At 62.2% G+C, this 55,653-nt stretch carries 53 protein-coding genes, 1 tRNA gene, 1 other RNA gene and 1 riboswitch (1 of these 56 only partly in view); of the genes, 23 read left to right on the top strand and 32 right to left on the bottom strand.

Annotated features, from left to right (window positions below; all coding sequences use genetic code 11):
• Both B5E67_RS07295 and B5E67_RS07290 read right to left on the bottom strand, forming a co-directional pair.
• A protein-coding gene (locus tag B5E67_RS07295; protein WP_087384393.1) for a hypothetical protein crosses the window boundary here: on the bottom strand, positions 1-582 show its 5' portion. Its footprint begins 33 nt before the window's first position; 582 of the gene's 615 nt are visible here — the first part of the coding sequence; its start codon is at positions 580-582; its stop codon lies beyond the left edge, outside the window.
• 337 nt (positions 583-919) lie between these two features.
• Entirely contained in the window at positions 920-1,498 is a 579-nt protein-coding gene (locus B5E67_RS07290) for a hypothetical protein (RefSeq protein ID WP_087384390.1), read from the bottom strand.
• A 390-nt stretch (positions 1,499-1,888) separates the two neighbouring features.
• Between B5E67_RS07290 and proC the strand changes: the two genes are divergently transcribed.
• The 3 genes from proC to B5E67_RS07275 are packed head-to-tail and all read left to right on the top strand — an operon-like array spanning position 1,889 to position 4,754.
• The gene (proC, locus tag B5E67_RS07285) at positions 1,889-2,689 is read left to right on the top strand and encodes a pyrroline-5-carboxylate reductase (RefSeq protein ID WP_087246223.1); all 801 of its coding nucleotides are present in this window, start codon (positions 1,889-1,891) and stop codon (positions 2,687-2,689) included.
• 4 nt (positions 2,690-2,693) lie between these two features.
• On the top strand, positions 2,694-3,476 hold the full coding sequence (gene proB / locus B5E67_RS07280) for a glutamate 5-kinase (RefSeq protein WP_087246222.1): 783 nt from the start codon (positions 2,694-2,696) through the stop codon (positions 3,474-3,476).
• 15 nt (positions 3,477-3,491) lie between these two features.
• Positions 3,492-4,754 (top strand): glutamate-5-semialdehyde dehydrogenase, encoded by a 1,263-nt coding sequence (locus B5E67_RS07275; RefSeq protein WP_087384387.1) that lies wholly within the window; start codon positions 3,492-3,494, stop codon positions 4,752-4,754.
• A 98-nt stretch (positions 4,755-4,852) separates the two neighbouring features.
• Here the strand turns inward: B5E67_RS07275 and B5E67_RS07270 are convergent, their stop codons facing one another.
• Positions 4,853-6,889: an FAD-binding protein gene (locus B5E67_RS07270; RefSeq protein WP_087384384.1), complete on the bottom strand. Its 2,037-nt coding sequence runs from the start codon at positions 6,887-6,889 to the stop codon at positions 4,853-4,855.
• 317 nt (positions 6,890-7,206) lie between these two features.
• Here B5E67_RS07270 and B5E67_RS07265 point away from each other — a divergent pair, with 317 nt between their 5' ends.
• From B5E67_RS07265 to B5E67_RS07245, 5 genes are all read left to right on the top strand, one after another.
• Complete coding sequence (locus B5E67_RS07265; protein WP_087384381.1) at positions 7,207-7,812, top strand: hypothetical protein; 606 nt, start codon at positions 7,207-7,209, stop codon at positions 7,810-7,812.
• A gap of 209 nt (positions 7,813-8,021) precedes the next feature.
• Positions 8,022-8,729 (top strand): 4Fe-4S binding protein, encoded by a 708-nt coding sequence (locus B5E67_RS07260; protein WP_087384378.1) that lies wholly within the window; start codon positions 8,022-8,024, stop codon positions 8,727-8,729.
• Positions 8,730-8,771: 42 nt separating this feature from the next.
• Positions 8,772-9,722 (top strand): L-lactate dehydrogenase, encoded by a 951-nt coding sequence (locus B5E67_RS07255; protein WP_087384374.1) that lies wholly within the window; start codon positions 8,772-8,774, stop codon positions 9,720-9,722.
• 328 nt (positions 9,723-10,050) lie between these two features.
• Complete coding sequence (locus B5E67_RS07250) at positions 10,051-10,932, top strand: PRD domain-containing protein (RefSeq protein ID WP_087384371.1); 882 nt, start codon at positions 10,051-10,053, stop codon at positions 10,930-10,932.
• Positions 10,933-11,045: 113 nt separating this feature from the next.
• A complete protein-coding gene (locus B5E67_RS07245; protein WP_087384368.1) occupies positions 11,046-13,181 on the top strand; it encodes a PTS transporter subunit IIABC in 2,136 nt (711 codons plus the stop codon).
• 412 nt (positions 13,182-13,593) lie between these two features.
• Here the strand turns inward: B5E67_RS07245 and B5E67_RS07240 are convergent, their stop codons facing one another.
• The 3 genes from B5E67_RS07240 to dctP are packed head-to-tail and all read right to left on the bottom strand — an operon-like array spanning position 13,594 to position 16,427.
• Complete coding sequence (locus tag B5E67_RS07240; RefSeq protein ID WP_087384365.1) at positions 13,594-14,895, bottom strand: TRAP transporter large permease; 1,302 nt, start codon at positions 14,893-14,895, stop codon at positions 13,594-13,596.
• 3 nt (positions 14,896-14,898) lie between these two features.
• On the bottom strand, positions 14,899-15,378 hold the full coding sequence (locus B5E67_RS07235; protein ID WP_087384362.1) for a TRAP transporter small permease: 480 nt from the start codon (positions 15,376-15,378) through the stop codon (positions 14,899-14,901).
• A gap of 26 nt (positions 15,379-15,404) precedes the next feature.
• Positions 15,405-16,427 carry a TRAP transporter substrate-binding protein DctP gene (gene dctP, locus B5E67_RS07230; RefSeq protein WP_087246212.1) on the bottom strand — a complete coding sequence of 341 codons (1,023 nt, stop codon included), beginning with the start codon at positions 16,425-16,427 and terminating at the stop codon, positions 15,405-15,407.
• Between the two features lie 512 nt (positions 16,428-16,939).
• Between dctP and B5E67_RS07225 the strand changes: the two genes are divergently transcribed.
• Both B5E67_RS07225 and B5E67_RS07220 read left to right on the top strand, forming a co-directional pair.
• Complete coding sequence (locus tag B5E67_RS07225) at positions 16,940-17,455, top strand: FMN-binding protein (RefSeq protein ID WP_087384359.1); 516 nt, start codon at positions 16,940-16,942, stop codon at positions 17,453-17,455.
• A 278-nt stretch (positions 17,456-17,733) separates the two neighbouring features.
• Positions 17,734-19,140, top strand: a complete 1,407-nt coding sequence (locus tag B5E67_RS07220; protein WP_087384356.1) for a S41 family peptidase — start codon at positions 17,734-17,736, stop codon at positions 19,138-19,140.
• A 106-nt stretch (positions 19,141-19,246) separates the two neighbouring features.
• Here B5E67_RS07220 and B5E67_RS07215 read toward each other — a convergent pair.
• A tRNA-Tyr gene (locus B5E67_RS07215) sits at positions 19,247-19,331 on the bottom strand.
• Between the two features lie 452 nt (positions 19,332-19,783).
• Between B5E67_RS07215 and B5E67_RS07210 the strand changes: the two genes are divergently transcribed.
• Positions 19,784-20,917, top strand: a complete 1,134-nt coding sequence (locus B5E67_RS07210; protein WP_087384354.1) for a sodium ion-translocating decarboxylase subunit beta — start codon at positions 19,784-19,786, stop codon at positions 20,915-20,917.
• Positions 20,918-20,994: 77 nt separating this feature from the next.
• Positions 20,995-21,117 (top strand): OadG-related small transporter subunit, encoded by a 123-nt coding sequence (locus B5E67_RS07205; RefSeq protein WP_087246195.1) that lies wholly within the window; start codon positions 20,995-20,997, stop codon positions 21,115-21,117.
• 60 nt (positions 21,118-21,177) lie between these two features.
• Here B5E67_RS07205 and B5E67_RS07200 read toward each other — a convergent pair whose 3' ends face one another.
• Positions 21,178-22,041 (bottom strand): patatin family protein, encoded by an 864-nt coding sequence (locus B5E67_RS07200; protein WP_087246194.1) that lies wholly within the window; start codon positions 22,039-22,041, stop codon positions 21,178-21,180.
• A 286-nt stretch (positions 22,042-22,327) separates the two neighbouring features.
• On the opposite strand from B5E67_RS07200, the gene B5E67_RS07195 reads away from it, so the two are divergent.
• Positions 22,328-22,921 (top strand): xanthine phosphoribosyltransferase, encoded by a 594-nt coding sequence (locus B5E67_RS07195; RefSeq protein WP_087246193.1) that lies wholly within the window; start codon positions 22,328-22,330, stop codon positions 22,919-22,921.
• A 59-nt stretch (positions 22,922-22,980) separates the two neighbouring features.
• Here B5E67_RS07195 and B5E67_RS07190 read toward each other — a convergent pair whose 3' ends face one another.
• Together B5E67_RS07190 and B5E67_RS16040 are read right to left on the bottom strand one after the other, a co-directional pair.
• The gene (locus B5E67_RS07190) at positions 22,981-26,631 is read right to left on the bottom strand and encodes a UvrD-helicase domain-containing protein (RefSeq protein WP_087384351.1); all 3,651 of its coding nucleotides are present in this window, start codon (positions 26,629-26,631) and stop codon (positions 22,981-22,983) included.
• Entirely contained in the window at positions 26,628-29,975 is a 3,348-nt protein-coding gene (locus B5E67_RS16040) for a PD-(D/E)XK nuclease family protein (protein WP_087384348.1), read from the bottom strand. Before B5E67_RS16040 ends, B5E67_RS07190 begins: the two co-directional genes overlap by 4 nt.
• A gap of 102 nt (positions 29,976-30,077) precedes the next feature.
• Between B5E67_RS16040 and ruvX the strand changes: the two genes are divergently transcribed.
• Complete coding sequence (gene ruvX, locus B5E67_RS07180; protein WP_087384345.1) at positions 30,078-30,509, top strand: Holliday junction resolvase RuvX; 432 nt, start codon at positions 30,078-30,080, stop codon at positions 30,507-30,509.
• A gap of 3 nt (positions 30,510-30,512) precedes the next feature.
• Here ruvX and B5E67_RS07175 read toward each other — a convergent pair whose 3' ends face one another.
• Positions 30,513-31,232: a peptidylprolyl isomerase gene (locus B5E67_RS07175; protein WP_087246189.1), complete on the bottom strand. Its 720-nt coding sequence runs from the start codon at positions 31,230-31,232 to the stop codon at positions 30,513-30,515.
• Positions 31,233-31,478: 246 nt separating this feature from the next.
• Between B5E67_RS07175 and B5E67_RS07170 the strand changes: the two genes are divergently transcribed.
• The 3 genes from B5E67_RS07170 to B5E67_RS07160 all read left to right on the top strand — a co-directional run bounded on the left by B5E67_RS07170 (position 31,479) and on the right by B5E67_RS07160 (position 33,050).
• Positions 31,479-31,793 (top strand): DUF1292 domain-containing protein, encoded by a 315-nt coding sequence (locus B5E67_RS07170; protein ID WP_087384343.1) that lies wholly within the window; start codon positions 31,479-31,481, stop codon positions 31,791-31,793.
• 31 nt (positions 31,794-31,824) lie between these two features.
• Positions 31,825-32,029, top strand: a non-coding RNA gene (gene ssrS, locus B5E67_RS07165) — 6S RNA.
• 331 nt (positions 32,030-32,360) lie between these two features.
• On the top strand, positions 32,361-33,050 hold the full coding sequence (locus B5E67_RS07160; protein WP_087384458.1) for a redoxin domain-containing protein: 690 nt from the start codon (positions 32,361-32,363) through the stop codon (positions 33,048-33,050).
• Positions 33,051-33,100: 50 nt separating this feature from the next.
• Here the strand turns inward: B5E67_RS07160 and uvrC are convergent, their stop codons facing one another.
• The 8 genes from uvrC to B5E67_RS07120 all read right to left on the bottom strand — a co-directional run bounded on the left by uvrC (position 33,101) and on the right by B5E67_RS07120 (position 39,348).
• Positions 33,101-34,948, bottom strand: a complete 1,848-nt coding sequence (gene uvrC / locus B5E67_RS07155) for an excinuclease ABC subunit UvrC (protein ID WP_087384341.1) — start codon at positions 34,946-34,948, stop codon at positions 33,101-33,103.
• Between the two features lie 85 nt (positions 34,949-35,033).
• A complete protein-coding gene (locus B5E67_RS07150; protein ID WP_087246186.1) occupies positions 35,034-35,297 on the bottom strand; it encodes an HPr family phosphocarrier protein in 264 nt (87 codons plus the stop codon).
• A 238-nt stretch (positions 35,298-35,535) separates the two neighbouring features.
• Positions 35,536-36,381, bottom strand: a complete 846-nt coding sequence (gene trmD / locus B5E67_RS07145) for a tRNA (guanosine(37)-N1)-methyltransferase TrmD (RefSeq protein ID WP_242956858.1) — start codon at positions 36,379-36,381, stop codon at positions 35,536-35,538.
• Between the two features lie 2 nt (positions 36,382-36,383).
• Entirely contained in the window at positions 36,384-36,917 is a 534-nt protein-coding gene (gene rimM, locus B5E67_RS07140) for a ribosome maturation factor RimM (protein ID WP_087246185.1), read from the bottom strand.
• A 67-nt stretch (positions 36,918-36,984) separates the two neighbouring features.
• Positions 36,985-37,218 carry a KH domain-containing protein gene (locus tag B5E67_RS07135; RefSeq protein WP_087246184.1) on the bottom strand — a complete coding sequence of 78 codons (234 nt, stop codon included), beginning with the start codon at positions 37,216-37,218 and terminating at the stop codon, positions 36,985-36,987.
• Positions 37,219-37,233: 15 nt separating this feature from the next.
• A complete protein-coding gene (gene rpsP, locus B5E67_RS07130; protein WP_087246182.1) occupies positions 37,234-37,476 on the bottom strand; it encodes a 30S ribosomal protein S16 in 243 nt (80 codons plus the stop codon).
• A 105-nt stretch (positions 37,477-37,581) separates the two neighbouring features.
• The gene (gene ffh / locus B5E67_RS07125; protein WP_087246180.1) at positions 37,582-38,922 is read right to left on the bottom strand and encodes a signal recognition particle protein; all 1,341 of its coding nucleotides are present in this window, start codon (positions 38,920-38,922) and stop codon (positions 37,582-37,584) included.
• A gap of 42 nt (positions 38,923-38,964) precedes the next feature.
• The gene (locus B5E67_RS07120) at positions 38,965-39,348 is read right to left on the bottom strand and encodes a sigma factor-like helix-turn-helix DNA-binding protein (RefSeq protein ID WP_242956856.1); all 384 of its coding nucleotides are present in this window, start codon (positions 39,346-39,348) and stop codon (positions 38,965-38,967) included.
• A gap of 209 nt (positions 39,349-39,557) precedes the next feature.
• On the opposite strand from B5E67_RS07120, the gene B5E67_RS07115 reads away from it, so the two are divergent.
• Together B5E67_RS07115 and B5E67_RS07110 are read left to right on the top strand one after the other, a co-directional pair.
• Positions 39,558-40,466 carry a pyridoxal-phosphate dependent enzyme gene (locus tag B5E67_RS07115; protein WP_087384338.1) on the top strand — a complete coding sequence of 303 codons (909 nt, stop codon included), beginning with the start codon at positions 39,558-39,560 and terminating at the stop codon, positions 40,464-40,466.
• 39 nt (positions 40,467-40,505) lie between these two features.
• Positions 40,506-41,834 (top strand): MATE family efflux transporter, encoded by a 1,329-nt coding sequence (locus B5E67_RS07110; RefSeq protein WP_087384335.1) that lies wholly within the window; start codon positions 40,506-40,508, stop codon positions 41,832-41,834.
• Between the two features lie 71 nt (positions 41,835-41,905).
• On the opposite strand, the gene B5E67_RS07105 is transcribed toward B5E67_RS07110, so the two are convergent.
• From B5E67_RS07105 to B5E67_RS07060, 11 genes are all read right to left on the bottom strand, one after another.
• The gene (locus tag B5E67_RS07105; protein ID WP_087384332.1) at positions 41,906-43,066 is read right to left on the bottom strand and encodes a ribose-phosphate pyrophosphokinase; all 1,161 of its coding nucleotides are present in this window, start codon (positions 43,064-43,066) and stop codon (positions 41,906-41,908) included.
• A gap of 207 nt (positions 43,067-43,273) precedes the next feature.
• Positions 43,274-44,425: a methionine adenosyltransferase gene (gene metK / locus B5E67_RS07100; RefSeq protein WP_087246172.1), complete on the bottom strand. Its 1,152-nt coding sequence runs from the start codon at positions 44,423-44,425 to the stop codon at positions 43,274-43,276.
• Between the two features lie 92 nt (positions 44,426-44,517).
• Positions 44,518-44,616, bottom strand: a riboswitch (SAM riboswitch).
• Positions 44,617-44,709: 93 nt separating this feature from the next.
• A complete protein-coding gene (gene deoC / locus B5E67_RS07095) occupies positions 44,710-45,375 on the bottom strand; it encodes a deoxyribose-phosphate aldolase (protein ID WP_087246170.1) in 666 nt (221 codons plus the stop codon).
• A gap of 166 nt (positions 45,376-45,541) precedes the next feature.
• On the bottom strand, positions 45,542-45,682 hold the full coding sequence (locus tag B5E67_RS15720; protein WP_164488778.1) for a hypothetical protein: 141 nt from the start codon (positions 45,680-45,682) through the stop codon (positions 45,542-45,544).
• A gap of 75 nt (positions 45,683-45,757) precedes the next feature.
• A complete protein-coding gene (locus B5E67_RS07090) occupies positions 45,758-46,252 on the bottom strand; it encodes a GtrA family protein (RefSeq protein ID WP_242956855.1) in 495 nt (164 codons plus the stop codon).
• Positions 46,253-46,381: 129 nt separating this feature from the next.
• Positions 46,382-48,289: a bifunctional 4-hydroxy-3-methylbut-2-enyl diphosphate reductase/30S ribosomal protein S1 gene (locus B5E67_RS07085; RefSeq protein ID WP_087365556.1), complete on the bottom strand. Its 1,908-nt coding sequence runs from the start codon at positions 48,287-48,289 to the stop codon at positions 46,382-46,384.
• Positions 48,290-48,337: 48 nt separating this feature from the next.
• Positions 48,338-48,979, bottom strand: a complete 642-nt coding sequence (locus B5E67_RS07080) for a lysophospholipid acyltransferase family protein (RefSeq protein ID WP_242956853.1) — start codon at positions 48,977-48,979, stop codon at positions 48,338-48,340.
• Positions 48,979-49,650: a (d)CMP kinase gene (gene cmk, locus B5E67_RS07075; protein WP_087246164.1), complete on the bottom strand. Its 672-nt coding sequence runs from the start codon at positions 49,648-49,650 to the stop codon at positions 48,979-48,981. Before cmk ends, B5E67_RS07080 begins: the two co-directional genes overlap by 1 nt.
• Positions 49,651-49,710: 60 nt before the next feature.
• Positions 49,711-50,031: a putative heavy metal-binding protein gene (locus B5E67_RS07070; RefSeq protein ID WP_087246162.1), complete on the bottom strand. Its 321-nt coding sequence runs from the start codon at positions 50,029-50,031 to the stop codon at positions 49,711-49,713.
• 30 nt (positions 50,032-50,061) lie between these two features.
• A complete protein-coding gene (locus B5E67_RS07065; protein WP_087384329.1) occupies positions 50,062-51,333 on the bottom strand; it encodes an NAD(P)/FAD-dependent oxidoreductase in 1,272 nt (423 codons plus the stop codon).
• Positions 51,334-51,456: 123 nt separating this feature from the next.
• Positions 51,457-52,230: a M23 family metallopeptidase gene (locus B5E67_RS07060; protein WP_087384326.1), complete on the bottom strand. Its 774-nt coding sequence runs from the start codon at positions 52,228-52,230 to the stop codon at positions 51,457-51,459.
• 208 nt (positions 52,231-52,438) lie between these two features.
• On the opposite strand from B5E67_RS07060, the gene B5E67_RS07055 reads away from it, so the two are divergent.
• The gene (locus tag B5E67_RS07055) at positions 52,439-52,885 is read left to right on the top strand and encodes a helix-turn-helix transcriptional regulator (protein WP_087384323.1); all 447 of its coding nucleotides are present in this window, start codon (positions 52,439-52,441) and stop codon (positions 52,883-52,885) included.
• 48 nt (positions 52,886-52,933) lie between these two features.
• Here B5E67_RS07055 and B5E67_RS07050 read toward each other — a convergent pair whose 3' ends face one another.
• The gene (locus B5E67_RS07050) at positions 52,934-53,248 is read right to left on the bottom strand and encodes a DUF6442 family protein (RefSeq protein ID WP_087384320.1); all 315 of its coding nucleotides are present in this window, start codon (positions 53,246-53,248) and stop codon (positions 52,934-52,936) included.
• Positions 53,249-53,403: 155 nt separating this feature from the next.
• Between B5E67_RS07050 and B5E67_RS07045 the strand changes: the two genes are divergently transcribed.
• The 3 genes from B5E67_RS07045 to B5E67_RS07035 all read left to right on the top strand — a co-directional run bounded on the left by B5E67_RS07045 (position 53,404) and on the right by B5E67_RS07035 (position 54,604).
• Positions 53,404-53,940, top strand: a complete 537-nt coding sequence (locus B5E67_RS07045; protein ID WP_087384317.1) for a GNAT family N-acetyltransferase — start codon at positions 53,404-53,406, stop codon at positions 53,938-53,940.
• 136 nt (positions 53,941-54,076) lie between these two features.
• On the top strand, positions 54,077-54,403 hold the full coding sequence (locus B5E67_RS07040) for a hypothetical protein (RefSeq protein WP_087365568.1): 327 nt from the start codon (positions 54,077-54,079) through the stop codon (positions 54,401-54,403).
• A gap of 6 nt (positions 54,404-54,409) precedes the next feature.
• Positions 54,410-54,604 (top strand): helix-turn-helix transcriptional regulator, encoded by a 195-nt coding sequence (locus tag B5E67_RS07035; protein ID WP_087246149.1) that lies wholly within the window; start codon positions 54,410-54,412, stop codon positions 54,602-54,604.
• A 56-nt stretch (positions 54,605-54,660) separates the two neighbouring features.
• Here the strand turns inward: B5E67_RS07035 and B5E67_RS07030 are convergent, their stop codons facing one another.
• Positions 54,661-55,503 carry a metallophosphoesterase gene (locus B5E67_RS07030; RefSeq protein WP_087384314.1) on the bottom strand — a complete coding sequence of 281 codons (843 nt, stop codon included), beginning with the start codon at positions 55,501-55,503 and terminating at the stop codon, positions 54,661-54,663.
• Positions 55,504-55,653: the final 150 nt, after the last annotated feature.

Genomic DNA, 55,653 nt, shown 5'->3' with positions numbered 1-55,653 from the left:
CTGAATGCCTACGACCCAGACCGTCACGTCCGAACCATCAGCAGCGGCCTCAGCAACGGTAACCTTGCAGCCTGCAACATAGCAGTCATAATCGCAAGTAAAGTCGTTGCCCTTGGTTGCCTTGTCGCTGGTCAGAGCAATCTTATCGACGACATCCGTCTTGATCTTGTTGGCGACCGTGGCAGTGTCATAGTCGCCCTTGTAAATGCGGACAGTGGAGAAACTTGCATCGCTGTTAAATGCGCTCCATGCTGCAGGATTGTCCAGCTCACCCTTTGCGCTCGTATAGGTCATCTGACGCACCATGTCAAGGATAGCCTGCGGAGCGATCGTGTCAACCGTCTTCACCTGATTAGCAGTCAGAGTGCTTGCAGCAGACTGCACAGCCTTGGACAGGGTGTTGTCGCTCTCAAACTTCGGCTTGCTGTTAATAGCACTATTCACAGCAAGAGTCATCGAGACCGGAGTCACCTCGTTTTTGCCGGGCAGCTTGTCTGCATTGCCGCCGAAGCCGCAAGCAGTCAGCATGCTGACTGCCAGGACGCCGGACAGCGCCAGGGAAAGAATGCGCTTGAGTTTCATTGGACCTTTACCTCCTTCTAAAGAAGTAAAATTTTGCCTGGGGTTACCTGTTTTGAGTCTTGGACCTTTGCGGGATAAGGACGGCCCCTACCCCGTCTAGTCATATAATAGTACAACTTCCGCGATTTGTCAATCGTACCATTTTTCGCCAAGAGTTCTTCTAAAAAAATTTACATTTAATAAAAACAAGCGCCCTTGCCTTTCGGCAGGTGCGCTTGTGGGCATTCGAGCTTTTGTTTTCAAAGTTGGGGTTCTGTTTCCCAACTTTGGTGGGATGATATTTCACCCAAAACTCAAATATTTTTACTGCTTTTTTATTGTAAATTTTTATCGTAAATCAGGTTTTATGTTCCTCTTTTGCGGTCTGGTTGATGCCGATTCCCACCACCCAGGCCGACGCCTGATCGCTGAACGCCTGGCGCACGCTGACCGAATAGGTATATGTATAGTTGAAATAACTGTCGATCACCACCTGGCGGGAGCAGGAGCTACTCAGCAATTCATCCGCCATTTCGTCGATCTTATTCACGATGGCCCGGGCCACTTCGTCCTCGCTCCAGTCGCCAGGATAGATGAACAGCCGGGACATCCGGGTCACGCCGCTCTCGGTGGGGGCGCTGAGGGCATTGTAGCGGCTGGTGTCGGAGGCTTCCCGCATCGCATCCGCCAGAATGCCGTTGTCCTCCCCGGTGCCGGGGGCGCTGCGGCTCTTGAGCATATAGGTGGCGGCAGCGGCGGTGCCGCTGTCCAGCGGGGCATCGTTGGTGACCACTGTCTTGGCGGACATATTGGCGATCAGATCCGCCACGCCGGCCATGCTGCGCGTCCCAACCTGTTTGGGCTGCGAACAGCCGCTCAACACCAAAAGAGCCAGCACTGCCAGCAGCAGGACCAGTCCGTGCTTCATCTTGCGCAACGCGCATACCCCCTTCCCGGCTCATGTCGGCACACAAGCCCATTGTGTTTTTATTGTACACCGCGCAGGCAGGTTTTGTCAACCGTCCGTATAGAGGACTTGATTTTGCGGGCCATTCCGGGTAATATGGAAGCAGCATTTTCAGCGTGCCGCCGTGCGGCAGGCTGCAGGGGCGCGCCGGCCGCAGGGCGGGGGTTTTCCCCTGAGATGCCGCGGACTGGCGGGTCGCATCGAGGGGTGACGCACGCCGCCGGACACCGCGTCCCGGCGCCGCGTCCGCCTGTGAATCCGGCAGGCCTGCGGCTCTGGCACCCGGGGCGAACCCCGGCCAAACGGACAGGGCCGGGCGCGTCATATCCTGTCCCATCGGAAGTAAAGGAGGAAATCCGGATGAAAACGATTGGTTTTATTGGCTGCGGAAACATGGGCGGAGCCCTGGCACGGGCGATCTGCCGCACGGTGGAGCCGGGCAATGTTGTTTTGGCAAACCGCACCCCCGCCAAGGCCGAGGCCCTGGCGGCTGAGCTGGGCTGCCGCACCGGCTCCAACCAGGACGCCGCCCTGTGCGATGTGGTATTCCTGGGCGTGAAACCCCAGATGATGGCCGACATGCTGGCCCAGCTGCAGCCGGTGCTGGCGGGCCGCAAAGAGCGGTTTATCCTGTGCACCATGGCGGCGGGCCTGACCATGGTGCAGATCCGCCAGATGGCCGGGGGCGACTACCCGGTGGTGCGGATCAACCCCAACATTCCCTCGGGGGCCGGCGCCGGGATGATTCCCTACTGCACCCTGGGCCTGGAGGACGGCGAGGAAGAAGCCTTCTGCCAGCTGATGGCGGGGGCCGGCATGCTGGACAATCTGCCCGAAAACCTGATGGACGCCGCCTGCTGCGTGTCGGGCTGCGGCCCGGCCTGGGCGTATCAGTTCATTGAGGCCCTGGCGGACGGCGGCGTGGCCTGCGGAATGCCCCGGGCCAAGGCGCTGCAGTACGCCGCCCAGATGCTGCTGGGCAGCGCCAAGATGATGCTGGACACCGGCAGCCATCCCGGCGTCCTGAAGGACTCGGTCTGCAGCCCCGGCGGCACCACCATTCAGGGTGTCCGGGTGCTGGAGGAGCGGGGCTTCCGCGGGGCGGTGACCGACGCGGTCATCGCCGCCTATGAAAAGACCATCAAGCTGCGGGAGGGCTGATGCCATGCGAATTGTCGTCAAGGTCGGCACCTCTACCCTCACCTATCCCACCGGCCACCTGAACATCCGCCGCACCGAGGAGCTGGTGAAGGTCCTGAGCGACCTGAAAAACGCCGGCCACGAGATGATTCTGGTTTCCTCGGGCGCCATCGGCATGGGCGTGGGCAAGCTGTCCCTGCCCAGCCGTCCCGCCGACATGGCGGGCAAGCAGGCCTGTGCGGCGGTGGGCCAGTGCGAGCTGATGTACACCTATGACCGGCTGTTTGCCGAGTACAACCACACCGTAGCCCAGATTCTGCTGACGGGCGTAGACGTGGAGCACACCGAACGCCGCCAGAACTTCGAGAACACCCTCTACCGCCTGCTGGAGCTGGGCGCGCTGCCCATCATCAACGAAAACGACACCGTATCCACCATGGAGATTTCCTCCATCGGCGACAACGACACCCTGGCGGCCATTGTGGCCTGCTGTGCCCGGGCGGACCTGCTGGTGCTGCTCAGCGACATTGACGGGCTGTACACCGCCAACCCCCGCACCCATCCCGACGCCCAGCTGATTCCCCTGGTGGAGAACGTCACCGAGGACATCATGAGCCTGTCGGACGGGGCCGGTTCGGCCCTGGGCACCGGCGGCATGGCCACCAAGCTGCGCGCCGCCCGGATGGTCACCGCCGACGGGGTGGAAATGGTGATTGCCAATGGAGCCCATCCCGAGCTGCTGTACAGGATTGCCGAGGGCGAAGCCGCCGGCACCCGGTTTGCGGCGCGGCCCCGGGCCAACAAATAAAAAGGAGGTTGACCCATGACCACACAGGAGATTCTCACCGCCGCCCGTGACGCCAAAGGCTCTCTGGCCCTGGCCGATACCCGGCAGCGGAACCATGCCCTGATGGGGATGGCCGACGCCCTGGACAACCCGGCCAACCGGGCCGCCATTCTGGCCGCCAACGCCGCCGACATCGAGGCCGCCCGGGGGCGGATCTCGGAGGTGATGCTGGACCGTCTGGCCCTGAACCAGCAGCGCCTGGACGGCATGGCCCAGGGCATCCGGGACGTGGCGGCCCTGCCCGACCCGGTGGGCGCCGTGCTGCGCCGCATCGAGCGGCCCAACGGCCTGGTGATCGAAAAGACCGCCGTTCCCATGGGCGTGGTGGCCATCATTTACGAGAGCCGCCCCAACGTCACCAGTGACGCGGCGGCCCTGGCCCTCAAGAGCGGCAACGCCTGTGTTCTGCGCTGCGGCAAAGAGGCCTGGCGCTCCAGCAAGGCCATTGTGGACGCCCTGCGCCAGGGGGTGACGGCCGTCGGTCTGCCGGCTGCCGCCGTCAGCCTGATTGAGGACACCACCCACGCCTCCGCCAACGCCCTGATGACCGCCGTGGGCTATGTGGATCTGCTGATCCCCCGGGGCGGCGCGGGCCTGATCCGGGCCTGCGTGGAAAACGCCAAGGTTCCCTGCATCCAGACCGGCACCGGCATCTGCCACATCTATGTGGACGACACCGCCGATCAGGACAAGGCACTGGACATCATCGAAAACGCCAAGGCCAGCCGTCCCAGCGTCTGCAACGCCGAGGAGGTCTGCCTGGTGCACAAGGACATTGCCGGGGCATTTCTGCCCAGGCTGGCCCAGCGTCTGGGCCCCGACCGGGAGGTCCGCGGCCTTCATCCGGTGGAGCTGCGGCTGGACCAGAAGGCCGCGGCCATCATTCCCGGCACCCCCGCCGGGCCCCAGGACTTTGACACCGAGTTCCTGGACTACATCCTGGCGGTGGGGGTTGTGGAGGACGTGCAGCAGGCCATCGGCCACATTGCCGAGCATTCCACCGGCCACAGCGAGGCCATCCTGAGCCAGACCCAGGAACACATCGACCTGTTCACCGCAGCGGTGGACAGCGCGGCGGTGTACGTCAACTGTTCCACCCGTTTCACCGACGGCGGCGAGTTCGGCCTGGGCTGCGAGATGGGTATTTCCACCCAGAAGCTCCACGCCCGGGGTCCCATGGGCCTGGCCGAGCTGTGCACCTACAAGTACATCATCCGCGGCAACGGTCAAATTCGCTGACCGCCCGCCTTCAGCGCAAACAAAAGAGCCGTGGAGCGGCAAAGCTCCACGGCTCTTTTTTCGGTTCTATGGGGGTTCAGGGGATGCCCGGCCGGTTTTTACTCCAGACCGCCCATCTCCTTGATGGCCTTCATGGCGAAGGTGACGGTGCGGCCCATGGCCACGCCTGCCATCAGGCAGGGGTAGTTGTTGGCAAAGAAGCTGCCGGACATATCGCCGGTGATGTACAGGCCCTCCATGGGCTCGTTGTTGGTGTCCAGAGCCTGGCCCTTTTCGTTGATGGCGATGCCCTGCTCGGTGGTCAGCAGCGAAGCGCCCAGCCAGCAGCCATAGAAGGGAGCCTTGCGGATGGCGCTCAGACGGTAGGCCGGCTTGCCGAAATCGTCGTCCTTCTGCTGATCGTACAGCTCATTGTACCGCTCGACGGTGGCCAGGAAGGTGTCCTTGTCGGCGCCGGTGAAGCCCAGCTTGTCGGCCAGCTCCTCCAGGGTGTCGGCGCGGAAGAAGCAGCCAGCGGCCTCGGCCTCCTCCATCTTGGGCAGCACGTAGTCCGGACCGCCGTTACGGGTCTGGGCCGAGCAGCCGATGGTGTGGAAGCGCTGCACGTCCTCGTACCAGTTGTCGTCGTGGATCTGGGCGTAGACGCGGCCCGGCTGATGGGCGGCAGCATAGACGATGTCGTTGTAGGGGCAGCTCTCGTTGGCAAACCGTTCGCCGTGGCGGTTGACCTTCAGGAAGGGCTGGGTGCCGGGGTTATACTGCTTGATGGGGCCGGGGAAAGCCTTGCCGCCAAAGGCGCTGGGGCTGTCGATGTAGCCGGCGTCCTGTCCCGGAGGCACCACGCCGCGGTCGAACAGCATGGGAGCAGACTCCTTGTCCAGGTTGGCGCCGGCCCAGACGGCGGCGCGGATGCCGTAGCCGCGGTCAGCCGGCGAGTAGGAGCAGGCGGTGGTGACGCTGGTGCCCAGGGGGTCCAGCTGCTCCATCATGTAGGGGTTGCCGGGGTAGCCGCCGCAGGCCAGCAGGACGCCCTTGGCCGCATTGATGCGGATGAAGTGGCCGTCCTCGTTGCTCTGGGCGATGATGCCGGTGATGCGGCCGTCGCTGTTCTTCTCCAGCTTGGCCAGGGCGGTGTTGAAGTCGATGGAGTAGCCCAGATTCTCGATGTACTCGGCGAACAGCTTGTTGCGCTCGGCGCCGGTGCTGCGGTCGTAGGTGTACTCGATCTCGGGGTAGATGTAGTCGGTGTTCTCCAGGGCGTTCTCGTCGGGCCAGTGAGCCTCGTCGCCGTAGGTGTAGGTCATCTGGACGCCGAACTCGTCCTCCATGATCTCGCGGACAAAGCCGATGGCCTCGGCCGACTCATTCAGCCAGGTCTTGACCACGCGCTGGTCGCACTTGCCGGAGGCATAGCGGGAAATCTCGCTCAGCAGCTTGCCCTTGTCGGTGACCACGCCGTGCTCCTGTGCGCCGAAGCCGTCCACTGCGCCGATCCAGTGACGGGTGTCCTGCACCACGCTGTTCTGCTCGATGATGCGGAAATTCAGGCCGTTCTTGGCGGCGTAAGCGGCTGCCATCAGGCCGCCGTTGCCGGCACCCACGATCAGGATATCGGTGTCCCAGGTATCAGTGATGGACTCCTCATCGATGGTGGGCTCGGTGCCCAGCCAGTCGTTCTCATCGCCGGTGGGCAGGTTGATCACTTCCACCGTCACCTTGCCCTGAGCCTGGTCAATGCACTTCTGGGCGGCCTTGATGACGCCGTCGGAAGTGATGGTGGCGCCCGACACCACCTCAATGTTGGAGCCCTGTGCTTCCATCAGGGCGTTCTTCAGGTCCTCAGCCGCTGCACCGCCGATGGAGGGGGTCTCGCCCGAGACATCCAGCACGATATCGGTGATGGCGTTCTCGCTGAAGGTCATGGTCACCTTGACGTCGCCGTTGATGCCGGCAGCGGTGGCCTCATAGGTGCCGGGAATGTAGGTGGCCCCTGCTGCCACCGAGCCCGAGCCCGAAGCAGCCCCCGAGACAGCCGAACCGGCCGACTCACAGGCGGCCAGGGCGCCGGCGGTCACGCTGCTCATGGCAGCAGCGGCGGCGATCTTCAGAAAACCTTTGCGGGAAATCTTCTTCATTCTGAATCCGTTCCTTTCTCTTCTTGGGTGTGTACACTTCCATGGGGCCGACCGGTGCACGTCAGCCGGCCCCTGCCAAACGTCGCCCCCAGGCCTTCTCTCCTGGGGGCACAATCATTTGATCCTATATTAGGGTATCACATAGCGACGTGATTGTCTATCCGCTTTATACGAAAAAATCGGCCCAAAGTGTTTCCTTTTGCACCGCATTTCAGATACCATTTCAGATTTCCGGTCCCATCTTGCGTTCCGCAAAATCTTCTATATAATAAGGTAGAACCTTTCACCTCCACTGATGTACGAAAAGGAAATCGTCTATGATTCATAACGCACAGGAAACTTCTCATCTCCCCTCTCCCCCCGCCGGGCTGGACGCCCTTGCGGCGCGGGTGGAGGAACTTCTGTCCCGGCAGGGCCGCACCGTGGTGGCCATCGACGGCCGGTGCGGCAGCGGCAAAACCACCGTGGCCGCCCTGCTGGCCCAGCGGCTGGACTGCACCGTCCTCCACGCCGACGACTTTTTCCTCCGGCCCGAACAGCGCACGCCCCAGCGGATGGCCCAGCCGGGAGGCAACTTTGACCGGGAGCGGTTTTTCACTGAGGCCCTGTCCCCCCTGCTGGAACGCCGGGACGCTCTCTACCGCCCCTACGACTGCCACACCGGCCAGCTGAAGCCCCCGGTGGCCGCCCCCTGGAAGCCGGTCATTCTGGCGGAAGGCTCCTACAGCTGCCACCCCGACCTGTGGGCCTGCTACGACCTCCACGTCTTTGTCACCGCCGATCTGGAGACCCGGCTGGCCCGCATCGCCCAGAGACCGGGGGTCAACCTGGAGAATTTCCGTACCAAATGGATACCTTTGGAAGAAAAATACATTTTGTCATCAAATTTGGAGGACCGCTGTGAGGTGATCCTCCACACCTGAGCCCCGAGGCGCCGTCTTTTCCACAGGACGGCGCCTTTTGCGTGGAAAGCCCCGTCTCACTCCATTCCCCCCGGAACAGGGCGCTTTCGCCCAGCTTATCCATGTTTTTGGGGCTGCGTTCCGCCTTTTGTTGTAAAAACAACATACATTTTCCCCGCATTGTACTATAATCACCTCAGAACCCCAACACATCCAAGGAGGATTTCCCCATGATTCGACAGATCATTCATATAGATCAGGAAAAATGCAACGGCTGCGGCCTGTGCGCCACCGCCTGCCACGAGGGCGCCATCGAGATGGTGAACGGCAAGGCCAAGCTGGTGCGGGAGCACTTCTGCGACGGTCTGGGGGACTGCCTGCCCGGTTGTCCCACCGGAGCCATCACCTTTGAACAGCGGGAGGCCCCCGCCTACGACGAGGCCGCCGTCCAGCGTGCCAAGGCCCAGCAGCAGGCCCCCCACCACGCCGGAGGCTGTCCCGGTTCCCGGGCCGTCCAGTTCCAGGCATCCCAGGCCCCCGAGGCCCCTGCCGCCGTTCCCGCCGGCAAGCCGGTGTCCCGGCTGGGCCAGTGGCCGGTCCAGATCAAGCTGGCCCCGGTGCAGGCGCCCTTCTTCCAGGGGGCCAAGCTGCTGATCGCCGCCGACTGCGCCGCCTATGCCTACGCATCTTTCCACGAAGATTTCATGCGGGGCAAGGTGACCCTCATCGGCTGCCCCAAGCTGGACGGGGTGGACTACGCCGAAAAGCTCACCGACATTCTCCGCCTCAACGACATCCAGAGCGTCACCATCGTCCGGATGGAGGTGCCCTGCTGCGGCGGGCTCCAGTCCGCCGCCCAGCGTGCGCTCCAGGCCAGCGGCAAGTTCATCCCCTGGCAGGTGGTGACTCTTTCCCGCGACGGACGTATTTTAGACTGATTTTCTACACAAAGTAAACCCAAACACCAAAGGAGGTGCTCTATGCGCAATCTGAACACACGAAAACTGGCCGTCATCGGCTGCGGCTTTGTGGGGTCGGCCTCGGCCTTCGCCCTGATGCAGAGCGGTCTGTTCTCCGAGATGGTCCTGATCGACGCCAACCACGCCCGGGCTGAGGGCGAGGCCCTGGACATCAGCCACGGCCTGCCCTTCGCCAAGCCCATGAAAATTTACGCCGGCGACTACCCCGACCTGGCCGACGCATCCCTGATCGTCATCACCGCCGGGGCCGGCCAGAAGCCGGGCGAAACCCGGCTGAACCTGGTGAAGAAAAACATCTCCATCTTCCGGTCCATCATCCCCTCCATCACCCAGTACAACCGGGACGCCATCCTGCTGATTGTGGCCAACCCGGTGGATATTCTGACCTATGCCGCCGCCAAGCTCAGCGGCTTCCCCGAAAACCGGGTCTTCGGCACCGGCACCGTTCTGGACACCGCCCGCCTGAAGTACCTGCTGGGAGAACACCTGCAGGTGGACAGCCGGGCCGTCCACGCCTTCATTCTGGGCGAGCACGGCGACAGTGAAATTGTGGCCTGGAGCAGCGCCAACGTGTCGGGCCTGCCCCTCCACAACTTCTGCGAGATGCGGGGCTACTTTGACCACGACGCCGCCATGGAAGCCCTGGCTGCCGGGGTCAAGAACAGCGCCTACGAGATCATCGAGAAGAAAAGCGCCACCTACTACGGCATCGCCATGTCGGTGCGCCGGGTCTGCGAGGCCATCGTCCGGGATGAGAAGTCCATCCTGCCGGTGTCGTCGGTACAGCACGGCAGCTATGGCATCGACGGGGTGGCCCTGAGCCTGCCCGCCGTGGTGGGCAAGGACGGCGTCGAGACCATCGTCCCCATCGCCCTCAGCGAGGAGGAAATCGCCGCTCTGCGGGCCTCGGCCCAGACTTTGAAGGACTTCCTGGCCGAACAGGACCTCTGATCCGCCACCTGTCCGTCCAAGGCGGACAGGTGACCCCACGCATCGAGCAGAAATGCCCAAAGGAACCCGTTAAAATTTCATCAACCTGACGAAACGTTCTATACAACGCCTGTTTCTGTTGACATTCGGCTGTCTGCATGGTATTTTATAGACGATAATTAAAGTCTGCACTGTGGCAGACTTTCCAGTTGGATTGTTACCGGTAATGCGGGCTAGACCAACTCCGAGGATGTCTTTTGTCGTAGAGAAAGAGGCATTGAGGGGGTTGGTCTTTTCTTTTTCCCGTTTTGCCGTTTAAATTGGCATACTGCGACAAGGAGGCTGCAGGATGCGCATTAAAAAAGTCATCAACAACAACATCCTGTGCGTCATTGATGAAAAGGGGCACGAGAGCATCGTCACCGGCCGGGGGCTGGGTTTTGGCCGGAAGGTGGGCGAATTCGTGAACCCCGCCGGGGTGGAAAAAATCTACCGGATGGAGGACAAGACCGGCCAGCGCCGGCTGCGGGAACTGGTGGAGCAGATTCCCCTGGAACACCTCCAGCTGACCGAACAGATGATCGAGGTCATCCGCGCCGAGATCCACCAGCCCCTCAACGAGTCTCTCCTCATTACGCTGGCCGACCATGTCAGCTTTGCCATCCAGCGCAAAGCCCAGGGCATCGAGTTCAAAAATCCGCTGGCCGGCAGCATCCTCTGTTATTACCCCACCGAATACCATCTGGGCCAGAAATGCCTGGACATGATCCGCACCCAGTGCGGCGTCCAGCTCAACGCAGACGAGGCGGCGTTCATCGCCCTGCACATCGTCAACGCCGAGCTGAACACCGACATGAGCGAAATGTACGGCATCACCCGCCTCATCGACGGGGCGGTGGAGGTGGTGGAATACTTCTATCGGGACCAGGGCGCCTTTGACCGGGAATCCCTGGACTTCAACCGGTTTGTGGTGCACCTGCGCTACTTTGCCCAGCGGCTGTTTCAGGACAAGATGATCCCCGACAGCCCGGACGAAGGCGACGTGGCCTTCCGGGAGATGATCGCCCGCAGCTGTGCCCAGCACTACAAATGCGCCCAGTGCGTGGCCGAGTATGTGCGGAACACCTGGCACAAAGAGCTCTCCCAGGAGGAGCTGGTCTATCTGACCATCCACCTCAAGCGGGTGTCGGCCGGCCTGCTCCGGAACACCGGCACCGCTCCTACCCCGTAACGTCTGCGCCCCCGGCGCAGGCTGCACATAGAACCCGCGGCCTCCTGCCTGCCCGGCAGGAACCGCCTTTTGCCCGAATATCCACCCAAAAATGACAGGAGGTAAGCAATTTTATGAAAGACAAGATCTTCGGCGTATTGCAGCGTGTCGGCCGGTCCTTCATGCTGCCCATCGCCCTGCTGCCCGTGGCGGGCCTGCTGCTGGGCATCGGCAGTTCTTTCACCAACGAGACCATGCTGGAGGCCTACGGCCTGACCGGCGTCATCTACCCCGGCTCCATCATCTACACCGTGCTGGACATCATGAACCAGTGCGGCAGCGCCGTCTTTAACAACCTGGCCCTGCTGTTCGCCATGGGCGTCGCCATCGGCATGGCCAAAAAGGAAAAGGAAGTGGCCGCCCTGTCCGGCGCCATCGCCTATCTGGTCATGAACACCGCCATCTGCGCCATGATCAATGCCGCCGGCGGCGTGGAAGCCATGGCCCCTAACACCACCACCTCCATGCTGGGCATCACCACCCTGCAGATGGGCGTGTTCGGCGGTATCATCGTGGGTCTGGGCGTGGCCGCTCTCCACAACCGCTTCTATAAGATCCAGCTGCCCCAGGTGCTCTCCTTCTTCGGCGGCACCCGCTTTGTTCCCATCGTCAGCACCGCCGTCTACCTGCTGGTGGGCATCGCCATGTTCTACGTCTGGCCGGTGGTTCAGACCGGCATCGGCATGCTGGGCAACCTGGTGATCAGCTCGGGCTACGCCGGCACCTTCATCTACGGCCTGGTGGAGCGCGCTCTGATTCCCTTCGGCCTGCACCATGTGTTCTATATGCCCTTCTGGCAGACCGCTGTGGGCGGCACCGCCATCATCGACGGCGTCACCGTCCAGGGTGCGCAGAACATCTTCTTCGCCGAGCTGGCCTCCAAGACCGTCACCGAGTTCTCGGTGGACGCCACCCGGTTTATGTCCGGTAAGTTCCCCCTTATGATCTTCGGTCTGCCCGGCGCCGCTCTGGCCATGTACCGCGCCGCCCGCCCCGAAAAGCGCAAAGTGGTGGCCGGCCTGCTGCTGTCCGCTGCTCTGACCTCCATGCTCACCGGTATCACCGAGCCTCTGGAATTCACCTTCCTGTTCGTGGCTCCCGTGATGTACGCCGTCCACTGCGTGTACGCCGGTCTGGCCTACATGCTGATGCACATCCTCAACGTCTGCGTCGGCATGACCTTCTCGGGCGGTCTGATTGACCTGACCCTGTTCGGCATCCTCCAGGGCAACGACAAGACCCACTGGATCTGGGTGGTCGTCGTGGGCGTGGTCTACTTTGTCCTGTACTACTTCACCTTCACCATCATGATCCGCAAGATGGACCTCAAGACCCCCGGCCGCGAGGCGGACAACGAAGAAACCAAGCTGTACACCCGTGACGACTTCAAGGAAAAGACCGGCATCGGCCCCGACGGCTCCAAGGGCGCCAGCGGCGATACCGTCTCGGCCACCATCCTGCGTGGTCTGGGCGGCAAGGCCAACGTCTCGGACGTGGACTGCTGCGCTACCCGTCTGCGCGTGACGGTGGTGGATTCCTCCAAGGTCAACGACGGCCTCCTCAAGCAGAGCGGCGCCTCGGGCGTGGTCCACAAGGGCAACGGCATCCAGGTCATCTATGGACCTCAGGTGGCCGTCATCAAGTCCAACCTGGTGGACTTCATGGAGACCCCTGCCGCCAGCGCTCTGGACACCGCTGCTCCGGCTCCCCAGCCGGCTGAGCCCGCTCCCAAGCCCGCCGCCCCCGCCAAGACCATGACCGCCGCCGTTCTGGGCGCTCACATGGCCGGCACCGTGGTGCCCATGGCCGAGGTGAAGGACGAGGCTTTCGCCTCCTGCGCACTGGGCGAGGGCGCCGCCATCGAGCCCACCGAGGGCAATCTCTATGCCCCCGCCGACGCCATGGTGGACAACCTCTTTGACACCCACCACGCCATCAGCCTGGTGACCTCCTCCGGCGCAGAAATCCTGCTCCACATCGGCATCGACACCGTCAAGCTGGAGGGCAAGTACTTTACTCCCCACGTCCAGGCGGGCCAGAAGGTCAAGAAGGGCGACCTGCTCATCAGCTTTGACATGGACGCCATCCGGGCCGCAGGCTACCTGTGCACCACCCCCATGATCGTCTGCAATACCGACGATTACGCCGCCGTCAAGGTGCTGGCCTCCGGCCAGGTCAAGCCCGGCCAGGATCTGGTGGGCCTCGAATAATTTCGTTTGCGTTTCTCCTCCTCATTGTTCCAGATACAGCCGCCCGTCTGCACTCCCTTGCAGGCGGGCGGCGCCTTTTTGTGCCCGGCGCTCCCCGCTCTGCGGTGAGGCTCTCCCGGCCAGGACAGAGGACAAGCGGCCCTCTCCCCTTTGTCCGGGCAAAAGCCGCTGTAAACCGCTGCCAGCTGCTTGCAGGCTGCACCAGGGCCGGCCTTGTCTGGGTGGACAGCCCCGGCCGCCCCTTCTGGCGCTCTCTCCGCGCCCCAGCTTACCGCCCGGCCCAAGAAAGCCCCACAGCCCTCGGCTCACCCGCCGGGGGCTGTATCTGTCTGACAAAGGAAAAGCGGCGCTTTCCAGAGGCGAAACCGCCCGGAAAGCGCCGCTTTCAGCGCAGGGATATAGAGATGCCGCCTTAGGCCAGACCAGCCAGCTGAGGCAGCGCCATACTGATGGCGGGAATATAGGTCACCAGCATCAGGCCCAGCAGGATGGCTACATAGTAGCACAGCATATAGGGCATGGTCTTGGACAGGCTGGTGCGGCCCACCTTGATGGCCACAAAGAGGGTGTTGCCCACCGGCGGGGTAATGTTGCCGATGCAGAGGTTATACACCAGGATCAGACCGAAATGGATGGGGTCCATTCCAAAGGTCTTGACGATGGGCAGGAACAGCGGGGTAAAGATCAGGATGGCGGGGGTGACGTCCATGAAGGTGCCTGCCACCAGCAGGATCACGTTCATGATGAGCAGGATGATGATGGGGTTGTCGGTGATGCCCAGCAGGGCAGCGGAAACCGCCTGGGGGATCTGCAGGAAGGCCATGACCCAGCCCAGAATGTTGGACACGCCGATCAGAAAGACCACCATGCCGCTCATCTTGGCGCTGTCCACCACGATTTTCCAGAAGCTCTTGAGGGTGATGTTGCGGTAGCAGATGCCCAGGATCAGGGCGTACACCACGGCGATGGCCGAGCCCTCGGTGGCGCTGAAGACACCGGCGATGATGCCGCCGATGACCACGATAATCAGGGACAGGGAGGGAATGGCCTGCAGGGTGGCCTTGCCCAGGTTGGACCAGCTGAACTTGCCGGGGGTGCCCTTATAGCCCTTCTTCTTGGCGATGATGATGGCCACCACCATGCAGCAGACCGCCCAGATCAGGCCCGGCAGATAGCCGGCCATGAACAGAGCTGCCACCGAGGTACCGCCGGCGGCCAGAGAATAGGTAATCAGCGCGTTAGAGGGAGGAATCAGCAGGCCGGAGGGAGCCGAAGCGCCGTTGGTGGCAGCGCACAGGGCCTCGTCGTAGCCCTGCTCCTCTTCGCCTTCACGGACCATGGAGCCGACGGCGGCGGCCGCAGCCGAAGCCGAGCCGGAAATGGCGCCGAACAGGGCGTTGGCGCCCACGTTGGTCACCAGCAGGGCGCCGGGCAGCTTGCCCAGGATGGCCATAACGAAGTTGACCAATCGCTTGGCGATGCCGCCCTGGTTCATCAGGTTGCCCGCCAGGATGAAGAACGGAATGGCGGTCAGGCTGAATTTACTCATGCCCACAAAGATGCGCTGGGCGCCGGTGACCACCGAAATATCCAGGGGAACGGTCTGAAGGATGGTGAACAGGGAGGCGATGCCGATGGAGTAGGAGATGGGCACGCCCACCACCAGCAGAACCGCGAGGATGACAATAATCATCCCGAGAGATTGCATGGCCATAACTTACGCTGCCTCCTTCTTGCCTTTGCAGATATCGTAGATGTTGAGGATGGTGTAGAGGATGTTGATGACGCCGCAGATGGGCATGGTGACATAGAACACGCCCACCGCAACCCCCAGCGAGGAGGTCATCTGGCCCATGGCCAGCTGAGTGATGGCGTAGCCGCCGTACACCAGGATGATGCCGGAGAAGGCCATGGCCACCAGCTCACCGAAGACAGCGAAGAATTTCTGCAGGGCAGCGGGCATTTTTTCCACCACCACGGGGATGTTCATGTGGCCCCGCTCACCGGTGATGAGGGACGCGCCAAACAGGCTGGCCCAGGCAAACAGATAGCCCACCAGCTCCTCGGACCAGGTGGAGGGGTTGTTCAGGACGTAGCGGGTAAAGACCTGCCAGACGGTCAGGGCCGTCATGGCGATGAGGCTAACCCCCGCCAGACCATTCATGATGAGATTCAGCACCTTACGGATGGATTGCATAACGTGGAACACTTCCTTTCTCGCGCTCAGGCCTCGTACTCGGCGTTGTAGGCCTGGATCCGCTCATAAATGGGGGCCAGGTCGGGGTATTGGGCCAGCATCTCCTCGTGCATGGGGGCCACAGCCTCCTGGAAAGGAGTGATGTCGGGATAGATGAAGTTGACCCCCTGCTCGTTCTGGGCCTTGTCCTTGGCGGCCTCTACGGCGTCGCCCCAGGCGTCCCGCTGGGTCTGGTTGACGATCTCGAAGCCCTCGTCAAAGATGGCCCGCTCCTCGGCGCTCAGGTCTTCCATGAAGCCCAGGTTGCCGATGAGGATGTCGGGGATCATCTGGTGCATGGTGTAGGAATAGTACTTGCAGACGTCGCCGTGGCCGTTGTCGGTCAGGGCCAGCTCGTTGTTCTCGGCGCCGTCCAGCATCTGGGCCTGGAGGGCGGTGTACACGTCGCCGAAGCCCATGGGGGTGGCCGAGCCGCCCAGCAGGTCCATCATCCGCACGTTGGTGGGAGACTGCTGCACGCGGATCTTGAGGCCCTTCAGGTCGGCGAGGGTGTTGATGGGGGTCTTGATGGTGTAGAAGTTGCGGGTGCCGGCGTCCAGCCAGGTCACCGCCTCAAAGCCTGCCTGCTTGGTGGACTCAAAGATGGGGCCCACCACCTCGGGGTCATCCATGGCGGCATGGTAGGCCTCGGCGCTGGAGAACAGATAGGGCAGGTTGAACAGGGTGTAGTTCTGGGAGAAGGTCTCCAGCAGGGAGTTGGACGCCACGCAGAAGGTGATGGCGCCGGTCTGGGTCAGCTGCACCATCTCGTTCTGGGAGCCCAGCAGCTCGCTGGGGAAGATCTGAACGTCGTACTTGTCCCCCAGCTTTTCCTCGATAAAGGACTCAAAGGCCAGCAGACCGGTGTGGGTGGGGTGGTTGGTGGACTGGTTGTGTCCAATGCGGATGATTTGCAGGCCGTTGTCGGCAGAGCCGGCACAGCCGGACAAACCGCTCGCAGCCAGAACGGCCATCGCCGCCAGGAACGAGCGGCGAGAAATTTTTTTCATAAGCATTCTCTCCTCCTTGGTAACCAAAGTTATCCCGGCAAAAAGCCGCACTTTGTTTCATATTTCTACTATATCCTACTTGCATTCCAAAAGCCAGATGGAATACCTCACCAATTTACTCCCCATTCTTTGTACACAAATGCAATGTATGGCAAATTCTTTCCCGGTTAATGCAGACATTTTGCACAAAAACGGGTTTTATTTGTGCATATAAGTGAGACAGGGCCAAAAAGCCTTCCTTTTCCTCCCGGTTTTGCCAGCAAAAATCAGCCCCCGGGCCGGTTTAAAACGGCGGGCCGGGGCCCGGCCGCTCCCCTTCCCTCTCGATTTACAAAATTCGTCAAAGGCAGCCTTTTTCTCATCAGAAGAAGGCTGTTTCTTAATTTTTCTTTTCAATCAAAATATTTCAGCATAAAATTCTTGACAAGCCTGCGGCAGATTGCTACTATATGTGTTACGGCATTTTGCGATTATACTGTGAAACAGGAAACAATCGGGAGGGTTTTTATATTATGAAGAACAAGATTTTGATGGCAATGGCAGCCGCAACCGCACTGGTGGTTCTGGCAGGCTGCAGCAGTTCCTCCAGCACTGCGGACAGCACCGCCGCCAGCAGCACTGCCAGCAGCGCAGCTGCATCGGAGGAGACCACTGAGACCACCGGCAAGGCCGATGGTGTCTACACCGCCCAGATGGACGATGCCTCGGCTGAGGCCGCCTACGGCTGGCGCGACGAGCTGGTGGTGGAGTACAAGGACGGCAAGATCGTTTCTGCTACCTTCGAGAGCTACGACGCCGACGGCAACAAGAAGAGCGAGACCACCGCGGAGACCTACCCCATGGACCCCTCGCCCGCTGACTGGATGCCCGAGCTGAGCGAGAACATCGTGAAGGCCGGCACCTCCTCTGAGATCGACGGCATCACCGGCGCTACCCTGGCCACCAACAACGCCAAGGCTATGCTGGCCGCCATCGAGGCTGAGGGCGAGCCCGACCAGACCATCGTGGTGTCTGAGCCGGAGGCCTAATCCACTTTTCTGTCACATTCCATAGCATTCCATCCTGAAGATCGGTATAAACCGTAGTCTGGGGCCGCATCAATCCCAGACGCTTACCATAAAACACACCGGCAAAGTCTCCCCCAGGGACCGCTTTGCCGGTGTGTTTTTGTTTGGGACAGGCCGGGGGCTTTCTTGACTGGGTCATCCCAGGGTGCTATATTTAGCTATATAAAAAGGAAGATTCAACACACTGAATCATCGGGCACCATCCTTTGAGACAGCGCCCATGAAAGGAGACTTTCGCTTTGAAACACCGTATTCTGGCGGCGCTGCTGAGCGCCGCCCTGTTTCTTTCGCTGGCTGGTTGTGCCGCTGCGCCGGATATTCCCCAGCCCACACTGGAGGAGCTGCTGGACCAGGTAAACGCCGAACATCAGAGCATTCAGAGGGAGGAGCTGGACCCTACGCCCTATCTGCGCACCAGCCTGTCAGATGAAGGCTGGATGAAAATCTCTGCTTACATCACCAACACGCGCAGCGACTATGACCCCGATTTGGAACTGACCCACAGCCAGGCCGTGGAGGATATCAACTACCTGTTCGATGCCTTTTATTACGCCTACGGTTTTTATGACTACTTCGGCGGACACGCGGCCTTTGATGCGGCCCAGGAGAAAATGCTGGAGGCTCTGGAAACCAAAGACACCCTCACCTGTCAGGAGCTGGAACAAATCATTGTCAGTCAGCTGGGCTTTATCAAAGACGGGCATTTCCGGATCAACGAAACCAGCCCATCCCCCACACAGGTTCCTTTTTTCTTCCGTCAAACTGCCTTTTTGAAAACGGAGGACGGCTACCAGACCGTCAATGGCAAAACGGTGGAGTCCGTGGAAAATCACACAGACCTGGAGGAGCTGTTCAAGCGTTCCATTTCCAAGGAGGGGCAGATCGTTTATTATCCGGTGCTGCTGAAAGAAGCCGTATTTGACGGGCAGTCGGAGTTTGAAAATCACATCTGTGACGAAAAGCTGACCGTTCATTATACCGACGGCACCACCGAGACACTGACGGCTGAACCCTGGAAACTGTATTACGAGAATTTGCCGAAGGACCAGAATACAGACTTGCGGGAGACAGACGGCATCCCGGTGTTCCAGTTCAACAATTTCGATAAAGACTATCAAAGGGCCACTATAAACGGGGCCCAGGAACTCAAAGCCAAGCCGGTCTCCATGCTGGATCTGCGTTCTAACACAGGCGGCGCCGAAAGCGTTCTGCATTCCTGGATCAACCGCTACGCATATGGTCAGAATGTTCCCGGCAATGGGCTTCGGTTTTCCAGCTATGACGGCAGCTCGGAAAATGCACTGGAAGACGGGTGGATCGATCATGACAACCTGCTGATTCTGCTGACCGGAAAAATCACCGCGTCCTCTGGAGAGATCATCCTGGATACTGCCTGCAACCTGGAAAACAGTCTGATTATCGGCGAGAACACCTATGGTGCCATGCTGGGGAACAGCGGCCATGTAGTGCTGCCCAACAGCAAAACCGCTGTACAAATGAGTATGTATAACTTCTATCTGACACCGGAAGGTTATGATTACTTTGAGGAACTCCGGGGCTTTGAGCCGGATCTCTGGGTCCCCGCCGGTGAGGCCGAAACCCTGGCCGCCAAGCTGATCCAGCGGCTTTCCGGGGCCGGCGAATGATTGGAGATGGGGGTGTGCCCTTGGGGCGCACCCTTTTTGCTTGGGCGGAACTTCCCCGCCCGGGCCGGGACAACAAAAAATCCCGAGTACCAAAGTACTCGGGATTTGGTGGGCGCGGGTGGATTCGAACCACCGAAGCATTAAGCAGCAGATTTACAGTCTGTCCCCATTGGCCACTCGGGAACACGCCCATATTCATTTTTGCGGTATCTGTTTCGTTTGCCGGACGACTCGTTTATTTTACCACAGGTGAGGCGCCTTGTCAAGAGTTTTTTCAGATTTCTTTTGGATTTCTGTCGGAACCCTTTGGGAAGACATTTGACTCTCCCCCTGCGCTGCCGTGGTTTTCCGGACCGCTTGCTTATTTTATCACCGAAGGCAGATTTTGTCAACGGGTATTTTTCGGTTTTTTGCCCAGGCCCCTTTCCGCCGACAAAATCCTGTTTTCTCTTGTGTTTTTTCAGGCTGTACTTTATAATAATGTCAGCGGCGACAAGGTTGGACGAGGGGGTTTATCTCCCCCCGCGGGCATCTGCCTGGACGGCAGCGGCTGACGGGTCTTTTTTTGTTGTGCAAAAACAGCCGTCCGTTCCCAGCCTTCGCCGCGGTCCGCTCAAACCGTGAAGGAGGTATTTTGGAAACAATGAATTTTCTCGAACAATTCCTGGAGCTGTTCTCGAACTTCGGGAACCTGAATTGGCAGATGCTGGTGATGTGGGTCGTCGGCGGTCTGCTGATCTATCTGGCCATTGCCAAAAAAATGGAGCCCAGCCTGCTGCTGCCCATGGGCTTCGGCACCATTCTCGTCAACCTGCCCCTGTCGGGCGCCATCACCCAGGGCGACACCGAAGGCCCCCTCTCGGTTCTGTTTGAGGCAGGCATGTCCAACGAGCTGTTCCCCCTGCTGCTGTTCATCGGCATCGGCGCCATGATCGACTTCGGCCCCCTGCTGGAGAAACCCTGGCTGATGCTGTTCGGCGCTGCGGCCCAGTTCGGCATCTTCTTCACCCTGTGCATCGCGGGCCTGTTCTTCCCCCTGAAGGACGCCGCTTCCATCGCCATCATCGGCGCAGCCGATGGCCCCACCGCCATCTTCGTGGCCAACACCCTGATGTCCGACTATCTGGGACCCATCATGGTGGCCGCCTACAGCTACATGGCCCTGGTGCCCATCGTTCAGCCCCCTGTCATCCGCGCCCTGACCACCAAGAAGGAGCGCTGCATCCGCATGTCCTACCAGAAGGGCAGCGTCAGCCGCACCACCCGCATCCTGTTCCCCGTGGTGGTCACCATCCTGGCCGGCCTGGTGGCCCCCGCCAGCGTGGCTCTGGTGGGCTTCCTGATGTTCGGCAACCTGCTGCGTGAGTGCGGCGTCCTGAACTCCCTCAGCGAGACCGCCCAGAACGCCCTGGCCAACCTCATCACCATCCTGCTGGGCATGACCGTGGCCAGCCAGATGACCGCCGACAAGTTCGTCCGCCCCGACACCCTGCTGATCCTGGCTCTGGGCCTGTTCGCCTTTGTCTTTGACACCGCCGGCGGCGTCATCTTCGCCAAGGTTCTGAACATCTTCCTGCCCGAGGGCAAAAAGATCAACCCCATGATCGGCGCAGCCGGCATTTCGGCTTTCCCCATGAGCGGCCGTGTGGTCAACCAGATGGGCCTGGCCGAGGACAACCAGAACTTCCTGCTGATGTACTCCATCAGCGTCAACGTCTCGGGTCAGATCGCTTCCGTCATCGCCGGCGGCCTGCTACTGGCCCTGATGGGGGTCTGATCCTCCGTCCCGCTGTCCCGGCGCCTGCCTGCGGCGGGCCCGGCCTCTCCATGTTACCATAAGAAAGGGCTTTGCATATGAACTTCGCTTCCCTGTCCCAGACCCTGCCGATGATGCTGATCGGCATGGTGGGCATCTTTATCGTGATTGTGGCCATCATCCTGGTCATCACCCTGCTGGGCAAGCTGTCCAACCGGTAAGCAAACGCAAAAGAAATCCCGTGTCCCCCAAAGGGACACGGGATTTTTTCGTTTTGGATTTTACAGCTCCGCTTTGGCCCGCAGCAGGAAGGTCTGGATCTGGTCCAGCTGCTTTTCGGCCACGGCGCGGCCGGTGTCATAGACCCGCTGCAGCTCCCGGGGATCCCGCTCCATGGCGCCGATCTCCAGAGGGATGGGCGGGCGGATCACATAGGCGTCGCCGGCCTCCTCCAGCATCGAGATATAGGACAGGGTCTCGTTGTAGCGCTCGTGGCGGTCGGCCGCCGCGGCCACAAAGGCTGGATAGCGGGCGTACCGGGCCCGGATGATGGGCAGGAACTTGGTTTTCTTTTTCTCAAAGCCCTTGGGCTGGGTCAGGATGATGAGGTTCTTTTTGTAGCCGATGGATTCCAGGAACCGCACCGGGATGGAGTCCGCAATCCCTCCGTCCAGCAGGCGGTGGGGTCCGATCTTCACCGTGCGGGCCGCCAGGGGCATGGAGGCGGAGGCCTGCATCCATTTCAGGTCCTCCTCGCTGCCGGTGCGGCACTTGTGATAGACGGGGTCGCCGGTCCGCAGCTCGGTGCACACCACAAAGAATTCCATCGGGGACGCCGCAAACGTCTCGGTGTCAAACGGGTCCAGCTTTTCCGGGATATCGTGGTAGCAGAACTGCTCGCTGTACAAGTCGCCTGTGTGCAGCAGGTTGTGCATACTGGCGTAGCGCTTGTCGTTGCAGTAGGCCAGATTGTAGCGGATAACCCGCCCGGGCTGGTGCGACTTGTAATTGCAGCCAAACACCGCCCCGGCCGAAACGCCCACCGCCCCGTCAAAGGTGACGTTGTGTTCCATCAAAACATCGGTGACGCCCGCTGTGAACATGCCGCGCATGGCGCCGCCTTCCAAAACCAATCCGGTTTTCATGATCTGCTCTCCCCCTCTGTGACGGCGGGCAGCCCCGCCGGCTGTCGTTGCGGCGGCGGGCCGTGTGGAGCCCCCGCCCGGAGAATGTTTTCTCCGTTGACCACAAGTATAATCAAAAACCGGCAAAAGTACAAGAGGCCCCCGCCCAAAAGGGGGCTGTAAAAAGGCGCGGTTTTTGTAAAATTTTCGCGCAAAAACCTATTGCCACCCCTGCCGCAATCCGGTATACTGTTGTGTATTGAGAGAAGAAGTGAAACCGCCGTCAGGCGGAGGGAGGAACCAGGCCATGAAACTTTTGGAAGAGCGCATCCGCAAAGACGGCATCATCCGCGAGGGCGGAGTGCTGAAGGTCGACAGCTTCATCAACCACCAGATGGACATTCCCCTGTTCCGGGAGATGGCCCGGGAGTGGAAGCGGCTGTTCGCCGGCAAGCCCATCAACAAAGTCCTGACCATCGAGGCCAGCGGCATCGGCATCGCAGCCATTGTGGCCAGCGAGCTGAACGTGCCGGTGGTCTTTGCCAAGAAGGCCATGAGCATCAATCTGGACTATGACAACTACGAGACCCAGATCCAGTCCTTCACCCACAAGAAGATTTACAACGTGATTGTCTCCAAAAAGTTCCTGACCCCCAACGATCATGTTTTGATCGTGGACGACTTCCTCGCCAACGGCTGCGCCCTGATGGGCCTGCTGACCCTGGCCCAGGAGGCCGGCGCCACGGTGGAAGGCATCGGCATCGCCGTGGAAAAGGGCTTCCAGCCGGGCGGCGATCTGGTTCGCGCCCGGGGCATCCAGCTGGAGTCCCTGGCCATTGTGGAGTCCATGGACGCCGCCACCGGCGAAGTGGTCTTCCGTCCCCAGCCCCACCAGAGCTGAGAAATGCAAAAAAACTCCGTGTTTTCCCCAGAGGGAAGGCACGGAGTTTTCTTTTTGTCTCAATCGGCGTCAATGAGGCGGCCCAGGGCGAAGGAATAGATCCCCTTGTAGGTGACTTTGCGGGGCGCAAAGCGCTTTTCCACCGCCAGGGCATAGAGGTTCAGCTGGGGGCGGTAGGCCGCCAGGAACTCAGCCTCGGTCTTGCCCCGGTCAGTCTTGTAGTCCAGCAGTTCCAGATGATCGGGGAACACCAGCAGGATATCCGCGATGCCCTGCACCAGCACCTGTTCCCCCCGGACGGCGGGAGGCATTTCCTCGGGGGCCTGGCCCTGGGCGGCCAGCACCGCCCCCGCCGGCAAAGCCGTGATGAAGGCGTACTCCCGCAGGACTTTTTCCGCCGCCAGCACCCGCCCGAAGGCCTCCCCCGAAAAGAACCGGGCCAGCCGGGCAATGTCCAGCTTTTGGGCGATTTCGGGGGCGGTGAGCCGGGCCGCGGTCTGGCGGTCCCGCTCGGCAGCCAGGGCCTGGTCCAGAGCCAGGCCGCCCTGCCGGGAGGGTCCGGCCAGCGCGTCAAAGTCAGCGTGCTCCATAAAGGCGTGGAGGGCGGTGCCCATCTCGGCGGCGGACAGGCCGTCCTTGGCCAGGAAGGCGGGCCGCTCCAACGTGACCTCCCCCGCCTTGTGGACGATGCTGGTGACGCTGACCTTGGCGGGCACCGCCGCCAGTCCTGCCGCCGGGTACTGCCACGCAAAATTGTCCCGCAAAGCCGCCGCCAGGGCGGGGTCCGCCGGGACAGGGGCGGGAGGTTCCGGCGGGGCCACCGGCTGGGCCGGGTCGGGAATGGTCAGGGTGATGACGCTGTCGGTCCGGACAAAGGGCAGCTGTAAATCCCCCGCCTGCCGCCGCAGGGGGCCGCCGTTGGGATGGACCAGCAGCGCGGCCCGCAGCCATCCCGCAAAGGAATTGCACTGGCTGTACAGCACCGGGCCCGCATCCGCCGCCAGGAAGGCCGCGGCCTTTTCCAGAGGATTGGCCGTGCGGGTTATCCCCAGAGGCAGGGTCAAAATCAGACGGTCCTGGGCCCGGGTCAGGGCCACATACAGCAGCCGCATCTGTTCGCTGCGCATTTCCCGCTCATGGACGGCGGCCAGGGCGGTATAGGCCGCCGTCTTGTACAGCTCGCCTCCTTCCTGCCGCAGCCGCAGGCCCGCGCCGTAGACCCGGTGGAGGAGCACCGGCTCCCGCAGGTCGGCGGCGTTGAACTTCCGGGCGGTGTCGGCCAGAAAGACCACTGGGAACTGCAAGCCCTTGGACCTGTGGATGGTCATAATGGTGACGCAGCCGGGCCGGGCCGCCCCGGGCACCGTGTCGCCGGTCTCGCCGCCGGCGTCGCTGGCTGCCTCGATGGAGCGGACCAGGGCCGAAATGCCGCCGCTGCCCGCCCCGGCGCAGAAGGCCGCAAACCGCCGGGCATCCTCCCGGCGCCGCTGGCCGTTTTCCATGGCGCCCAGGGCCGCCAGATAGCCGGCGGAGGCGAAAATCTCCTCCAGCAGCCGTTCCGCCGGCATGCTGCGGGCCATCCGCCGCAGCTCGGTAAGCCGGGCATAAAAGCCCCGCACCCGGCAGGAAAAGGCGTCCTCTCCCTCCCCGGCGGCCACTTCCGCCACCGCGCCGTAGAGGCTGCCGCCTCTCTTGCGGGCCCGGAGTTTCACCATCTCGTCGTCGGTGAAGCCAAAGACGGGCCCCAGCATGGCCGCCGCCAGGTAGATGTCCTGGGCGGGGTTATCGATGATTTTCAGCAGGGCCACCAGGGGCCGGATGTGGGGCGCTTCAAAGAGGTTTTCCCGAGCGTCGGCATAGACCGGGATGCCCCGGTCCGCCAGGGCCCGGGTGTACACCGGGAATTCCGCCCGGGCCGCCAGCAGGATGCAGCAATCCTCATACCGCACCGGCCGGGTGGAACTGCCCTCCCGCACCGGCTCTCCCGCTGCCACCAGGGCCTCAATCCGCCCGGCAATCCATGCGGCGTCGGTCTCCTGCTCGTCGTCGGGCAGCAGACAGGCCTCCACCGCCCCCTGATATTCCCCCGGGGCGCCACAGACCAGCCGCTGGCCCTCTCCATAGGCGGTATCGCCCAGATCGGGGCTCATGAGCTGCTCAAAGAAGAAATTGACCCCCTCCACCACCGCCGGGGCCGACCGGAAGTTGGCGTCCAGGGCCAGCATGGCGTTTTGGGCGGGGCCCTCGGGCTCCGGGCGGGCCCGCCCGCCGGACAGCGGGGGCCAGGTCTCCAATTTTTCCCGGAAGATGGCCGGGTCGGCCTGGCGGAACCGGTAGATGCTCTGTTTCAGGTCGCCCACCAGGAACAGATTGCCCCCGTCGGGGGCCGCCAGACAGGCGTACAGGGCGTCCTGCAGGGCGTTGGTGTCCTGGTACTCGTCCACCATCACCGCGCCATAGCCCGCCCGGATGCCCTCACACAGAGGGGTGGGCCGGCCGTCGGGGCCCCGGAGGAGTTTCAGGGCCAGGTGCTCAAAGTCGCTGAATTCCAGCAGCTTCCGCTCCTGCTTTTTGGCGCTGAACCGGGCGTCAAAGTCCCGCACCGCCTCCATCAGGGCCGCCAGACGGGGGGCGGCCAGGGCCCGGTCCTGTTCGGCTTCGGCCTCGCTGCAGGGGATCAGGTCCAGAATTTCCCCGAACAATCCCGCCGCCTCGTTGGCACGGGTGCGGACGGCGGCCTTCCGGGGACCGGCCAGACGGCCTTTCATCCCCTTCAGGCCCGGCTCCGGCTCCATCCCCAGCACATAGGGAGTCAGCAGGTCGTACAGGGCCTCCCATTCCCCCGCCCCGGCCAGCTGTTCCACCCGTTCCAACAGGGTCAGAGCCGATTCCAGCCGTTCCAGGGGCTCGACAAATTTATCGTTGGCCTTGGCCGCCGCAGAGGCCCGGGCCGCGGCGGTCTTTTTGCTCTCCTCCGCCCGGGCCCGCTCCTCTTCCAGGTCGGCCCGGCAGTCGGCAAAGGCTGCCCGCAGCAGCCCGCAGGCCGCCCGGGCCCGCTGTCCGGCCAGCTCCAACAGCAAATCATGCCACGACGACGACGCAAAGCTGCCCTCCTGCTGCCAGGGGGCCAGCATCTCGTCCATCTTTTTGTGGTAGTCGGGCAGAGCCCGCAGGAAGTCATAGACCTGCAGCACCGCCCGGCCCGCGGCATCGTCGCTGCGGCCCTTGCCGTACAGATCGGCAAAGGCGCAGAAGTCGGGGTTTTGGCAGGCCTGTTCCAGGGTGTCGGCCAGGGCTGCCTCCCGCAATACCTGGACGCTGCCGGCATCGGCGGGGACAAAGTCGGGGGGGATGTCCAGCGCCTCAAAGTGCCGACGCAGCAGATCCAGACAGAAGGCGTCGATGGTGCAGATGGGGGCCCGCTGCAGCAGCATCCGCTGGCGGCGAAGCCAGCCGTTGGCGGGGTCCGCCTGGCTGAGCCCCAGCAGCTTTTCCCCGATGCGGGCCCGCAGCTCGGCGGCGGCCGCATTGGTAAAGGTGACGATCAGCAGCTGGTCGGCGTCCACCGGGTGGTGGGGGTCGGTGATGAGCCGCACCGCCCGCTCGGTCAGCACAGCGGTCTTGCCGCTGCCCGCCGCCGCGCTGACCAGCAGCCCGCCGCCCCGGTCTTCGATGGCGGCCTGCTGGGCCGGTGTCCATTGGGGGGTCATGGCGCTTCCTCCTCTCCTTCGGTTTCTTCAAAGGGCTTGTCGGGGGCCAGGTCTTTCACAATCCGCTCGTCCTGGCCCAGCTCGTGGCAGCAGACAAACCCGTAGTCACACCACTGGCAGGGGCTTCGCCCCGCAATCAGAGGCGCGGCCCCGATCTCGCCGCCGTAGAGCCGCTCTCCCATGCCGGTGACCAGGTTGTCCAGGTGGGCCTCGATGCGGTTCAGCTTGGCGGCGTCGGCCCGCCGGGCCTTCTGCCAGGGACTGGGCTTGCCGTTCACCCAGGTGAAGGGCAGATACCGCCCGGTCTTTTCGGGGTCCATGGCGTCAAAGAGTTTTTCCTCGTCCCGCACCAGGCCGTCCAGCTGACAGGGGGCGGCCGGACCAGCGGCGGCCCGGGCCGCGGTGGAGGGGTTAGGGTCGGCCAGCAGGTAGAGCACACCCGCCGGCTCCGCCCCCGCAAAGCGGCCCTGCTCGTCCCGGGTCAGGCTGAACAGGTACAGCAGCATCTGGCAGTCCAGGCCGCAGTAGACTTCTTTCAGGTCCAGCTTTTTGGTTCCGGTCTTGTAGTCCACCACCCGCACCCAGCGGGTGCCGTCCTGCTCCACCCATTCGTCGGCCCGGTCCACCGTGCCGATCAGCCGCACCGTCCGCCCGTTGGACAAGTGATAGGTCTGGGGCTGGACGGCGCCGGCTCCCGCGCCGATTTTCAGCTCGCAGGCCGCCGGGGAAAAGCTGCTCTGAGCCTGCTCGTCCCGCAGATAGCACAGCAGGGACGCCATGCTCTTTTTCAGCCGGGAGAGCAGATACCGCAGCCGGGCGGTGTCCTCGGGCAGATACCGCCGGGCATATTCATCCACCAGTCCCGCCGCCAATGCCCCCAGCTGGCTGTCGGTCAGCTGGGCAAAGGGCGCGGGCAGAGCGCCCTTGCAGGGGTTGTCGGGGCCGGGATGGGGGTCCAGCGCCATCTGAAGCACCCAGTGCATCAGGGTGCCGCTCTGGTCCGCCGACAGCCGGGCTTTCTTGCGGGGCTTGAGGCCCAGCACATACCGCAGAAAATAGCCATAGGGGCAGTTGGAATAGGCCTCCATCTGGCTGGGCGAAATGGCCAGCTCCGGCCCCAGCAGCCCGCCCAGGGCCGCCAGGTCCTGGATGTGATGGGGCGGGTTCTGGGCCATCCGGGTCAAAAGGTCCAGACCGGCGCTGCCGCTGCCCGCCAGGGCCTGGGTCAGGCTGGCCCGCTCGATGTCGGTGAGGGGCCAGCCGCCTCCCAGACAGTCCAGCGCGCTGCCGGGGGTGGCCGCCATATCCAGCAGGGTCAGGTCGGGGGCAGGCGGGTTCAGCGCGTCGGCGATGGGCTGGGCCGCCGCCGACAGGGTCAGCCCCGCCCCCTTGGGCCAGCTGATCCACAGCCCCCTGGCGGGGGCGGTCATGGCCTTGTAAAAGCAGACCTGTTCCCGGACCACACGGTTTTCAAAGCAGTCGGGCAGCTCGATTTCCTGCCGCATCAGGGCGTCCCGGTCGGCGTGGGTCAGCAGGCCGGTCTGGCCCGGCGCGGCGGGGAATTCCCCTTCCGCCACCCCCAGCACAAAGACATAGTCCGGGGCGTCCAGACGCATCTTGCCCGCCGAGGCCAGCATGATGGCGTCCAGGGTCTGGGGGATATGCCCCAGGTCGGAGGAGCGCAGCAGCAGCCCGAACAGTTCGGCGTATTCCGCCGGGGCCACCGTCTCGCTGCCCAGCAGCTGGGCCATCTGGTTCAGCAGGTCCATCACCACGTTCCACTCCCGGGCAGCCTCCTCGGCGGCCGGGATGCCCCGGACCAGCCGCAGGGCTTCCACCTGCTGGTTCTGGGCCTCCTCGGCCCCCAGGGCCTCCAGGCAGAACCACAGGGCCTTGCTGATTTGTTCCGCGCTGGCCTCCCGGCAGCGGCTGCGCAGGGTCTCAATGGGCCCCATCAGAAAGGCCCGGGCCTCCTCGGCCTTTTTCAGGTTGTCCTGTTCCTCGGCGGTGAGCTTTTCGCCGCCGAAGCCACGGGGGCTCTTTTTGAATTCCTCCCGCCATTCCGACGCCCGGGGCGACCAGGTATAGGCGTAGTTTTCCAGGGCGCAGACCTGGTCCTCCGGCAGGCGGGTCAGCCCGGTTTTCACCAGGGCCGACAGCTGTTCGGTGTAGTCCGCCCCCCGGACCAGTTCCAGCAGGGCGGTGACGGCCGCCGCCGGGGCGCTGAAGGCCGGTGTGGTGGACTCGTCGCACCAGAGGGGAATCCCCGCCATCCGGAATTCATACCGCACGGCGGCCCGGTACTTGTCCAGGTCCCGGCAGACCACCGCGATTTTGCCGCAGCGGACTCCCTGGGCCATCAGACGCCGGATGGCGCCGGCGGCGGCCCGGGCTTCCTCCTCCCGGCTGGGGGCCGGATAAAGCCGGATTTCTCCCGCCGGCCCCGGCGGCGGGGTGCAGCGGCCGGCGGCCAGCAGCTCCCCCAGAGCCGCCAGGGAGGGGGCGTCCTGATGGCGAAGGTCTTGTTTCAGCAGCAGGGGCACCGCCACCTCCGACCCGTTTTTCCGGGCCAGACGCCGCAGCTGGGCCCCCACCCCCTTAGCGCCCGAAAAGAGGCTCAAATCCCCGGGTTCGGCGGGGGATCCGTCGTCGCACAGGGCCACCGTCACCTGGGGCAGCGCCGCCAGCATGGCCCCCATCAGCCGCTGTTTGGGGGCGTTGAAGGTGTCGAATTCGTCGATGAACACCGCCCGGCCCTCCAGAAAGGACGGCATCCGGCCCTCGGCCAGGGCGGCTTCCAGACGGTCCGCCGCCAGCTGAATCCGGTCGGAGGGGTCCATGCCGGTCTGGGCCAGCAGGGTCTCGTAGCCCTCATAAATCAGGGCCAGCTCCCCCAGCCGTCCGCTCTCGGGGCCGCAGCCCTGGGCCAGAAGGGCAAAGTCCTCCCCGGTGACGCCGGCGCTTTTCAGCTCGTCGATGGTCTCGGCGGCCAGCTGGCAGAAGGCCGCGCTGTGGCGGTGGCGGTAATAATAGTGGACGTTGTCCTGCAGCTCCTCCAGGGCGCGGCGCACCAGGGTGACCCGGCCCGCGTCGGTGAGGGTCTGGACGGCAGAGCCGCCCTCCTCCGACAGAATCCGTTCGGCCAGGCTGGTGAAGGAAAAGCTCTCCACATAGCCCGAACCCTCGTCCCCCAGTTCCCGGTAGATGCGGCCCTCGGTGGAGGAGGTGAACTGTTCCGGCACCAGCAGGATGCTGTACTCTCCCCGGGCGGCCCGCTCGGCCAGACGGGCGTAGAGCCAGCTGGTTTTTCCGCTGCCCGAGCCTCCCAACACCAGTTTCAGCATGGCGCAATACCTCCCTTTGGTCCAAAGAAAACGCCCCATTGCGCCGCCTGCGGCGGATGTGGTAGAATAGGCCTGCAAAGCAAAAAGCAAAGGAGCGTTCCGATGAAAATTTTAGCAGTTGATTACGGCGACAGCCGCACCGGGCTGGCGGTCTGCGACCCCAGCGAAATCCTGGCCACCCCCATCAAGCCCCAGATCGAAGAAAAGGCCATGGCCAAAGTGGCGGTCAAAATCTGCGAGGCGGCCAAAGAAAACCGCGCCGGGCTGATTGTCATCGGCCTGCCGCGGAATATGGACGGCACCGAGGGAGCCCGAGCCCAGAAAAGCCGCAAGCTGGGGGACATGGTGGCACAGATGAGCGGCCTGCACGTCCGGATGTGGGACGAGCGCCAGACCACCATCACCGCCGCCGGTTTCCTGAGCGAGAGCGGCACCTTCGGCAAAAAGCGGAAGGCCATTCTGGACTCGGTGAGCGCCTCGGTGATTTTGGAAAATTACCTGGCCTGGCGGAAAAACCACCCCGGCGAGGAATAAGATTTACGGATAGGTTTCCAGGGTGACGCTGTTGATGGTGATGGCCTCGGCGGGGACCTGGTTTTCGTCCACGGCAGCAGCGCCGATGGCGTCCACCACCTCCATCCCCTCATACACCTGGCCGAACACCGTGTCGGTGTAGTCCAGATAGGGCGCACCGCCGGCAGCGGTATAGGCGTCGATGATCTCCTGGCGCCAGCCCTGGGCCGTCATCTGGTCCAGCAGTTCCTGCTCCATGCCGGGGGCGGTCTGGACCACATAAAAGACGCTGCCGCCCTCCCCGGCGTCGGTCATGGCGGCGCACAGGGCCCCCGAATAGTGGTGGAGCTTGTCGGTGTATTCCGGCGGGTAGCCATTGCCGTTCCAGATGGTGGTGGAACCGCCGGCAGCGTCCTGCCCGGCCTCCACCACAAAGCCCGACTCCACCCGGGTCACCGTCAGTCCGTTGTAGTACCCGGCCTGGACCAGGCCCACAAAGTTGGCGCAGGCCTGGGGGGCTTCCTCGGGGAAGAGCACCGCCCGGAACACCCCGGCGGACGTATCAAACACCGCCACCGTATCCCCCGACACCGGATGGGTGAACTGAAGCTCGGCGGATTCGATGGTCTCGGGGCGTTTGATCCCGCCCCCGGCCGGGCCGGAGCTGCCCTTCTGGCAGCCCGCCAGGCTCAGCCCCAGCACCAAGACAAGGGCCAGCGCGGCCCGTTTCCATTTACCAGACATACTTTTCTCCTTGCGTCATATCATGTACCATGCAGCCCATGGACAAGGCCGGATCTGCACCGGCTGTTTGATGTTCAGTATACCACAGAATGCCCCCCGGCGCGAGGGCACTTGTGTGAAAACTGCAAAAAACCGTTTTTCATGATTTACCATCTTGACGAGGCGGCCAAAAAACGCTACACTATATGCAGGACGGGGACCGCACAACGGTCCCAGATGTGCATTCATAGACTGGAGTTTGGAACGATGGCTGAGGAAATGAAGACCCCCGGGGCTGAGAACGAATACGAGCCCGACCTGATGACCCTCGAGGACGAGAACGGCAACGAAATTACCTTTGAGGTGATTGATGCGCTGGACCACAAGGGCGTCCATTATCTGGCCGTCGTGGAATATGTTGAGAACGAAGAGGACATCGATGAGGACACCCAGCTGGTGATCCTCAGCGTCGGCGAGGACGCCGACGGCGAGTACCTCGACGTGGTGGACGACGACGAAACCTTGATGGAAGTCGGCGCTCTGTTTGAGAAGCGTCTGAGCGACAGCTTCGACATCGGCTGAGCCCTCCACCGGGCCGGCCCCCAACCCGGCAGTAATCCTGCCCGGCACGACTTGTTGCGGAATATATGATCCTACTAATCATCCATTGGGAGCCTGGAGTCCGGTGGGGGATTGCAGACCGCCCCGTCAGGGTCCACCCTGGAGGCTCGATGCGGGAGCATGAAACCATTGGCAGGGCACCCACCTGTCCGTAAGGGTAGGTTTGATTCATCCGCAGACGACCGGGCGGGATTCTTTTTTAGGCATACAGCCGGAACTGTTGTTCCGGCTTTTTTTGTTATCTGTCCGCGGCTTTGCGGCGGCTGCGGGCGGTGGATGAGGGGAACACGCTCCCCTTTCGCCGGCATTCCTTGCGGTTGGACCCGGCTTGCACAATCTCCCTTTTCCCGTGCACGGCCGGACGGATTTGGGTTTTTCCTGGGTGTATCTGAGAAGGTCATACGCGCCCCGTCACGCGCAGGGTTCCGCGGTGCGGCCCTGCCGGAGGTGACGGCGCCGAGAAGTTTTCCGCGATGCGCCGGAAAGGCTTTTTTGAAAAATGAAAAAGCAGGAAAGGATGTGTGCATCATGCGGACCGATCATCTGGCCGGTACCTCGATCCCCCGTTTCACCTACGACACTCCCTCGTCGCCGGGCAACGATTTTTTTGACCTGTGCGGCGGGGAAAAACCGCTGGTGATGATCTTTCTGCCCGCCTTTGACCACCCCATCACCCGGGCCTACATCACCCGCTACGTCAAGAGTCTGAAGGACCTGAAGGGGATCAAACTGGCCTGCGTGGTCCGCAGCAGCCCCCAGCACGTGGCCCAGACCCTGGAAGGGCGGGACCTGCCCTTCACCCTCATCTGCGACCGGCCCGGCGTGCTGTACAACTTCATGGGGGTGGAGACCGCCGGCCTGCTGAACTGGAGTTTTGAGGCCCAGCGGATTCTCCGCAGCGCCCAGGCCAAAAACCAGCCCTACGACCGCAAGGCGCCCCAGCTTCTCCCCCTGACCCTGGTGGTGGGCCCGGAAGGGGCCATCCTGTTCACCCACTACGGCCGCAACCTCACCGATATGCCGGGAGACTGCGGGGCCATCTACACCCTCTGCGACGAGGTCTGCGAGCTGACCCGCCGGGCCCAGGCCCAGGCGGCGGAGGACAGCGTCCCCGCCAAGCCCAAAGCCGGCCCCCACTCGGACGAAACCCTCACCCTGCCCGATCTGGCCGGGGACCTGTCCGAGGACGAGGACGCCATCGGCAAACTGTTTGACTAGACCAAAAGCGAGCCCCCTGACCCCAGGGAGCCCGCTTTCTTTTTGTCCATTTATTCGCCGGCTTCCTCCCGCCGGAACCAGGCGTAAATCTCGGCCGCCAGCTTGTCCCCCACGCCGGGGGTCTGGGCCAGGGCCTCGGGTTCTGCAGCCCGCACCGCCCCCACGCTGCCGAACTGGTTCATGAGGGCCTTGGCCAGCTTGGGCCCCACTCCCGGGATCTGCACCAGGGTGGAGGAATAGCTCTTCTGCCACATCTGCTGTTTGCGGTAGGCGTTGGCGAAGCGGTGGGTTTCGTCCTGAATGTTGGTGATGAAGGTGAAGGTGCCCCGGTTCATGTTGATGGCGATTTCCTGGCCTTCCCCATCCACAATGGCCCGGGTCCGGTGGTGGTTGTCCTTCACCATGCCATAGAGGGGCACATCCGCCAGCGGAGTCCCCAGCAGGGCCTCCTTGGCGGCGTTCACCTGGCCCCGGCCGCCATCCATCAGCAGCAGGTCGGGCTTTTCGGCAAAGCCGGTGGTCTCCCCCGCCTCGGTGCGGGATACATACTCCCCTGCCCGCCGGGACACCGTCTCGGCCAGAGAGGCGTAGTCGTCGGTGCCCGCCACCGTCCGCATCTTGAACCGGCGATAGTCAGCCTTGCTGGGTTTGCCGTCCCGAAAGACCACCATGCCGCAGACGCTGGTCCCGTCGCCCCAGTTGGAAATATCGTAGCTCTCGATCCGCTTCGGGGCCTCGGGCAGGCCCAGCACCTGGGCCAGCTCGTCCAGCAGTTTCTGTTCCCGGGCGGTGCGGCCCCGTTCCCGGGCCAGGCGCTCCACCGCATTGGTATGGGCCATCTCCACCAGCCGGGCCTTGTCGCCCCGCTGGGGTTCATACAGCTGCACCTCGCTGCCCCGCTTTTCGCTCAGGGCCTGGCGCAGGGCGTCGGCATCCGCCGGCAGGGCGTCCACCGCGATAACCTTGGGGATTTCTTCGTCGTCCAGGTAGTACCGGGGCAGAAACTCCTCCCGGATTTCCTCCAGATCCGACCGGTCGTGAAAGACAAACTCCCGCTTGTCGGTCAGCCGCCCCTGACGGTACCGCAGCACCGCCACACAGGCACTGTCCGGCGTGCCGGCCAGGGCCACCACGTCCATCTCCAGACTTTCATCCACCACCACTTTCTGGCCCTCGGTGACCTTGGTGATGGCGGCGATCTGGTCCCGCAGCAGGGCCGCCGTCTCAAATTCCAGACGCTCAGAGGCCTCCTCCATCCGCCGGGTGAGGGTTTTGATGATATCCTTTTTGCCGTAGCGGATCAGGTGGATGGCTCCCTTGACGGCCTGGTTGTAGTCCTCACAGCGGATTTTGCCGCTGCACACCCCCATGCACTTGCCGATATGGGCGTTGAGGCAGGGCCGCCCCTTCCCGATATCCTGGGGAAACCGCCGGTTGCACCGGGGCAGCAGAAAGGCGTCCATGGCGCTCTCGGCCATCTCCCGGGCCGCAAAGCTGGAGGTGTAGGGTCCGATATACTCCGCCCCGTCGTCGTCCTTCTGAAGGGCAAAGGAGAGGCGGGGCCACTCCTCTTTGGTGATCTTGACATAGGAGTAGCCCTTGCCGTCCTTGAGCAGGATGTTGTATTTGGGGGTGTGGGCCTTGATCTGGCTGGCCTCCAGCACCAGGGCTTCAAACTCGCTCTGACAGACAATGACGTCAAAGCTGAAGGCGTGGGCGATCATCTGGGTGACCTTGTTGTCGTGGGGAACCCCTTCCCGGAAATACTGGCTGACCCGAATCCGCAGCCGCTTGGCCTTGCCGATATAGATGATCTCATCCGCCTTGTCCCGGATGATATACACCCCCGGCAGCAGCGGCAGCATACAGGCTTTCTGGTACAGCTCGGCCTTGGTCATGGTGTCACCTCTCCTGTGTCAAAAACCAAAAACAAAAAGGGCGGAACATCCGTCCGCCCCAACGTATACCCAATGTTCGCTGTGGTTATTCTGCGAAGCCAGACTCCACCAGTTTGATCAGCGCATCGACCGCAGCCTGCTCATCGGCGCCGTCCGCAATGATGCGGATGCTGGTGCCGCCCACGATGCCCAGAGAGAGCACGCCCAGCAGGCTCTTTGCATTCACACGGCGCTCTTCCTTCTCGACCCAGATTGAAGACTTAAACTCATTGGCCTTCTGGATGAAGAAGGTGGCGGGGCGTGCATGCAGACCGACCTGATTCTCAACGGTAACTTCTTTTACATACATAGTAAAACGCTCCTATCTATTGTCGTATTGGAATGGATGCAATGCATTACACCTGCTGTCTTGTATTATTGTATCGCAAGGGACGAACGTTGTACAGCCTTTTTTGCAATTTTGGCGGTTTTCCCAATCCGATCGGGGACATTTTTTGCAAATTGTACTTTTTTCCCAAAATAAATCCGTCTCTATTGGATGTGCATACAAAAGTTTTCAACACATCCAGGCCCTGCGGCCCCCGGGGTCAGGTTTCCTGGGGGGAATCGGGGGCGGTTTCGGCGGGGATTTCCGCCCCTGCGGGGGCCTCGGGGGCCGGAGAAACCGGCTTTTTCTTGCGGTGGCGGGAGGGCTTTTTGGGCAGCGGCGTGCCGTCCCAGCCGCCCGCCGCCAGATAGGCCTCCCACAGATCGGGACGGCGCTCTTTGGTGCGCTGGCGGCTCTGTTCGCCCCGCCAGTCGTCCACCGCCTTGTGGTTGCCGCTCAGGAGGATGGGAGGCACGGCACGGCCTTCCCACACCTCGGGGCGGGTGTACTGGGGATATTCCAGCAGGCCGTTCCAGTAGCTCTCCTCCTCATAGCCCTTCTGCTCGGCCAGCACCCCCGGCTGAAGCCGGAGGACGCTGTCCGCCACCACCAGGCTGGCCAGCTCGCCGCCGGTGAGGATATAGTCCCCGATGGACAGCTCCTCGTCGGCAAAGGCCTCGATGACCCGCTCGTCAATGCCCTCATAGTGGCCGCAGACCAGCAGCAGGCTGTCGTACTGGGCCAGGCGGCGGGCGTGTTCCTCGGTGTACCGGGGGCCGCCGGCCGTCATAAACACAATATGGGGCGCGGGGCGGCCCTGTTCGGCCACCTGGCGCTGAATCTCCCGGATGCAGTCGGCGATGGGCTGGGCATAGAGCACCATGCCGCAGCCGCCCCCGTAGGGGTAGTCGTCGGTCTGCTTCTGGCGGTTGAGGGTGTAGTCCCGAATCTGGTGGCAGTGGGTCTCGATATACCCTCTGCGGGCGGCCCGGCCCAGGATGCTCTCATCCAGCACCCGCTGGCACATCTCCGGGAACAGGGTCGCAATGTCCACACGCATCCCCATGGTCAGTCCTCCCGCTCGCTTGCGGCGCCGTCATCCAGCAGGCCGGGAATGGGCGTCACGGTGATATAGCCCTCGGGCGGGTTCCGCTCTTTCAAAAAGGCGTCCACCCCGGGAAACATATATTCCTTCCCGTTGGGGGCCTTGACGGTATAGATATCCTGGGGGCCGGGGCGGTCCACGCTGGTCACCACGCCGTAGACCTTGCCGGTGTCGGCGTCCCGCACTTCGCAGCCGATGAGGTCGGCCACATACCAGCGGCCGGGGGCCAGATGGACGTCGTTGCGGTCAAAATAGAGGGCCTGGCCCCGCAGGGCGCGGGCGGCGTCCATGTCGTCCACCCCGGCGAACTTCACCAGGGCCATCTGGCCCTGGGGGCGGATGCTCTCAAGTTCCAGGCTGCGGCCCCCTGCCGGGGACAGATACAGCCGGGGGGCCGGGCGGAGGAAGTCCACCCCGTCGCACCACAGCTCCATCTTGACCTCGCCCCTGACGCCATGGGTGGTGACCACCCGGCCGGCTTCCAGATACTGCTGCATAGCTTCTCCTTTTATCACAATGAAAAAGAGCCATCCGGCCAAAGCGGCGGACGGCCCAGAAAGCGGTTCAGTCGATCTCGACAAGGATCTTTTCATCAACCCGCACGGCGGCGGCGCGCATGACCACGCGAATGGCCTTGGCGATGCGGCCCTGCTTGCCGATGACACGGCCCATGTCGCCCTCTGCCACGCTCAGGTGGTAGACGACGGTGCCGTCCTCACGCGGGGGGTCCACCGTTACGGTGACGGCGTCCTTGTCCTCCACGAGGCCGCGGGCTACAGTCAGCAACAGCTCCTGCATGTGACCGCCCTCCGCTTACAGAATCTCGGACTTCTTGAGCAGGTAACGGACGGTGTCGGTGGGCTGGGCGCCGTTGGCGATCCAAGCCTTGGCCTTCTCAGCGTCGATCTTGATGACGGCGGGGTCACGCATGGGATCGTAGGTGCCGATCTCCTCGATGAAACGGCCGTCGCGGGGGAAGCGGCTGTCAGCCACAACCACACGATAGAAGGGAGCCTTCTTAGCGCCCATGCGGCGCAGACGAATCTTAACTGCCATGATACATTTCCTCCTGAAATGGAATTTGTTCGCCCGGTGGGGCGGTTTGTTTCTATGCCAAAACCATCCCGCCGGAGCGGTTGGATTTGTACCTTAAAAAATTTCTCAGCCGCGCAGGCCGCCCAGCATGCCGCCCAGCTTCCGCGCAAAGCCCTTGGGGCTCTTGCGCATCTGCTTCATCAGCTTCTGCATCATCTCGTACTGGCGCAGCAGGCGGTTGACGTCCTCGACGCGGGTACCGCTGCCGGCCGCGATGCGGCGCTTGCGCTTGGGGTTGATGATGGAGGGCTTTTCCCGCTCCTCCTTGGTCATGGAGTAGATGATGGCCTCGATCTGGGCGAAGGCCTTTTCATCCACCTGGCCGGCATCCAGATTGGCGCCGCCGGGCAGCATGCTCAGCATGGCGGATGCGCCGCCCATCTTGCGGATCTGGGCGAACTGGGCCAGCAGGTCGTTCATGTCAAACTTGTTCTCCATCATCCGGCGGGCGGTTTCTTCGGCCAGCTTCTCATCGGCGGCCTCCTGGGCCTTTTCGATGAGGCTGAGCACGTCGCCCATGCCCAGGATGCGGCTGGCCATCCGGGACGGATGGAAGGGCTCCAGGTCGTCCAGCTTTTCGCCGGTGCCCTGGAACTTGATGGGCTTGCCGGTGACGGCCAGCACCGACAGGGCTGCGCCGCCGCGGGTATCGCCGTCGGTCTTGGTCAGGATGATGCCGTCCACTCCCACCTTCTCATTGAAGGTCTGGGCCACGTTCACCGCGTCCTGGCCGGCCATGGCGTCCACCACCAGCAGGGTCTCGTCCACAGGCACAGCCTGCTTGATCTGGACCAGCTCCTCCATCAGGACCTCGTCGATCTGCAGACGGCCGGCAGTATCCAGGATCACAATGTCGTTGCCGTAGTCCCGGGCGTGAGCCAGGGCCTTGCGGGCAATCTCGGGGGGCTTGGCGCCGTCCAGGGTGAACACCTGGGCGCCGGCCTGCTCGCCCACCACCTTCAACTGGTCGATGGCAGCGGGACGGTAGATATCGCAGGCCACCAGCAGCGGACGCCGGCCCTGCTTGAGATAATATTTCGCCAGCTTGGCGGCGTGGGTGGTTTTGCCGTTGCCCTGCAGGCCGCAGAGCATCAGGACGGTCTGGCCCTTGTTCTTGATGACCAGGCGGGGGGCTTCCTCGCCGCCCATCAGGTTGGTCAGCTCTTCGTTGACGATCTTGACCACCTGCTGGGCCGGGGTCAGGCTTTCCATGACCTCCTGGCCCATGGCCCGCTCTGCCACCTTGTTGCAGAAGTCCTTGGCCACCTTATAGTTGACGTCGGCCTCCAGCAGAGCCATGCGGACCTCCCGCATGGCGGCCTTGATGTCGGCCTCGGTCAGTTTGCCGTGGCCCTTCAGCTTTTTGAACACGCCGGCCAGGCGGTCGGTCAGGGATTCAAATGCCATGTTGGGCAGTCCTTTCTATCAGAAATTCCGCGCGCCGCCCGGTCAGCTCTCGTTGACCTCGTCGATGGAGCGCAGCATGGAGAGGATTTTATTCAAAACTTTCAGGTACTCGCTGCTGGTCAGCCGGGCGTGGGGCCCCGTGCACTCGAACCGTGCATCGATAACCAGCTGTTCCAGCTCTTCCAGCGTCTGCTGCACCCTGCGGTACCGGGCCGCGAACCCCACCTTGCTTTCCAGCTCCAGCAGGGTGTTTTCACCGTGTTTGATGGCGTCCCGGGCACCCTGGCGGGTGATCCCGAAGTTCTCCCCGATTTCGCTCAGGGACAAGTCATCGTGATAGTACTGGTACAGCATTTCGCGCTGTTTCTCGGTAAGGACCTCACCGTAGAAGTCCAGCAGGTAGCCCATCTCCAGATTTTTCGCCACCGCTCTCCCTCCAGCGCTTTTGTAAAGGCATTTTGCTTTACGGACGCATCTGATTATACCAGACTTGGCCCGCCCTGTCAACAAAATGCGGTCAACTTTTTTGTGAAATAAGGAGAATTTTTCCGCAGGGCCGCCGGAATGCCATGTATACTTGACGTTCCGGCGGCTTTGCGATACGATAACAGAAAAGCGCGAAAGGAGGCGCACCCATGACCCTCTACCCCAACATCTACCGCACCCTTGCCCCCGGGCCCATGGTGGAGCTGCGGGGCTATGCCTCGGCCTGCGGCCTGCCGGGCAGGCTGTACGCCTGCCTGGACTACGGCGGCCCCACCGGCACCGCCCGGGACGGCCTGGCGGAAGGGATGCTGGCGCTGGCGGCCCAGCGGCAGGTGCTGGCCCCCGGCCAGACCCTGATCGAAGCGGGCAGCGGCGCCTTTGCGGCGGCCCTGACCCTGGCGGGCCGCACCAGCGGGCACCCGGTCTGTCTGGCCATGCCCGACAACACCCCCGCCGCCCGCCAGGAACTTCTGTCGGGGCTGGGGGCGCAGCTGCTCTTTTCCCCCGCCCGGGAAGGCCCCGCCGGAGCCCGGGCCCTGGCGGCCAGCTGGGCCCAAAAGCGGGACTGGTACTACACCGACTGGCTGGCCTGCGACGACAACCCCGAATACCACCGCCGGGTCACCGGCCCCGCCATTGTGGAGGCCATCGCCCGGGAGGGCAGCAGCCTGGTGGATGCGGTGTTCATCGGGGTAGGCAGCGGCGGCACCATCACCGGCGTGGGAGAATGCGTCAAGGCCTGGACCAACGACGTCCAGATGGTGGCGGTGGAGCCCTACGAATGCCAGGCCCTGGGGGGCGGGCTGCTGGGACCCCACGGCATCCCCGACATCGGCTACGGCCTCATCCCCGAGAACTACAACCCCTATGTGGTGGACAAGATCGCTGCCATCTCCAGCGCCGACGCCGCCCGGGCAGCCCGCACCGTCCTTTTGACCGACGCGGTACCGGCATCGGTCAGCGGGGGCGCAGCCCTGGCCGCGGCAGCCCGGTTTCTGGCCGAGGGCCGCAGCCGGTCTGCCCTCTGCCTCATCCCGGGCCGGGCCAGCCTCCTGTAACCTTTTCCTATTCCAATCAGAAAGAAGCGTTGTTTTTTCATGACACAAAACATGACCAGCGGGCCCATCACCCTGCAGCTGGTACGATTCACCGTCCCCCTGGTGCTGGGCAACCTGTTTCAGCTCACCTACAACGCCGCCGACAGCGTGATTGTGGGCCGGCTGGTGGGCGAGGATGCCCTGGCCGCCGTGGGCACCTCCAATCCCCTCATGACCCTGGCCATCCTGTTCATCAACGGGATGTGTCTGGGCGCCGGCATTCTGATCAGCACCGCCTTCGGCGCCGGGGATTACGGCCGGCTGGAAAAACAGGTCTCCACCACCGCCATTGCGGGCGGCGTCTTTTCCCTGGCCTTTTCCCTGCTGTGCATCCTGCTGGCCACCCCTCTGCTGCAGCTGATGCAGGTTCCCGCCGAGGTGCTGCCCATCGCCTCCAGCTATCTGCGGGTGGTGTTCGCCGGACTGATCTTCACCTTTTTCTATAACTTCCTGGCCGCCACCCTGCGGGCTCTGGGAGACAGCCAGAGCGCCCTCTATTTCCTGATGCTGAGCGCCGTCCTGAACATCTTCGGGGATCTGTTCTGCATTGCGGTCATGGGCTGGGGGGTGGAGGGCGCCGCCCTCTCCACCGTGGCCAGCGAGGCGCTGTGCTGTCTGTGCTGCGCCGTCTACATCCAGATCCGGGTGCCGGTGCTCCGGCTGAGGAAAAAGTGGCTGGTGTTTGAGCCCTCTCTCCTGCGCCAGACCGTCTCCTATGGCTGGACCACCGCCATGCAGCAGGGCACCGTCCAGCTGGGCAAGCTGGCGGTGCAGGCGGTGGTGAACACCATGGGCGTCAGCGCCATGGCGGCCTTTACGGCGGCCAGCCGGGTGGACGACTTCGCCTACACCCCCCAGCAGAACATCGGCCACGCCATGACCACCCTGATGGCCCAGAACCGGGGCGCCGGCAACAGCGACCGGGTGCGGAAAGGCTTTCTGGCCGGGATGCGGATCGAGGCGGTGTACGGCCTGCTGATTATGGCGCTCTGCTTTTTCGGGGCCGACCCCATCATCCGGCTCTTTGCGGATGACCCCGAGGTGGTGGACCTGGGCGTTCGGTTCCTGCGGCTGGTGTCCCTGTTCTACCTGTTCCCCTCCGTCACCAATGGCATCCAGGGCGGATTCCGGGGCATCGGCAAGCTGCAGATCACCCTCAACAGCAGCCTGCTGAACATGGGCGGCCGGGTGGCCGCCGCGGCCCTGCTGGTGCTGGTGTTCCATATGGACATCGAGGCCCTGCCCTGGAGCTACGGAGTGGGCTGGGTATGCATGCTGATCTACGAGCTGCCCCTGCTGTTCCGCCTGATGAAAAACAAAGAATTTTGACCCCACTGCATCAAAAAGCGGCCCCTGCCCAAACGGACAGGGACCGCTTTTTTGATTCTTTACAGAAACGCTTACTGCTTCTGCTGAGCGTGGCTGGCCAGCAGAGCCTCGATCTTGCGGATGGGATCTGCAATGGCGGAAACCGAGATGTCGTGGTTCAGAGCCAGGACGAAGTAAGCCGCATACTTCGACACATCCACATCCAGGTACCAGTCGCGCTGGAGCAGCTCGGGCTTGCGGTAGGTCAGGTTGGTGCCCACCATGAAGTCCAGGACGCCCTCCTCCACGGCGGCGTCAAACTTGCCCAGGCCGGAGGTGAACAGGGGGAAGGTGGCGTCTGCAATGATGCGGGCAGCGCCGCGCTTCTTCAGCTCGCGGGCCACTTCCAGCATGCTGTCGCCCGAGGCCACGATGTCGTCGGCCACAAAGACGGTCTTGCCTTCCACCGACTCACCCAGGTACTCGTGGGCCACGATGGGGTTGCGGCCATTGACCACGGTGGTGTAGTCGCGGCGCTTGTAGAACATGCCCAGGTTGCAGCCCAGAACGCTGGAGAAGTACATGTTCCGGCTCATGGCGCCCTCGTCGGGGCTGACCACCATGAAGTCGTTCTTGTCAAAGGACAGGTCCGGCATCTTCCGCAGCAGGCTCTTGAGAACCTGGTAGGTGGGCATGGCGTTGTCAAAGCTCAGCAGGGGGACGGCGTTCTGGACGCGGGGGTCGTGTGCATCAAAGGTGATGATGTTCTTGACGCCCATGTTCTGCAGCTCCTGCAGAGCCACAGCGCAGTCGAGGCTCTCACGAACCTCGCGGCGGTGCTGACGGCCGCCGTACAGGCTGGGCATAATGACCGACACACGGTGTGCCTTGCCTGCCACAGCCTGGATCAGACGCTTCAGGTTGGAGAAGTGATCGTCCGGGGACATATGGTTCTCGTACCCGAACAGTTTATAAGTGACGCTGTAGTTGCCGGGGTCCACCACGATGAAGATATCATCGCCCCGCACCGAATCCTTGACCATGCCCTTGGCGTCGCCGCTCTGGAAACGGGGGCACTCGCAGGGAATGATAAAGCTCTTGGGCTCTGTCTCTTCGCTCTCCGCAGCCCACCGCATCAGGTGGCGGTCAATCAGGTTGGTCAGCTCTTCCGCACCGGGGCAGCACAGCAGACGCAGGTCTGCAACGCTGCCGCCCTGAGCAAAGATATCTTTGGCTTCGATCACATTGGACATTGTTTACGGCTCCTTTAATTCCTCTTTACCAGTGTTATGCCTATTTCATACGAAAAAGGATCATGCCGTCTTCATTTTATCACATTTTAGCCGTCCCGCCAGCAGGATTTACAAAATTCTGCGCCTTGCACAGCAGTTATCCTAAAATCAGCCCTGCTCTATCATTTATTGACAAAATCCTGCGTCCGATTTTAAGTTAGCTTGTTCTTACAAGCCAGCCAGAGCCTCTTTCAGAGCGGCGGCGCGGTCGGTGTCCTCCCAGCGGACGCCCAGGTCTTCACGGCCCATGTGGCCGTAAGCGGCCAGCTTGCGGTAGATGGGCTTGCGCAGATCCAGATCCCGGATGATGGCGGCGGGGGTCAGGTCAAAGACCTTTTCCACCGCAGCTTCGATCTTGTCGTCCGAAACGATGCCGGTGCCGAAGGTATCCACCATGATGGAAACCGGCTTGGCCACGCCGATGGCGTAGGCCAGCTGCACCTCGCAGCGGCGTGCCAGACCGGCGGCCACCACGTTCTTGGCCACCCAGCGGGCGGCGTAGGCAGCGCTGCGGTCCACCTTACTGGGGTCCTTGCCCGAGAAGGCGCCGCCGCCGTGGCGGGCATAGCCGCCGTAGGTGTCCACAATGATCTTGCGGCCGGTCAGGCCGCTGTCACCCTGGGGACCACCGATGACAAAGCGGCCGGTGGGGTTGATGAAATACTTGGTCTGCTCGTCCAGCAGCTCGGCGGGGATGACGGCACGGATCACCTTCTCCATCACGTCGGCCCGCAGGGCGTCCATGGACACGTCTTCCCGGTGCTGGGTGGAGATGACCACCGTATCCACGCGGACGGGGCGGTCGCCCTCGTATTCCACCGTCACCTGGCTCTTGCCGTCGGGACGCAGATAGTCCATCTCGCCGCTCTTGCGCACTTCGGTCAGGCGGCGGGCCAGCTTGTGGGCCAGGCTGATGGGCAGAGGCATCAGCTCGGGGGTCTCGTCGCAGGCGTAGCCGAACATCATGCCCTGGTCGCCGGCGCCGCCCACCTCGTCGTTGGTGCCCAGCGCAATGTCGGGGCTCTGGCCGTCGATGTTGGAGATGACGGCGCAGGTGTCGGCGTCAAAGCCGTACTTGGCGCGGGTGTAGCCGATGTCGGCCACCACTTCGCGGACCAGCTTCTGGAAATCCACATAGCAGCTGGTGGTGATCTCGCCCATGATGTGGACCAGGCCGGTGGACACGCAGGTCTCGCAGGCCACGCGGGCGTCGGGGTCCTGGGTCAGGATCTCATCCAGAATGGCGTCCGAAATCTGGTCGCAGATTTTGTCGGGATGCCCTTCGGTGACCGACTCGGATGTGAAAAGATGTCTTGCCATAAAATCTTGCCTCCTGTACAATCAAACATTCCTGTATCTTCAAACGTTTCAAACAAAAAGACACCCGGAACCCGAAGGCTCCGAGTGTCTCACTCTTATCTTCCGGTTTCCCGCAGGATTTGGCACCTTACGCACACGCGCAGGTTGTCGGGCTTCACAGGGCCTGTCCCCTCAGCCGCTCTTGATAAGCACGGTATTCATTTTGTTGCAGGGGATATTGTAGCATTCCTTCGTCAGATTGTCAAGAAGGTAGTCAGACTTTTTATACAGTCTGCCAATATTGCTCAGTACCCCTTGGCCTCCTCGCCCTTGATGAGCTTGATGGCGCGGCTGGTGCCCAGCCGGTCGGCGCCCAGGGCCAGGAATTTCTCCATGTCCTCCACGGTGGAGATGCCACCGGCGGCCTTGACCTTGCAGCGGCCGGCCACCCCTTCCACCATCAGGGCCACATCCTCAAAGGTGGCGCCGGCGGTGGAGAAGCCGGTGCTGGTCTTGATATAGTCGGCGCCGGCCTCGCAGACGATGTCGCACATCTTCCGCTTTTCGTCGTCGGTCAGCAGGCAGGTCTCAATGATGACCTTCAGCACCTTGTCCCCCACGGCCTCCTTGACGGCACGGATGTCCTCCCGGACAGCGTCGTACTCGCCGTTCTTCAGGCGACCGATGTTGATGACCATATCCACTTCCGAAGCGCCGTTGGCGATGGCGGTGCGGGCCTCAAAGGCCTTGGATGCGGTGTCCATGGCGCCCAGAGGGAAGCCCACCACACAGCAGACCTTGCAGCGGCCGGCCATGTAGTCGGCAGCCTGCTTCACATAGCAGGTGTTGATGCAGACCGATGCGCAGCCATACTCGATGGCCTCGTCACACAGAGCCTGAATCTGGGGCCAGGTGGCCTCGGGCTTGAGGAGCGTGTGGTCCACGTGGGACAGAATTTCCTTGCGATCCATTGCAGATCCTCCATTTATGATGTAAAAAACCGGCAAGGCCAGGCGGGGCCGCAGGGCCGGGCGCCCGGCTTGCCGGAACGTTCCGGGAGAAGCCGCGCCTTGGTGCGGTCCTCCTGATCCCCTGCCCGACGGCAGGGTGTGGGGCAGCCTGGATGCGCCGGGGCGCTCAGTGCTGCTTTTTGGCTTTCTTCACCAGGCCGATGCCCACGCCGCTCAGGGCGATGGCGGTCACCGAAGCCACGGCGCCGATGATTCCCAGCACCAGGCCGGAAACCAGAAAACCAAAGCCTTTCAATCCGTGCACCATATTCGTTTACCTCCGTTGGATGGTTCCCGGGGGCAGCCCCGGGGATTCTATGTTGCCGCTGCCGGTCCCGCGGGCTCAGGCCCGCTTTTTAAAGATCAGCAGCTTGCTGAACAGATAGTTCAGCACGATGACCAGCACATTGGAAAATGCCTTGACCCCCAACCCCCAGAGGGCGAGGGCTCCGGCAGGGTCCAGCCAGCGGCCCAGCACAGCCAGCACCAGCCCCTGGCCCGGGGCGGCCAGCCAGTTGCCGCCCACAATCATGATGACAGCGTCCAGCACCATGGTGCCCAGACGGCAGGCCACAAACCGGCCGAACTCCACCGCGGCGTCCCGGCCACGGGTCCGGCTGGCAAAGACAAACCGCCGGTTGGTCCCGTAGGCAAAGAGGATGCAGAGAATATTGTCCAGCACGTTGCCCCAGCTGTTGGCCGCGGCATAGCCGAACAGGGCCTGAAACAGCCCGTACAGCACCATATTCAGCAGGGTGGTCAGCACGCCGAACACCAGATACCGCAGCGCCTCGCCGTGGGCGCGGGCCGCGGCCAGAATCTTTTTCACAGCAGCCATACCGTCCCAACCTGTCCTGTGCCCGGCCGGGCCGGACACAGCTTTTCACAAAAGCCCCAGTTACCAAAAACACCCCGCCGCCTTGAACCGGCAACGGGGTAGTTTTTTCACAGTGTCAGAAAAGGCAGATTACTGCTCGTCTTCCTTCAGCAGAGCCTTCATGGACAGGCTGATGCGCTTCTTGTCGAAGTCGACATCCAGCAGCTTGACGTCCACCATGTCGCCGACCTTCAGAACGTCGGAGACCTTCTCCACGCGATCATTGCTGATCTCGCTGATGTGGACCAGGCCGTCCACGCCGGGCAGGATGCGGACAAAGGCGCCGAACTTGGTCAGAGACACAACCGGAGCGTGGAAGGTGCTGCCCACGGGGTAGTTGTTGCGCAGCTGCTCCCAGGGGTTGTCCTCGCTCTTCTTGTAGCCCAGAGAAACCTTGTGGTTCTCCTGGTCGATATCCTTCACATACACCTCGATGGAGTCGCCCACGCTGACGACCTCGGAGGGATGCTTGATGCGGTTCCAGCTCAGCTCGCTGATGTGGCACAGGCCGTCAACACCGCCGATATCGACGAAGGCGCCGTAAGAGGTCAGGCTCTTGACCACGCCGGTGTAGGTCTTGCCGATCTCGACGCTGGCCCAGAACTCCTCACGGCGGGCCTTGTTCTCCTCAGCGGTGACCTTGTTGATGCTACCCACGATCTTGCGGCCGGAGCACTCGGTAACGACCAGGCGGACGTGCTTGCCCACCAGAGCGGTGTAGTCCTCGTCACGGCGCATGGTGGCCTGAGAGCGGGGCACAAAGACCTTCACGCCCTTGACGTTGACCACAACGCCGCCCTTGTTGTACTCGGTGACGTCGCCCTCGACGACCTCGCCGGACTCAGCAGCCTTGGCGATCTCTTCCATGCCCTTGCGCGAGGCAAGCTTCTTGCGGGAGAGCTGGATGACGCCATCCTGATCCATAACCTTCTCGACGATGAGGTCCAGCTCATCGCCAACCTTGACCAGGTCCTCGACCTTTGCGGAGGAGTCGTCGGTCAGCTCGCTCAGACGGACAAAACCGGTCTGCTTTGCGCCGATGTCGACCTGGATCTCGTTGGCGGAAATGCTGGTCACGACTCCTTTCACAATACTGCCTGCATGAACACGTTTTTCCTCGGATGCGTTCAGCATCTCCTCGAAGCTCATGCTGTCATTGATTTCTGTCATACTGTTAAGTACCTCCTCAATAATAGACGATGGCGTTGAAGCCCCTGCTGTCACGCCCGCCGTCCTCACATCTGCAAACCACTCGGGCTGAAGCTCGCTTGCTGTTTCAACCGTAACGGCCCGCGTATGTTTTGCGGCGACTGCGACTAGCTTCTGGGTATTAGAAGAATGATGACCGCCAATCACGACCACAAGGTCGCACTGACGGCTGAGGTCTTCCGCTTCCTGTTGCCTCGCCCACGTCGCATTACATATTGTATCAAAAATTTCGGCGTTTGTATAGGCTTTTTTCAGAAACTCCGAACATTCTTCCCATTTTGTTGCTTGAAATGTGGTCTGAGCAACCACAAACATCCGTTTTTCGGGATTTTCAGGGCCTTTCCAGCCCTTCAATTCGGCCAAATCTGCAAAGACGAAAGACTCCCCACGGGTATGCCCGACGATTCCCTGGACCTCCGGGTGGGTCCGGTCGCCGGCCACAGCCAGGCAGACCCCCTCCTGTTCGGCCCGCCGGGCGATGGCGTGGATCTTGGCGACAAAGGGGCAGGTGGCGTCCTGCCAGGACACGCCCAGGGCTGTCAGTTCATCGTAGACGCTCTGGGGCACCCCGTGGCTGCGGATGACCACCTGGTATCCCGGGGGCACATCCCCGGGGGCCTGGACCACCTTGGCGCCCCGGCGCTCCAGGTCCGCCACCACCTGAGGATTGTGGATCAGGGGGCCCAGGGTGGCCACCTTTTCTCCTGCATCCAGCAGGCGGCAGGTCAGCTGGACAGCCCGGTCCACTCCAAAGCAGAAGCCGGCCGTCTTAGCCAAACGTATTTCCATAGCGCGGTTCCTCCGGACATAATGTCAGTATGCGCACTGCGGGTGAATTTATGCAGAGGCAGCGCCATCAAATCCATACCGCTGGCCCAGGTCAATCCAGGCGTCGGTCAGGGCCTGCTTGTTGGCCCGCAGGGTCTTGATGTCGCGGCGGCTCTCCATGGCGAACTGGGCGGCCGGCATGGGCTCCCCAAAGACCACCCGCACCCGGCAGAACAGACGCATGTGTCCGTCGGGGGTGCCGTACAGCACCCGGCAGGGGATCACGTCGGTGCCGGCTCCCGCCGCCACCACAAACATTCCGCTCTTGGGCTGGATCAGCTTGCCCTCTTTTTCGCGGGTTCCCTCGGGGAACAGCAGCAGGCCGCGGCCCTTTTTGCACTCTTCGATGGTGTTCTGGAGGGTTTCCATCTCGTCCTTGGTGCCGCGGACCATCACACATCCGCACTGTTTGAGGAACCAGGTGACCACCGGGTTGATCTCAAACAGTTCCTTTTTGCCAAAGACCACCATCCGCTTGCCCCAGAACCGGGCAATGGCGACGAACACCGGGTCGATGGCCGAGATATGGGTGGGCGCCAGGATGAAGCCGGCCGACTGGATTTTTTTCAGGTTTTCCCGTCCGATCACCTGGATGCGGAACAGGAGATGAAAAATCACCCATGCCCCCGACAGAAGGATAGGATACAGCATCACATTTCCCCCACACGCTCTTTGATGATTTGTTTCATGGCGTCCAGGCTCTGGGCCAGGTCCATGTCCGAGGTGTCCAGCAGGACGGCGTCCTCGGCCTGGCGCAGGGGCGCCGCGGCGCGGCTGCCGTCCTGTTCGTCCCGGCGCTTGACGTCGGCCAGCACTTCCTCAAAGCTCTCGCTGCGGCCGGCCTGCTGGTATTCCAGCCAGCGGCGGCGTGCCCGGGCCTCAGGGCTGGCGGTCAGGAAGATCTTGACGGTGGCGTTGGGCAGGATCACCGTGCCGATGTCCCGGCCGTCCATCAGGATGTTCCCGGTCTTGGCCATATTGCGCTGGAGATCCAGCAGGAAGGCCCGCACCGTGGGATTCGCACCCACAGCCGAGGCGGCCATCCCCACCTGTTCGGTGCGGATCAGGCCGCTGACGTCCTCGTCATTCAAATAAATATGCTGTTCGCCGTCCAGCACAGCCAGACGCAGCTGAATTTCGGGCAGCAGCCGGTTGACCGCTGCCTGGTCGGCAGGGTCCTGCCCGGCCCGCAGGGCGTACAGCCCCACCGACCGGTACATGGCGCCGGTGTCCACATAAATATATCCCAGGTCCCGGGCCAGCTGCCGGGCCAGGGTGGATTTGCCCGCCCCGGCAGGACCGTCGATCGCAACCGATATCATACTTCTATATTCTCCTTCCGGCAGGCGGAACATTCCCGCCGCCTGAAACTTTTTTCGTTTTTACCCCAGGACCACAGCCGTGCCGCTGGCTGTGACCATCAGCATCCCATTGTCGGTGCCCAGGACCTCATAGTCGATGTCCACCCCCACAATGGCGTTGGCGCCCATGGCGGACGCCCGCTCCTGCATTTCGGCCAGAGCGTTCTGGCGGGCCTGGATCAGCTCGTCTTCATAGCTGCCCGACCGGCCGCCCAAAAAGTTGGTGAAGGATGCAGCGATATCCCGGATGAAGTTGACGCCCGAGATCACCTCGCCGCAGACAATTCCCTTGTATTCCACAATCCGCATTCCCTCCACGGACGGTGTCGTCGTAATAATCATAGGTTGTTACCTCCTTTATGTCAAAGCGCCTCAGTCCAGGTTGGCCGCGAAGGCCTGCCCGGTGCAGAAGGCGATTTGCAGGTTGTACCCGCCGGTGTAGGCGTCCACGTCCAGCACTTCCCCCGCGAAATAGAGGTTCGCGGCTTTTTTGCTCTCCATGGTGCGGGGGTCCACCTCCCGCACCGATACGCCTCCCGACGTGATGACCGCGTGGGCCAAATCGCCCCGCTGGTCCACCGAAACGGTCCAGTGCTTGCACAGACGCACCAGTTCCCGCTTCTGTTCCCGGGTGATCTGGTTGGCCCGGGTGGCGGGGTCGATGCCCCACCGCTCCACCATCACCGGCTGCATGCTGGCCGGCAGCAGCTTGACCAGGGCCCCCTGGGCCGCATGGTTGGCCAGCAGGGCAAAGTCCCGGGTGATGCGGTCATACAGCTGCTCCTCACTGAGAGCAGGCTTCAAGTCAATTTCCACATGATAGCGGTGTTTTTTCATATCCCCCAGATGGCTGGATGCGCTGAGGGTCAAGGGCCCGCTGATGCCGAAATGGGTGAACAGCATCTCGCCCTGTTCGCTGAAAATGGCCTTGTTGTCCTCAAAAAGGGTGAGCTTCACGTTTTTGAGGGCCAGCCCCATCATCTTTTTGCAGTCGGGGTCCCGGGAGACCAGGCTCACCAGGCTGGGCACCGGTTCCACAATGGTGTGGCCCGCCTGACGGGCCAGACGGTAGCCGTCGCCGGTGGACCCGGTGACCGGGTAGCTCATGCCGCCGGTGGCCACCAGGACGCAGTCCGCCCGGTAGCTCCTGCCCGAGGTTCCCTTGACGCCCAGACAGCGGCAGGCGGGGCCCTTCTTGGGCTTTTTGCCGTCGGCGGAGGGAGCGGGCGGGTCCAGCGGTTCCAGCAGCAGGGCCTCGGCCCCGTCGTGGAGGATCTTTGCCCCCGCGGCATAGTCCAGCAGGGCCTGCCGCACCTCAGCGGCCTTGTCCGACACCGGGAACACCCGGCGTCCCCGTTCCACCTTGAGGGCGACCCCCAGGCTCTCAAACAATTCCATGGTTTTGGCGGGCGGGAAGGCATAGAGGGAGGAATACAAAAACCGCCCGTTGGTGCGCACATGGCGCAGAAATTCCTCCTCGTCGCAGTCGTTGGTGAGGTTGCACCGGCCCTTGCCGGTGACCAGAATTTTCTGTCCCGGCTTGTCGGTGTGCTCCAGCACCGTCACGCTGTGCCCCCGCCGTGCAGCGGCGCCGGCGGCCATCAGGCCCGCCGCGCCCGCCCCCACGATCAGAACTTCTGCCATGGATGAACGCCCCTTTTTCGTCAGATTCCGTACTTTTTAATAATACCAGAATCGGGCCGCAAAAGCAATCGCGAAAAAAAAGGAGCGGCAGGACGCCGCAGCGCCTGCCGTTCCATGATGCTGTCAGCTGCCGATCAGCTTGACAGGGTCCAGATATTTGTCTCCATCCAGCACTTCCAGATGGATATGGGATTCCAGGGCGCTCTCGCCGGTGATGGTGCCGGCCTGGCCCAGCTTCTGGCCGGAGGTGACGGCGTCGCCCTGCTGGACGGCGGCGTCCTCCAGGGCCGAGATCCGCCACAGACGGCCCTCGGCGTCACGGATGGAGGCCACCACGCCCCAGTTGCCCTCTGCGGTCAGGCTCTCGACGGTGCCGGCCACCGGGGCCAGCACGTCCTCCCCTGCCTTGCAGGCGTAGTCGGTGCCGTTGTGGGTGCGCCAGTCGCCCAGGGTCTCGTTATAGACCAGCTCGTCCCCGCTCCAGACGGCGAGCACCTGACCAGAGACAGGCCGCGTATAGCCCGAGCCGGCTGATGCGCTGGCAATGGGCGATTCGGTTTGCAGCTCGGAAGGTTCGGACACCGAACCAGATCCAGACGACGCACCAGAGGATGCGCCAGACGAGCTGGATTCGGGCACGTCGGCCACCGACTGGGCCGCGCTGGTGGATTCCTGTTCCCATAGCTGTTCCTCCGTGTCCTGTTGGATTTCGGGGTCGATGCCGGGGAAGGTCTCCTCCCCGGTGATGCTCTGGCTGGGGTTTTTGCCCAGATCCTCGGCCATCTGATCCCGGACCGTCCGCACGGCCCACACGCCGACGGCTGCAGCCGCCGCCACGCAGGCCAGCAGAGCCAGCACAAAGCCCTTGCCCCGCAGAAAATTCCTGATATGCTCCATCGTTTGATTCTCCTTCGGTTGAAACCTGTGTACGGGTGTTGCCCTTAGTTTGAGACACTTCCCGCCCGAATATTCACCCAAAGGCCAACTTTCCGGGGATAAAATGCGGCCAGCCCCAAGTCAGGAAAACGGGCGGAAATGGCAGGCGGCGTTGGTGGACATTTTCCACACCCTCTTTTATAATGGTGCAAAAAAGGAGGCGAGCGCCATGCGTTTAGGAAACAATCTCTTCAAAGCCCGGAAAAAGAGCGGCCTGTCCCAGGAGGACGTGGCCGCCAAACTGGGGGTCAGCCGCCAGACCATCTCCAAGTGGGAGCTGGACGAGACGCTGCCCGACATCCGCCAGGCCAAAAAGCTGGCGGTGCTGTATCACATGACCCTGGACGAGCTGATCGAGCTGGACCCCGACGTGCAGGAAATCCAGCAGGCCATCGACAGCATCAGCGAGGAGAAGCAGCAGAAAGTGAACTGGACCGCCGTCTGGGGCAAAAAGTACCCGGTTCTGAACACCTACCAGGAGACGGTGGACATGGCGGACTACGCCGCCCGGCTGCATCAGCTGCTGGACAGCCTCCAGAAGCGGTACGGCTACAACCAGCTGGATGCCATGCTGGTGCTGAAAGACATTCTGGGCCACACCTGGAACAAGAAATAAACCAAAACCCCTGCCGTCCGTCCCGGAAAGCAGGGGTTTTTCCTTATATCAGCCTCTCCACAGATAGAGGACGAACCAGACCACCGCGCTGAGAATCCAGCAGGCAGCGGCGAACAGATAGATTTTGCTCCCGCTCATCCGGTAGCGGCTGATGCCGCTGGAGGCCAGAAACACCGAGAACAGAACGATCAGGTTGTAACCCGTGCGGCCCTTCAAAAATACTTCCAGCAGCAGCATCACCACATAGGCCGCCGACATTCCCACAAAGCCCACCAGAGCGGACCTGGACGCAATCTCCCGGTCCCGCTCGTCGCCGTTGCGGTTTTCCTGACGGCTCTTGGCCAAAATTTCTTCTTTGTCCATTGGATCTCCTCCCCTCAGGTACGACAAGTTTTGTTTGCATATTCAGGATAGCACAGACAAGTTTACTTGTCAATAGATTCTGCAAAGTTTTCTTTGCGTCGGATGGACAGCGGCCTCCGCCTGTGCTACACTGACAGAAACGAGAGGAGGAGCCTATGGTTTTTCTCACCACCCAGCGCCTGATTCTCCGCAATGTTACGCCGGAGGATGCAGACACCATGTACGATTACCGCAACAACGAACTTTGCGCCCGCTACCAGCGGGGCCAGGTCCGGGACCGGGAGGGCATTGCCGCCCTGGTGGAGCGCCGGAGCAGCGATGTGCTCGGCCTGGAACAGTCCGCCCTGCTGGCGGTAGCCCTGCGGGACACCGGCGAAATGATCGGTGAAATTGTGGTGATGCCCCAGGATGGGGCCATCTCTCTGGGCTATACCTTTTCCTACCGGCACCACCGGCGGGGCTATGCCTATGAGGCCCTGTCCGCCCTGCTGGAACTTCTGCACAGCCGCTTCCCCGAACAGGAGTTCATCTGCTTCACCGAGGCGGAAAATCTGCCCAGCCGGGCCCTTTTGCACAAGCTGGGGTATCAGGATTTGGGCTACGCACCCAAAATCCAGTCCCAGATCTTTGGCAAGTGGCTCACCCCGCAGTCCGAAGCCGAACTGCGTCAGGCCACCGATCCCGCCCGCTGAACCCCCTGCATCCCCTGTGCGGAAAAGGCACAGGGGCTTTTTTCGGCCCAAAATGTAAAAACATATTGACATTTTCTCCCGGTCTGCTATACTGAAAATGTAAAGAGTATTTGACATTTCAGAGGAGGTATCTGCCATGAAGAAAATGGATGAAATGGACCGCAGTATCCAGCTTCGGGCCGAGGAGCTGGCCTATAAGGTGGTGTTGGGCGCTCTGGCCGGGTCCACCTGCGCCAACTGGGCCAACGCTGTTTTGTACAAAATGCCGCCCGACCTGGTGCCGGGGCTGATCCTCTGCCTGGCGGTGTGCGTCCAGGGAATTTCGCAGATTTTGTTCAAACAGGAAATGGTCCGCGGGGATGAGGAATCCCCGGAGCCCAACCGGGCCGCCCAGGTTCTGGGGGCAGCTGCCGCGCTGGGAGCTTTTGTGCTGGCGGCGGGCGTCCTGCTGCTGCGGGTGTAAACAGCCATGCGGAACAACGTCAAACAGCTGCGCAAGCAGGCAGGCCTCCGGCAGGAAGATCTGGCCCAGATGCTGGGGGTCAGCCGGCAGACCATCATCGCCATCGAGAACAACAAATACGACCCCACCCTGGCTCTGGCCATGAAACTGGCCCGGCTGCTGGGACTCCATGTGGACGAAGTCTTTTTCCTGGACGAATAAGCAAACATCCCCCGCACCTTTGGGCGCGAGGGATGTTCTTTTATCTACGCGCGGATTTATTCCGCAGCCGGTTTCAGGTCAAAGACGGCGATTTCGGGCACGACTCCCAGCCGGATCGGATAGCGGGAAGTTCCAATCCCGGAGTGGACATACAGGGTGGTCTGATCGTTGAGAGGATACAGGCCGTCCAGATACTTTCTGGCCATGGAGGTTGTAATGTGAGGAAGAAACGGCAGACTGACCTGTCCGCCATGACTGTGGCCCGCCAAAATCAGGTCAAACCCCAGGTCCGCATACAGGTCGGCGGTGTCGGGCTCATGGGTCATCAGAATGGAATAGCCCGGCTGCTGGGCGGGAACATCCTCCAGCACCCCGTCGATGTTGGGTTCTCCCAGCAAGGCATCATCCAGCCCCGCCAAAAAGACCGTGTCGCCGCTCTCCAGCGTCACCGTCACGCCCTCGTTGCACAGAATCTGAAATCCGCTCTGTTCCATGATGGATTCATAGGTGCGCACCGCGCCCCCGCCCCGGTCCCGATTGCCCCAGATGGCGAATTTTCCATAGGGCGCTTGAATCCGGGACAAAATCCGGATTAAATCCTCATCCTGATGATAGGTGTTGTAGACCTCGTACAGGTCCCCGGTGAAGAGAAACAAATCGGGATTCTGCTGATTGACCCGGTCCACCAGCTGTTCCAGGTTCCGGGTGGTGTAGTGTTCGCTGATCTGGATATCCGACACCTGGACCACCCGCAGTTCCTGGGTCAGGCCGCTGGAAAAGGTCCGATGATCGATTTTCAGTCGGTAGGGCTCCACCTTCAGGGCATAAAACAGCACCGCCGCTCCCAGCAAAGCCAAAAGCAAAACCAACAGCATCGCTCTTTTCAGAAATTTGACCATCGTTCCCTCCTCCGTCCTTCTTTCCCGATATGAGAAAACCCCCGAGGATTTATCCTCAGGGGTTTTGTAGAGAAGCCGGCATCTACCTATTTTCACAGGCCGTGTCCAGCCAACTATCTTCGGCACAAGTGAGCTTAACTTCTGTGTTCG

The sequence above is a fragment of the Faecalibacterium sp. An122 genome (genome assembly GCF_002160895.1).
Classification (GTDB): Bacteria; Bacillota; Clostridia; order Oscillospirales; family Ruminococcaceae; genus Faecalibacterium.
The sequence above is the reverse complement of the archived record's forward strand: the minus strand, read 5'-3'. Positions and strand labels throughout refer to the sequence as shown.

Coding starts and splice junctions, on each gene's coding strand:
- proC (WP_087246223.1), top strand. CDS start 1,889: ATGAAAACGATTGGTTTTATTGGCTGCGGAAACATGGGCGGAGCCCTG.
- proB (WP_087246222.1), top strand. CDS start 2,694: ATGCGAATTGTCGTCAAGGTCGGCACCTCTACCCTCACCTATCCCACC.
- B5E67_RS07275 (WP_087384387.1), top strand. CDS start 3,492: ATGACCACACAGGAGATTCTCACCGCCGCCCGTGACGCCAAAGGCTCT.
- B5E67_RS07270 (WP_087384384.1), bottom strand. CDS start 6,889: ATGAAGAAGATTTCCCGCAAAGGTTTTCTGAAGATCGCCGCCGCTGCT.
- B5E67_RS07265 (WP_087384381.1), top strand. CDS start 7,207: ATGATTCATAACGCACAGGAAACTTCTCATCTCCCCTCTCCCCCCGCC.
- B5E67_RS07260 (WP_087384378.1), top strand. CDS start 8,022: ATGATTCGACAGATCATTCATATAGATCAGGAAAAATGCAACGGCTGC.
- B5E67_RS07255 (WP_087384374.1), top strand. CDS start 8,772: ATGCGCAATCTGAACACACGAAAACTGGCCGTCATCGGCTGCGGCTTT.
- B5E67_RS07250 (WP_087384371.1), top strand. CDS start 10,051: ATGCGCATTAAAAAAGTCATCAACAACAACATCCTGTGCGTCATTGAT.
- B5E67_RS07245 (WP_087384368.1), top strand. CDS start 11,046: ATGAAAGACAAGATCTTCGGCGTATTGCAGCGTGTCGGCCGGTCCTTC.
- B5E67_RS07240 (WP_087384365.1), bottom strand. CDS start 14,895: ATGGCCATGCAATCTCTCGGGATGATTATTGTCATCCTCGCGGTTCTG.
- B5E67_RS07235 (WP_087384362.1), bottom strand. CDS start 15,378: ATGCAATCCATCCGTAAGGTGCTGAATCTCATCATGAATGGTCTGGCG.
- dctP (WP_087246212.1), bottom strand. CDS start 16,427: ATGAAAAAAATTTCTCGCCGCTCGTTCCTGGCGGCGATGGCCGTTCTG.
- B5E67_RS07225 (WP_087384359.1), top strand. CDS start 16,940: ATGAAGAACAAGATTTTGATGGCAATGGCAGCCGCAACCGCACTGGTG.
- B5E67_RS07210 (WP_087384354.1), top strand. CDS start 19,784: ATGAATTTTCTCGAACAATTCCTGGAGCTGTTCTCGAACTTCGGGAAC.
- B5E67_RS07205 (WP_087246195.1), top strand. CDS start 20,995: ATGAACTTCGCTTCCCTGTCCCAGACCCTGCCGATGATGCTGATCGGC.
- B5E67_RS07200 (WP_087246194.1), bottom strand. CDS start 22,041: ATGAAAACCGGATTGGTTTTGGAAGGCGGCGCCATGCGCGGCATGTTC.
- B5E67_RS07195 (WP_087246193.1), top strand. CDS start 22,328: ATGAAACTTTTGGAAGAGCGCATCCGCAAAGACGGCATCATCCGCGAG.
- B5E67_RS07190 (WP_087384351.1), bottom strand. CDS start 26,631: ATGACCCCCCAATGGACACCGGCCCAGCAGGCCGCCATCGAAGACCGG.
- B5E67_RS16040 (WP_087384348.1), bottom strand. CDS start 29,975: ATGCTGAAACTGGTGTTGGGAGGCTCGGGCAGCGGAAAAACCAGCTGG.
- ruvX (WP_087384345.1), top strand. CDS start 30,078: ATGAAAATTTTAGCAGTTGATTACGGCGACAGCCGCACCGGGCTGGCG.
- B5E67_RS07175 (WP_087246189.1), bottom strand. CDS start 31,232: ATGTCTGGTAAATGGAAACGGGCCGCGCTGGCCCTTGTCTTGGTGCTG.
- B5E67_RS07170 (WP_087384343.1), top strand. CDS start 31,479: ATGGCTGAGGAAATGAAGACCCCCGGGGCTGAGAACGAATACGAGCCC.
- B5E67_RS07160 (WP_087384458.1), top strand. CDS start 32,361: ATGCGGACCGATCATCTGGCCGGTACCTCGATCCCCCGTTTCACCTAC.
- uvrC (WP_087384341.1), bottom strand. CDS start 34,948: ATGACCAAGGCCGAGCTGTACCAGAAAGCCTGTATGCTGCCGCTGCTG.
- B5E67_RS07150 (WP_087246186.1), bottom strand. CDS start 35,297: ATGTATGTAAAAGAAGTTACCGTTGAGAATCAGGTCGGTCTGCATGCA.
- trmD (WP_242956858.1), bottom strand. CDS start 36,381: ATGGGGATGCGTGTGGACATTGCGACCCTGTTCCCGGAGATGTGCCAG.
- rimM (WP_087246185.1), bottom strand. CDS start 36,917: ATGCAGCAGTATCTGGAAGCCGGCCGGGTGGTCACCACCCATGGCGTC.
- B5E67_RS07135 (WP_087246184.1), bottom strand. CDS start 37,218: ATGCAGGAGCTGTTGCTGACTGTAGCCCGCGGCCTCGTGGAGGACAAG.
- rpsP (WP_087246182.1), bottom strand. CDS start 37,476: ATGGCAGTTAAGATTCGTCTGCGCCGCATGGGCGCTAAGAAGGCTCCC.
- ffh (WP_087246180.1), bottom strand. CDS start 38,922: ATGGCATTTGAATCCCTGACCGACCGCCTGGCCGGCGTGTTCAAAAAG.
- B5E67_RS07115 (WP_087384338.1), top strand. CDS start 39,558: ATGACCCTCTACCCCAACATCTACCGCACCCTTGCCCCCGGGCCCATG.
- B5E67_RS07110 (WP_087384335.1), top strand. CDS start 40,506: ATGACACAAAACATGACCAGCGGGCCCATCACCCTGCAGCTGGTACGA.
- B5E67_RS07105 (WP_087384332.1), bottom strand. CDS start 43,066: ATGTCCAATGTGATCGAAGCCAAAGATATCTTTGCTCAGGGCGGCAGC.
- metK (WP_087246172.1), bottom strand. CDS start 44,425: ATGGCAAGACATCTTTTCACATCCGAGTCGGTCACCGAAGGGCATCCC.
- deoC (WP_087246170.1), bottom strand. CDS start 45,375: ATGGATCGCAAGGAAATTCTGTCCCACGTGGACCACACGCTCCTCAAG.
- B5E67_RS15720 (WP_164488778.1), bottom strand. CDS start 45,682: ATGGTGCACGGATTGAAAGGCTTTGGTTTTCTGGTTTCCGGCCTGGTG.
- B5E67_RS07090 (WP_242956855.1), bottom strand. CDS start 46,252: ATGGCTGCTGTGAAAAAGATTCTGGCCGCGGCCCGCGCCCACGGCGAG.
- B5E67_RS07085 (WP_087365556.1), bottom strand. CDS start 48,289: ATGGAAATACGTTTGGCTAAGACGGCCGGCTTCTGCTTTGGAGTGGAC.
- B5E67_RS07080 (WP_242956853.1), bottom strand. CDS start 48,979: ATGCTGTATCCTATCCTTCTGTCGGGGGCATGGGTGATTTTTCATCTC.
- cmk (WP_087246164.1), bottom strand. CDS start 49,650: ATGATATCGGTTGCGATCGACGGTCCTGCCGGGGCGGGCAAATCCACC.
- B5E67_RS07070 (WP_087246162.1), bottom strand. CDS start 50,031: ATGATTATTACGACGACACCGTCCGTGGAGGGAATGCGGATTGTGGAA.
- B5E67_RS07065 (WP_087384329.1), bottom strand. CDS start 51,333: ATGGCAGAAGTTCTGATCGTGGGGGCGGGCGCGGCGGGCCTGATGGCC.
- B5E67_RS07060 (WP_087384326.1), bottom strand. CDS start 52,230: ATGGAGCATATCAGGAATTTTCTGCGGGGCAAGGGCTTTGTGCTGGCT.
- B5E67_RS07055 (WP_087384323.1), top strand. CDS start 52,439: ATGCGTTTAGGAAACAATCTCTTCAAAGCCCGGAAAAAGAGCGGCCTG.
- B5E67_RS07050 (WP_087384320.1), bottom strand. CDS start 53,248: ATGGACAAAGAAGAAATTTTGGCCAAGAGCCGTCAGGAAAACCGCAAC.
- B5E67_RS07045 (WP_087384317.1), top strand. CDS start 53,404: ATGGTTTTTCTCACCACCCAGCGCCTGATTCTCCGCAATGTTACGCCG.
- B5E67_RS07040 (WP_087365568.1), top strand. CDS start 54,077: ATGAAGAAAATGGATGAAATGGACCGCAGTATCCAGCTTCGGGCCGAG.
- B5E67_RS07035 (WP_087246149.1), top strand. CDS start 54,410: ATGCGGAACAACGTCAAACAGCTGCGCAAGCAGGCAGGCCTCCGGCAG.
- B5E67_RS07030 (WP_087384314.1), bottom strand. CDS start 55,503: ATGGTCAAATTTCTGAAAAGAGCGATGCTGTTGGTTTTGCTTTTGGCT.